The sequence below is a fragment of the Enterobacter cloacae complex sp. P27C genome (assembly GCF_014895705.1).
GTDB classification, from domain to species: domain Bacteria; phylum Pseudomonadota; class Gammaproteobacteria; order Enterobacterales; family Enterobacteriaceae; genus Enterobacter; species Enterobacter bugandensis.
In genome coordinates, this window is record NZ_JADBQB010000008.1 from 170,098 (window position 1) to 226,924 (window position 56,827).

Annotated in this window: 53 protein-coding genes, 1 pseudogene and 1 other annotated feature (2 of these 55 running past the window's edge); of the genes and pseudogenes, 18 read left to right on the forward strand and 36 right to left on the reverse strand. The window is 56.3% G+C overall.

All coding sequences use genetic code 11. The features are described from left to right. The 3 genes and pseudogenes from IM291_RS17545 to emrD form a co-directional block, all read left to right on the forward strand. Positions 1 to 267 (forward strand): annotated as a pseudogene (locus tag IM291_RS17545) (GNAT family N-acetyltransferase) (it extends 180 nt beyond the left edge of the window). A 62-nt stretch (positions 268 to 329) separates the two neighbouring features. Continuing rightward, positions 330 to 1,163, forward strand: coding sequence for an EamA family transporter (locus tag IM291_RS17550; protein ID WP_063437530.1), 834 nt, complete (start codon positions 330 to 332; stop codon positions 1,161 to 1,163). Between the two features lie 175 nt (positions 1,164 to 1,338). Then, the gene (gene emrD / locus IM291_RS17555) at positions 1,339 to 2,523 is read left to right on the forward strand and encodes a multidrug efflux MFS transporter EmrD (RefSeq protein ID WP_049137210.1); all 1,185 of its coding nucleotides are present in this window, start codon (positions 1,339 to 1,341) and stop codon (positions 2,521 to 2,523) included. Here the strand turns inward: emrD and IM291_RS17560 are convergent. Then, positions 2,426 to 3,514 carry a cellulase family glycosylhydrolase gene (locus IM291_RS17560; protein ID WP_192987404.1) on the reverse strand — a complete coding sequence of 363 codons (1,089 nt, stop codon included), beginning with the start codon at positions 3,512 to 3,514 and terminating at the stop codon, positions 2,426 to 2,428. The two genes, emrD and IM291_RS17560, sit on opposite strands and share 98 nt — an antisense overlap. Before the next feature lie 84 nt (positions 3,515 to 3,598). Then, positions 3,599 to 4,525, reverse strand: a complete 927-nt coding sequence (dsdC, locus tag IM291_RS17565; RefSeq protein WP_192987406.1) for a DNA-binding transcriptional regulator DsdC — start codon at positions 4,523 to 4,525, stop codon at positions 3,599 to 3,601. 204 nt (positions 4,526 to 4,729) lie between these two features. On the opposite strand from dsdC, the gene dsdX reads away from it, so the two are divergent. Beyond that, positions 4,730 to 6,067, forward strand: coding sequence for a D-serine transporter DsdX (dsdX, locus tag IM291_RS17570; protein ID WP_028014951.1), 1,338 nt, complete (start codon positions 4,730 to 4,732; stop codon positions 6,065 to 6,067). Between the two features lie 17 nt (positions 6,068 to 6,084). Continuing rightward, positions 6,085 to 7,371 (forward strand): D-serine ammonia-lyase, encoded by a 1,287-nt coding sequence (gene dsdA, locus IM291_RS17575; RefSeq protein WP_192987408.1) that lies wholly within the window; start codon positions 6,085 to 6,087, stop codon positions 7,369 to 7,371. Between the two features lie 17 nt (positions 7,372 to 7,388). Here dsdA and IM291_RS17580 read toward each other — a convergent pair whose 3' ends face one another. The 4 genes from IM291_RS17580 to IM291_RS17595 form a co-directional block, all read right to left on the reverse strand. Beyond that, positions 7,389 to 7,736, reverse strand: a complete 348-nt coding sequence (locus IM291_RS17580; protein WP_192987410.1) for a DUF202 domain-containing protein — start codon at positions 7,734 to 7,736, stop codon at positions 7,389 to 7,391. Then, positions 7,726 to 8,073: a YidH family protein gene (locus tag IM291_RS17585; RefSeq protein WP_028014948.1), complete on the reverse strand. Its 348-nt coding sequence runs from the start codon at positions 8,071 to 8,073 to the stop codon at positions 7,726 to 7,728. Before IM291_RS17585 ends, IM291_RS17580 begins: the two co-directional genes overlap by 11 nt. A gap of 92 nt (positions 8,074 to 8,165) precedes the next feature. Further along, the gene (locus IM291_RS17590) at positions 8,166 to 9,488 is read right to left on the reverse strand and encodes a 6-phospho-alpha-glucosidase (RefSeq protein WP_045260840.1); all 1,323 of its coding nucleotides are present in this window, start codon (positions 9,486 to 9,488) and stop codon (positions 8,166 to 8,168) included. Beyond that, positions 9,485 to 11,107: an alpha-glucoside-specific PTS transporter subunit IIBC gene (locus IM291_RS17595; protein ID WP_192987411.1), complete on the reverse strand. Its 1,623-nt coding sequence runs from the start codon at positions 11,105 to 11,107 to the stop codon at positions 9,485 to 9,487. The genes IM291_RS17590 and IM291_RS17595 overlap by 4 nt, the downstream gene beginning before the upstream one ends. A 221-nt stretch (positions 11,108 to 11,328) precedes the next feature. On the opposite strand from IM291_RS17595, the gene IM291_RS17600 reads away from it, so the two are divergent. Further along, positions 11,329 to 12,075 carry a GntR family transcriptional regulator gene (locus tag IM291_RS17600; RefSeq protein WP_192971854.1) on the forward strand — a complete coding sequence of 249 codons (747 nt, stop codon included), beginning with the start codon at positions 11,329 to 11,331 and terminating at the stop codon, positions 12,073 to 12,075. Here IM291_RS17600 and IM291_RS17605 read toward each other — a convergent pair. The 3 genes from IM291_RS17605 to ibpA form a co-directional block, all read right to left on the reverse strand. Beyond that, complete coding sequence (locus IM291_RS17605; RefSeq protein WP_063943335.1) at positions 12,043 to 13,704, reverse strand: putative transporter; 1,662 nt, start codon at positions 13,702 to 13,704, stop codon at positions 12,043 to 12,045. The two genes, IM291_RS17600 and IM291_RS17605, sit on opposite strands and share 33 nt — an antisense overlap. Before the next feature lie 129 nt (positions 13,705 to 13,833). Further along, positions 13,834 to 14,262 (reverse strand): small heat shock chaperone IbpB, encoded by a 429-nt coding sequence (ibpB, locus tag IM291_RS17610; protein ID WP_048999173.1) that lies wholly within the window; start codon positions 14,260 to 14,262, stop codon positions 13,834 to 13,836. A gap of 136 nt (positions 14,263 to 14,398) precedes the next feature. Then, on the reverse strand, positions 14,399 to 14,809 hold the full coding sequence (gene ibpA / locus IM291_RS17615) for a small heat shock chaperone IbpA (RefSeq protein WP_008500162.1): 411 nt from the start codon (positions 14,807 to 14,809) through the stop codon (positions 14,399 to 14,401). Further along, positions 14,803 to 14,874, reverse strand: a sequence feature (ROSE (Repression Of Heat Shock gene Expression) occurs in the 5'-region of heat shock genes and acts as an RNA thermometer to modulate expression.). (Overlaps the previous gene by 7 nt.) Positions 14,875 to 15,124: 250 nt before the next feature. Between ibpA and IM291_RS17620 the strand changes: the two genes are divergently transcribed. Further along, positions 15,125 to 15,457, forward strand: a complete 333-nt coding sequence (locus IM291_RS17620) for a YceK/YidQ family lipoprotein (RefSeq protein ID WP_014881914.1) — start codon at positions 15,125 to 15,127, stop codon at positions 15,455 to 15,457. Here IM291_RS17620 and IM291_RS17625 read toward each other — a convergent pair. The 8 genes from IM291_RS17625 to IM291_RS17660 form a co-directional block, all read right to left on the reverse strand. Further along, entirely contained in the window at positions 15,454 to 16,683 is a 1,230-nt protein-coding gene (locus IM291_RS17625) for a DUF3748 domain-containing protein (protein WP_192987413.1), read from the reverse strand. The two genes, IM291_RS17620 and IM291_RS17625, sit on opposite strands and share 4 nt — an antisense overlap. A 51-nt stretch (positions 16,684 to 16,734) precedes the next feature. After that, positions 16,735 to 18,072 carry an MFS transporter gene (locus IM291_RS17630; RefSeq protein WP_080351061.1) on the reverse strand — a complete coding sequence of 446 codons (1,338 nt, stop codon included), beginning with the start codon at positions 18,070 to 18,072 and terminating at the stop codon, positions 16,735 to 16,737. A 78-nt stretch (positions 18,073 to 18,150) separates the two neighbouring features. Next, entirely contained in the window at positions 18,151 to 19,299 is a 1,149-nt protein-coding gene (gene dgoD / locus IM291_RS17635; protein WP_028014940.1) for a galactonate dehydratase, read from the reverse strand. Continuing rightward, positions 19,296 to 19,913: a 2-dehydro-3-deoxy-6-phosphogalactonate aldolase gene (locus tag IM291_RS17640; protein WP_028014939.1), complete on the reverse strand. Its 618-nt coding sequence runs from the start codon at positions 19,911 to 19,913 to the stop codon at positions 19,296 to 19,298. Before IM291_RS17640 ends, dgoD begins: the two co-directional genes overlap by 4 nt. Further along, positions 19,897 to 20,775 (reverse strand): 2-dehydro-3-deoxygalactonokinase, encoded by an 879-nt coding sequence (locus IM291_RS17645; RefSeq protein WP_192971856.1) that lies wholly within the window; start codon positions 20,773 to 20,775, stop codon positions 19,897 to 19,899. Before IM291_RS17645 ends, IM291_RS17640 begins: the two co-directional genes overlap by 17 nt. Continuing rightward, positions 20,772 to 21,461: a D-galactonate utilization transcriptional regulator DgoR gene (gene dgoR / locus IM291_RS17650; RefSeq protein ID WP_003861109.1), complete on the reverse strand. Its 690-nt coding sequence runs from the start codon at positions 21,459 to 21,461 to the stop codon at positions 20,772 to 20,774. Before dgoR ends, IM291_RS17645 begins: the two co-directional genes overlap by 4 nt. A 228-nt stretch (positions 21,462 to 21,689) precedes the next feature. After that, the gene (yidA, locus tag IM291_RS17655; RefSeq protein ID WP_049001544.1) at positions 21,690 to 22,499 is read right to left on the reverse strand and encodes a sugar-phosphatase; all 810 of its coding nucleotides are present in this window, start codon (positions 22,497 to 22,499) and stop codon (positions 21,690 to 21,692) included. Positions 22,500 to 22,614: 115 nt separating this feature from the next. Beyond that, positions 22,615 to 23,640 carry an NAD(P)-dependent alcohol dehydrogenase gene (locus IM291_RS17660; protein WP_049001546.1) on the reverse strand — a complete coding sequence of 342 codons (1,026 nt, stop codon included), beginning with the start codon at positions 23,638 to 23,640 and terminating at the stop codon, positions 22,615 to 22,617. 109 nt (positions 23,641 to 23,749) lie between these two features. Between IM291_RS17660 and IM291_RS17665 the strand changes: the two genes are divergently transcribed. After that, positions 23,750 to 24,685, forward strand: coding sequence for a LysR family transcriptional regulator (locus IM291_RS17665; RefSeq protein ID WP_045630889.1), 936 nt, complete (start codon positions 23,750 to 23,752; stop codon positions 24,683 to 24,685). Positions 24,686 to 24,719: 34 nt separating this feature from the next. Here the strand turns inward: IM291_RS17665 and gyrB are convergent, their stop codons facing one another. From gyrB to dnaA, 4 genes are read right to left on the reverse strand one after another with little or no spacing between them, the layout of a single operon-like run. Then, positions 24,720 to 27,131 carry a DNA topoisomerase (ATP-hydrolyzing) subunit B gene (gyrB, locus tag IM291_RS17670; protein WP_028014934.1) on the reverse strand — a complete coding sequence of 804 codons (2,412 nt, stop codon included), beginning with the start codon at positions 27,129 to 27,131 and terminating at the stop codon, positions 24,720 to 24,722. Between the two features lie 28 nt (positions 27,132 to 27,159). Continuing rightward, the gene (gene recF / locus IM291_RS17675) at positions 27,160 to 28,233 is read right to left on the reverse strand and encodes a DNA replication/repair protein RecF (protein ID WP_045260850.1); all 1,074 of its coding nucleotides are present in this window, start codon (positions 28,231 to 28,233) and stop codon (positions 27,160 to 27,162) included. After that, a complete protein-coding gene (gene dnaN / locus IM291_RS17680; protein ID WP_008500170.1) occupies positions 28,233 to 29,333 on the reverse strand; it encodes a DNA polymerase III subunit beta in 1,101 nt (366 codons plus the stop codon). Before dnaN ends, recF begins: the two co-directional genes overlap by 1 nt. Positions 29,334 to 29,337: 4 nt before the next feature. Beyond that, positions 29,338 to 30,732, reverse strand: a complete 1,395-nt coding sequence (dnaA, locus tag IM291_RS17685) for a chromosomal replication initiator protein DnaA (protein ID WP_032644944.1) — start codon at positions 30,730 to 30,732, stop codon at positions 29,338 to 29,340. 599 nt (positions 30,733 to 31,331) lie between these two features. Between dnaA and rpmH the strand changes: the two genes are divergently transcribed. From rpmH to IM291_RS17730, 9 genes are all read left to right on the forward strand, one after another. Next, positions 31,332 to 31,472, forward strand: coding sequence for a 50S ribosomal protein L34 (gene rpmH / locus IM291_RS17690; protein ID WP_000831330.1), 141 nt, complete (start codon positions 31,332 to 31,334; stop codon positions 31,470 to 31,472). A 16-nt stretch (positions 31,473 to 31,488) separates the two neighbouring features. Beyond that, on the forward strand, positions 31,489 to 31,848 hold the full coding sequence (gene rnpA / locus IM291_RS17695; protein WP_014072458.1) for a ribonuclease P protein component: 360 nt from the start codon (positions 31,489 to 31,491) through the stop codon (positions 31,846 to 31,848). Further along, positions 31,812 to 32,069 carry a membrane protein insertion efficiency factor YidD gene (yidD, locus tag IM291_RS17700; RefSeq protein WP_001307474.1) on the forward strand — a complete coding sequence of 86 codons (258 nt, stop codon included), beginning with the start codon at positions 31,812 to 31,814 and terminating at the stop codon, positions 32,067 to 32,069. The genes rnpA and yidD overlap by 37 nt, the downstream gene beginning before the upstream one ends. Positions 32,070 to 32,071: 2 nt before the next feature. Beyond that, positions 32,072 to 33,715 carry a membrane protein insertase YidC gene (yidC, locus tag IM291_RS17705; RefSeq protein ID WP_028014931.1) on the forward strand — a complete coding sequence of 548 codons (1,644 nt, stop codon included), beginning with the start codon at positions 32,072 to 32,074 and terminating at the stop codon, positions 33,713 to 33,715. A gap of 72 nt (positions 33,716 to 33,787) precedes the next feature. Next, positions 33,788 to 35,152: a tRNA uridine-5-carboxymethylaminomethyl(34) synthesis GTPase MnmE gene (gene mnmE / locus IM291_RS17710; protein WP_028014930.1), complete on the forward strand. Its 1,365-nt coding sequence runs from the start codon at positions 33,788 to 33,790 to the stop codon at positions 35,150 to 35,152. A 111-nt stretch (positions 35,153 to 35,263) separates the two neighbouring features. Further along, complete coding sequence (locus IM291_RS17715) at positions 35,264 to 36,439, forward strand: MFS transporter (protein ID WP_192971859.1); 1,176 nt, start codon at positions 35,264 to 35,266, stop codon at positions 36,437 to 36,439. Continuing rightward, on the forward strand, positions 36,408 to 37,379 hold the full coding sequence (gene yidZ, locus IM291_RS17720; protein ID WP_028014928.1) for an HTH-type transcriptional regulator YidZ: 972 nt from the start codon (positions 36,408 to 36,410) through the stop codon (positions 37,377 to 37,379). The genes IM291_RS17715 and yidZ overlap by 32 nt, the downstream gene beginning before the upstream one ends. A gap of 122 nt (positions 37,380 to 37,501) precedes the next feature. Next, positions 37,502 to 38,248: a 4'-phosphopantetheinyl transferase superfamily protein gene (locus IM291_RS17725; protein WP_192971860.1), complete on the forward strand. Its 747-nt coding sequence runs from the start codon at positions 37,502 to 37,504 to the stop codon at positions 38,246 to 38,248. Positions 38,249 to 38,284: 36 nt separating this feature from the next. Continuing rightward, positions 38,285 to 38,851 (forward strand): NADPH-dependent FMN reductase, encoded by a 567-nt coding sequence (locus IM291_RS17730; RefSeq protein WP_003861147.1) that lies wholly within the window; start codon positions 38,285 to 38,287, stop codon positions 38,849 to 38,851. A gap of 61 nt (positions 38,852 to 38,912) precedes the next feature. Here IM291_RS17730 and adeP read toward each other — a convergent pair whose 3' ends face one another. After that, entirely contained in the window at positions 38,913 to 40,250 is a 1,338-nt protein-coding gene (adeP, locus tag IM291_RS17735; RefSeq protein ID WP_145965165.1) for an adenine permease AdeP, read from the reverse strand. Between the two features lie 165 nt (positions 40,251 to 40,415). Here adeP and yieH point away from each other — a divergent pair, with 165 nt between their 5' ends. Continuing rightward, positions 40,416 to 41,081, forward strand: coding sequence for a 6-phosphogluconate phosphatase (gene yieH / locus IM291_RS17740; RefSeq protein WP_047366739.1), 666 nt, complete (start codon positions 40,416 to 40,418; stop codon positions 41,079 to 41,081). 44 nt (positions 41,082 to 41,125) lie between these two features. Here yieH and phoU read toward each other — a convergent pair whose 3' ends face one another. The 14 genes from phoU to atpG all read right to left on the reverse strand — a co-directional run. Further along, positions 41,126 to 41,851, reverse strand: coding sequence for a phosphate signaling complex protein PhoU (gene phoU, locus IM291_RS17745; protein ID WP_003861153.1), 726 nt, complete (start codon positions 41,849 to 41,851; stop codon positions 41,126 to 41,128). 26 nt (positions 41,852 to 41,877) lie between these two features. Then, complete coding sequence (pstB, locus tag IM291_RS17750; protein ID WP_010426574.1) at positions 41,878 to 42,651, reverse strand: phosphate ABC transporter ATP-binding protein PstB; 774 nt, start codon at positions 42,649 to 42,651, stop codon at positions 41,878 to 41,880. 47 nt (positions 42,652 to 42,698) lie between these two features. Beyond that, complete coding sequence (gene pstA / locus IM291_RS17755) at positions 42,699 to 43,589, reverse strand: phosphate ABC transporter permease PstA (protein ID WP_014881893.1); 891 nt, start codon at positions 43,587 to 43,589, stop codon at positions 42,699 to 42,701. Beyond that, positions 43,589 to 44,548 carry a phosphate ABC transporter permease PstC gene (pstC, locus tag IM291_RS17760; protein ID WP_028014924.1) on the reverse strand — a complete coding sequence of 320 codons (960 nt, stop codon included), beginning with the start codon at positions 44,546 to 44,548 and terminating at the stop codon, positions 43,589 to 43,591. The genes pstA and pstC overlap by 1 nt, the downstream gene beginning before the upstream one ends. Before the next feature lie 81 nt (positions 44,549 to 44,629). Beyond that, entirely contained in the window at positions 44,630 to 45,670 is a 1,041-nt protein-coding gene (pstS, locus tag IM291_RS17765) for a phosphate ABC transporter substrate-binding protein PstS (protein WP_028014923.1), read from the reverse strand. A gap of 245 nt (positions 45,671 to 45,915) precedes the next feature. Then, positions 45,916 to 46,989 carry a fimbrial protein StgD gene (gene stgD / locus IM291_RS17770; protein ID WP_053087970.1) on the reverse strand — a complete coding sequence of 358 codons (1,074 nt, stop codon included), beginning with the start codon at positions 46,987 to 46,989 and terminating at the stop codon, positions 45,916 to 45,918. A 9-nt stretch (positions 46,990 to 46,998) separates the two neighbouring features. After that, the gene (locus tag IM291_RS17775) at positions 46,999 to 49,521 is read right to left on the reverse strand and encodes a fimbria/pilus outer membrane usher protein (protein ID WP_049001584.1); all 2,523 of its coding nucleotides are present in this window, start codon (positions 49,519 to 49,521) and stop codon (positions 46,999 to 47,001) included. 17 nt (positions 49,522 to 49,538) lie between these two features. Beyond that, positions 49,539 to 50,225, reverse strand: a complete 687-nt coding sequence (locus IM291_RS17780; protein WP_192987415.1) for a fimbrial chaperone — start codon at positions 50,223 to 50,225, stop codon at positions 49,539 to 49,541. 69 nt (positions 50,226 to 50,294) lie between these two features. Continuing rightward, complete coding sequence (locus IM291_RS17785) at positions 50,295 to 50,876, reverse strand: chaperone-usher fimbrial major subunit (protein WP_047366742.1); 582 nt, start codon at positions 50,874 to 50,876, stop codon at positions 50,295 to 50,297. Between the two features lie 443 nt (positions 50,877 to 51,319). Then, positions 51,320 to 53,149: a glutamine--fructose-6-phosphate transaminase (isomerizing) gene (gene glmS, locus IM291_RS17790; protein ID WP_047366743.1), complete on the reverse strand. Its 1,830-nt coding sequence runs from the start codon at positions 53,147 to 53,149 to the stop codon at positions 51,320 to 51,322. A gap of 223 nt (positions 53,150 to 53,372) precedes the next feature. Further along, entirely contained in the window at positions 53,373 to 54,743 is a 1,371-nt protein-coding gene (gene glmU, locus IM291_RS17795) for a bifunctional UDP-N-acetylglucosamine diphosphorylase/glucosamine-1-phosphate N-acetyltransferase GlmU (protein ID WP_192987417.1), read from the reverse strand. A gap of 138 nt (positions 54,744 to 54,881) precedes the next feature. Then, positions 54,882 to 55,301 (reverse strand): F0F1 ATP synthase subunit epsilon, encoded by a 420-nt coding sequence (locus tag IM291_RS17800; RefSeq protein ID WP_006177560.1) that lies wholly within the window; start codon positions 55,299 to 55,301, stop codon positions 54,882 to 54,884. Between the two features lie 20 nt (positions 55,302 to 55,321). Then, positions 55,322 to 56,704 (reverse strand): F0F1 ATP synthase subunit beta, encoded by a 1,383-nt coding sequence (gene atpD, locus IM291_RS17805; RefSeq protein ID WP_003862362.1) that lies wholly within the window; start codon positions 56,702 to 56,704, stop codon positions 55,322 to 55,324. A gap of 31 nt (positions 56,705 to 56,735) precedes the next feature. Continuing rightward, positions 56,736 to 56,827 carry the final stretch of a F0F1 ATP synthase subunit gamma gene (gene atpG, locus IM291_RS17810; protein ID WP_003862364.1) on the reverse strand. It continues 772 nt past the right edge of the window, so the window shows 92 of its 864 coding nt (coding positions 773-864); the start codon falls outside the window, past its right edge — the gene reads right to left on this strand; it ends in the stop codon at positions 56,736 to 56,738.

Genomic DNA, 56,827 nt, shown 5'->3' on the forward strand with positions numbered 1-56,827 from the left:
CTGGTGGGCGTGTGTGGCCTCAACCGCGATCCGTTCAGCCAGCAGCCGCGTGCCGGACGCATTCGCCATCTCTACGTCAGCGAGAAGTGCCGCGGGCTGGGCATTGGAAAACAGCTTTTAACCGTAGTGATGGCGGATGCCAGCATCTGGTTTGATTTTCTGAATACTCACGCGCCAGACAGCGCGTACGGATTTTACAATTGAGCCGGTTTTACGCTGGTCTCAGACGAACCGCGGGTGACGCACCGCCTTTTTTGTGCGGTGTAACCGGCTGGCGGCATCAGGATGTGAATGTTACAGTTGAGTGACAATTCATCACCCAATACGCCATGACCATCACCGTTTTCTGCATTTTGCTTTTCGCCGCACTGCTGCATGCCAGCTGGAACGCTATCGTTAAAGCCGGAACGGATAAACTCTACTCTGCGATCGGCGTTAGCGGCTCAGCCGCGATTATTGCCCTGATTTTACTGCCCTTCTCACCACAGCCTTCTGCGGCAAGCTGGCCTTTTTTGATCGTCTCCTGCGCCTTACAGGTGGTCTACACCGTGCTGGTGGCGAAGACCTATCAGGTCTCGGACATGAGCCAGACCTATCCGCTGATGCGCGGCACCGCCCCGCTGCTGGTGGCGCTGATCAGCGTGCTGGCGCTCGGCGACCATCTCTCCTGGCTCGCCTGGTCCGGTATCGGAGTCATTTGCCTGTCAATTCTGGCGATGGCGATGAATGGCCGCATGCAGTCACGCAGGGGGATCTGGCTGGCGCTGCTGAATGCCTGTTTTATCGCCGGGTATACGCTGGTGGACGGCACCGGCGTGCGGCTGTCGAACACCGCGCTGGGCTACACGCTCTGGACCTTCTTTATGAACGGCTTCTGCCTGCTGGGCTGGGCGATGGTGGCGCGTCGGCGCGAGGCGTCCAGCTACCTGCGCCTGCACTGGAAAAAAGGGCTGCTCGGCGGCGTGGGAACCATGGGCTCTTACGGTCTGGCCCTCTGGGCGATGACGCAGGCGCCGCTGGCAGTGGTCGCCGCGCTGCGTGAAACCTCGATTCTTTTCGGGGCGCTGATCGCCTTTGTCCTTTTAAAAGAGAAGGTTGCGGGCCTGCGCATCGCGGCAGCGCTGGGTATTGCTGTCGGCGCTATTCTGCTGCGTCTGGCGTAAATCGCTGGCAACATTAGTTGCCGTTCTTGTTTACAAATCCTGCCTTTACCGGTTTTTTCATTCACCGCCACAATGCTTAAATTGTCATCTCTCTGTGGTAGATTCCTCGCGCATTTATGGTAATGCGTAGTCACTTATTCTTCATTTCTCTCTTTTGGCAAAAGTATTCAGCGACATGAAAAAGCAAAGGAACGTTAACTTATTGTTGATGCTGGTGTTACTGGTGGCCGTCGGTCAGATGGCGCAAACCATCTACATTCCGGCGATTGCCGACATGGCAAAGGAACTGAACGTCCGCGAAGGCGCGGTGCAGAGCGTGATGGCAGCCTACCTGCTGACCTATGGCGTTTCACAGCTCTTCTACGGCCCGCTCTCCGACCGCGTCGGGCGTCGCCCGGTGATCCTGGTGGGCATGAGCATTTTCATGGTAGCGACGGTGATTGCCATTACCACCCACAGCCTGACCGTACTGATTGCCGCCAGCGCCCTGCAGGGCGTTGGGACGGGTGTCGGCGGGGTGATGGCGCGAACTTTACCGCGCGATATGTATCAGGGCACCCAGCTCCGCCACGCCAACAGCCTGTTAAATATGGGCATTCTGGTCAGCCCGCTTCTCGCTCCGCTGATTGGCGGCCTGCTGGACACAATGTGGTCCTGGCGCGCCTGCTACGCCTTCCTGCTGGTGCTCTGCGTAATTGTCACCTTCAGCATGGCGCGCTGGATGCCGGAAACCCGCCCAAAAGACGCGCCGCGCACGAAGCTTCTCACAAGCTATAAGACGCTGTTCGGCAACGGCGCGTTTACCTGCTACCTGCTGATGCTGATCGGCGGCCTGGCAGGTATTGCAGTGTTCGAAGCCTGCTCCGGCGTGCTGCTGGGCGCGGGTCTAGGCCTGAGCAGCATGGTGGTGAGCATTCTGTTTATTCTGCCAATCCCGGCGGCGTTCTTTGGCGCGTGGTTTGCCGGGCGTCAGAACAAGCGCTTTTCAACCCTGATGTGGCAGGCCGTGATCAGCTGCCTGCTGGCGGGTCTGATGATGTGGATCCCGGGGCTGTTTGGCGTGATGACCGTCTGGACGCTGCTGATTCCGGCGGCGCTGTTCTTCTTCGGCGCGGGAATGCTGTTCCCGCTCGCCACCAGCGGCGCGATGGAGCCGTTCCCGTTCCTCGCCGGCACGGCGGGCGCGCTGGTGGGCGGTTTGCAGAACATCGGTTCCGGCGCGCTGGCCTGGCTCTCGGCCATGATGCCGCAGACCGGGCAGGCTAGTTTGGGCCTGCTGATGACGCTAATGGGGCTGTTGATTTTACTGTGCTGGCTGCCGCTGGCGTCGCGCGTTCCGCATCACGAGCAGCCGGTTTAACCGCATGATGGCCCGGCTTCTCGCCGGGCTTTTCACAGACGGGCGCAATCATCGCCTGCAATAACGGCTCCGGCGCAGGCCGCCAGGCCCCCTCTTCCCCGTCATAAAACTGGAAATCCGCGTTAAGCGCATACGGGATTTTCGCCTTTTGCAGCTCGCAGGCCATAAAGGTGGCGAAGGCCATTTGCGAAGCGGTTGGCGTGAGGTGGTTTGACTCCCCCACGCCCCAGCCCCCGACCCAACTGAGGTGCCCGGTTTTTTGCTGCCAGCGCAGCGCGGTGCTGATGCGGTTACGGATAGCCGCCTTCTCCGCCGCCGTGCCGGACGTCCACGGGTATTTACCGCTATTTTTCAGCGGCCCCCACGGGAAAATATGCCACTCCGCCAGCAGGTAGTTTTGACTGTGCGCAGGCAGCTTCAGGCCGGATAAATCTTCCGGCGCGGCACGCAGGCGCGGCGCAATGAAAATCATGCGCTGCGGGTCGATGTCGTGGATCGCTTTAATGGTTTTTTCATACACGCGGTTTAACGACGCGAGGTTGTGGTTAAGCTTGTCGGCTGGCTCATAAATGAGATCAAAACCCAGCTGCGGATAGCTCTGGCCGAAATAGTGCGCCACGGCAATCCACCAGTTGATCGTCTCTTTCTCGTTATCGGCTTTGGGGTCGTTTTTATATTCATCGGCCTGATAAGCGATAATCGGGATCACGCCATACTGCTCGCAGGCTTCCACCAGCTTGCGCAGGTGGATCAGCCGCGCTTCCGTCGGCTCATCGGCCACGCGAATGCGCACGTGGGTAATGCCTTTTGCGCGAAAATCGCGAACCACCAGCGGGTCGAACTCGCGTATGCCGCGCTCGGTGCGCGCCCAGTCCACATCCATCCCGACGCCAAGCTGCTGCGCATAACGGGCAGCCGTCAGCGGCGGCTCAGCGGCAATGGCCCAGCCGGAAGAGATCAGTAACGCGGTCGCTATAAGAGGCTTTAACACGGTTTACCCTGGATAAATCGAAAGCATTACCTGTATTTAGCATGCTTTTTCACATTTGGTGTAGCGCGAAAGCGTAATAATTCTTCAACCTGCCAGTTCTCTCAGCCAGCCGATAAAGGCGTCTATTTTCGGCCACTGTCGGCCCGAAAGCGTCGAAACATAGTAGTGCTGATGGCATTTCAGGGTCTTGTCACCAAACGGGGCGATCAGTTCGCCTCGTTCAAGCCGTTTTTGCACCAGCCGCTTTCTCCCCATCGCGACGCCGACGTGGTTGATGGCCGCAATAATCGCTAAGTCGGAACGATCGAAACCAATACCCGACGATGGCGGCATATTCACCGCAAAGTGCTGCGCCCAGCTCAGCCACTCATCCGTACCGGAATCATTGCTCCAGGCCTGACGGTCGTGCAGCAGCGTGCAGTGGCTAAGGTTATCGGGGTTTTTCAACAGCTCATGCTCGCGGGCATACTGCGGCGAGCAGACGGGCAAAATCTCTTCGTCCATCAGGAAGTGATGAGACAGATGGTTTGGCGGCGTATCGTCGAAATAGAGCGCCAGATCGACCCCCGTTCGCTGCATATTGATGTAATCATTGCCGGTCAGGACGGTGAGCGAAATCGACGGATAGCGGCGGGTAAAATCGCCCAGCATGGGTACCAGCCAGCACTGAGCGATCGACGGCCGGGAGTAGACCGTCAGCGTGCCGGACAGCGCCTGGTTTTTGATGTCCAGGATCTCCTGATTCAGGGTGTCGAGGGACGATTTTAGCGTCCAGTAAATGCGCTTTCCCTCCTGCGTCAGCTCGACTTTACGGTGCGAACGGACAAACAGCTGAATACCGAGCTCTTCTTCGAGCAGGTTGATGCGGTGGCTCACCGCGCTGGGGCTGAGCGACAGCTCCTCCGCCGCCAGCGCGAAGGATTCATGTCGAGCCGCCACTTCAAAGGTGTACATTTTCGACAGCTGCCAGCCGTTGAGCAGCCGGTTTCTGGCTTCATTTGCATCGGTCATCACAATTCTCACGCGTGGTTTCTGCGCTCAGCATACTGTTTAAGGGTGAATATATGTGAACCTAATGCGGTTTAAGTGCGTTTTTTAGAGCGCAGTCACTCAGTTGATTCAATCTGGCTCACCTGAACGCCAATTTATATCGTTTGTCAGCCCACGCCGCTTTTTCGTCCAATACCCCCAGATGACATAAGGGTGAGGTGAGATATGGGATCTCAGGTCTGGGTTGTGGCAACGCTGCTGGTCAGCATTGTGTTGATTGTTTTAACCATCGTTAAGCTAAAGTTTCACCCGTTCCTCGCGCTGCTGCTGGCGAGCTTTTTCGTCGGCGCAATGATGGGAATGAGCCCGCTGGATATGGTAAACGCCATTGAGAGTGGGATTGGCGGCACGCTGGGCTTCCTGGCGGCCGTGATTGGTCTTGGGACCATTCTCGGCAAGATGATGGAGGTTTCCGGCGCGGCAGAGCGCATCGGGATTACGTTGCAGCGCTGCCGCTGGCTGTCAGCAGACGTGATTATGGTGCTGGTGGGCCTGATCTGCGGCATTACGCTGTTCGTGGAAGTGGGCGTGGTCCTGCTGATACCGCTGGCGTTTTCCATCGCCAAAAAGACCCACACGTCGCTGCTCAAGCTGGCCATTCCGCTCTGTACCGCGCTGATGGCGGTGCACTGCGTGGTGCCGCCGCATCCGGCCGCGCTGTTTGTGACCAATAAATTAGGGGCGGACGTTGGAACGGTCATTGTCTACGGTTTGATGGTCGGCCTGATGGCCTCTCTGGTCGGCGGCCCGCTGTTCCTGAAGCTGCTCGGCAATCGTCTGCCCTTTAAACCGGTTCCGGCGGAATTTTCAGACCTGAAGGTGCGGGAGGAGCATACCCTGCCGTCGCTGGGCGCCACGCTGTTTACGGTGCTGCTGCCGATTGCCCTGATGCTGGTGAAGACCATCGCTGAACTGAATATGGCAAAAGACGGCACGCTGTATACGCTGCTGGAGTTTATCGGCAACCCGATCACCGCCATGTTTATCGCCGTGTTTGTCGCCTACTACCTGCTGGGCATCCGCCAGCACATGGGCATGGGCGCGATGCTGACGCACACCGAGCACGGCTTTGGCTCTATCGCCAACATTTTGCTGATTATCGGCGCGGGCGGCGCGTTCAACGCCATCCTGAAAACCAGCGGACTGGCGGACTCGCTGGCGCAAATTCTCTCGAACCTGCACATGCACCCTATCCTGCTCGCCTGGCTGGTGGCGCTGGTGCTGCATGCCGCCGTAGGCTCCGCCACGGTCGCGATGATGGGCGCCACGGCCATCGTCGCGCCGATGCTGCCGCTCTACCCGAACGTCAGCCCGGAGATCATCACCATTGCCATCGGTTCCGGCGCCATTGGCTGCACGATCGTGACCGATTCTCTCTTCTGGCTGGTGAAGCAATACTGCGGCGCGACCCTGAATGAGACCTTCAAATACTATACGACGGCGACGTTTATCGCCTCGGTGCTTGCACTTGGCGGCACATTCCTGCTTTCTTTCATTATCTGAGCGCGAAGAGACATATTATGGAAAACGCAACTATCACCACTTTAACCGCACAGTTTCCTCTGGTTGAGGATCTGATTGCCCTGAAAGAAACCACCTGGCTTAACCCGCGCACCACCACGCTGGCGGAAGGGTTACCCTATGTCGGGCTGACCAAAGCCGACGTGGACGACGCCCACGCGCGCCTCAACCGCTTCGCGCCGTATCTGGCGAAAGCCTTCCCGGAGACGGCGGCAACGGGTGGGATTATTGAATCTGAACTGGTCGCCATTCCGGCAATGCAGGCGCGGCTGGAGAGAGAATCTGGCAAATCCATTCCCGGCACGCTGCTGCTGAAAAAAGACAGCCACCTGCCGATTTCCGGCTCGATTAAAGCGCGCGGCGGCATCTATGAGGTGCTGACCCACGCGGAAAAACTGGCGCTGGACGCCGGGTTGCTGACCACCGAAGACGACTACAGCATTCTGCTGGAGCCACGCTTTAAGGCCTTCTTCAGCCAGTACAGCATTGCCGTGGGCTCCACCGGCAACCTGGGGTTATCCATTGGCATAATGAGCGCACGCATCGGCTTTAAGGTGACGGTCCATATGTCCGCCGACGCCCGCGAGTGGAAGAAAGCCAGGCTGCGCAGCCACGGCGTCATCGTCGTGGAATATGAGCAGGATTACGGCGTGGCGGTGGAGCAAGGGCGCAAAGCGGCGGAAAGCGATTCGAACTGCTTCTTCATTGACGATGAGAATTCCCGCACCCTGTTCCTGGGCTATGCGGTGGCGGGCGAGCGCCTGAAAGCGCAGTTCACCGAACAGGGCCGCGTGGTGGATGCGGATCATCCCCTGTACGTCTATCTGCCGTGCGGCGTAGGCGGCGGGCCTGGCGGCGTGGCGTTTGGCCTGAAGCTGGCCTTTGGTGATAACGTGCACTGCTTCTTCGCGGAGCCAACGCACTCGCCGTGCATGCTGCTGGGCGTTTACACCGGCCTGCATGATGCGATTGCAGTGCAGGATCTGGGCATTGATAACGTGACGGCGGCGGACGGTCTGGCGGTTGGGCGCGCGTCCGGCTTTGTGGGCCGCGCGATGGAGCGCCTGCTCGACGGGTTCTATACGCTTTCCGATCGGAGCATGTACGACATGCTTGGCTGGCTGGCGCAGGAGGAAGGGATCCGCCTTGAGCCTTCAGCGCTGGCGGGGATGGCCGGGCCGCTGCGCGTTCATTCGCATACCAACGTTACCCACCTGGTGTGGGCAACCGGCGGCGGCATGGTGCCGGAAGACGAGATGGCGAAGTATCTGGCTAAAGGGAAGTAATTAAGCCGCCACCGGGCTTACAGGCTCAAAATTTGCTGAATATTGGTTACCGCAAACAGCAGCGACAGCGAGAGAACAGCCAGCGCAATCAGGAACTTATCCCGCACCGCTTTCGGCTGTACAAAATCGTTCTGCGCCACGTCCATCAGGTTACGGCTGCGGGTATAGCGCCATAAAATGATGGCCACCAGCGCCAGCACAATAATAGAGATCCAGAATGGCACCCCGGTTCGGTGCCAGTTGTGCTTAATCGCCAGGGCAATCAGCGAGCCATATCCCAGCAGCGTGCGCAGCCAGGCCAGCGACGTCCGCTCCGGCTGCAGGCCGGGGTCCGCTTCGCGTCGCGCTTTGCGGCTATCCGCCATAGAACACCAGCCCCATCACCACGCCCGCCACCGCCAGCAGAATCACGCTGATGATGAGTAACCCGCGCGTATAGGGCAGATCCTGCTTCAGGCGCATCGCCTTCTCATTGCGCAGCCATCGCAGGTAGCCGTAAATCGCCAGCACGCCCGCGAACAGGCACAGCAGCAGCGCCAGCACTTCACGAATCAGCGGCGTGGCAAAATCGGGGGCGAGCTGGTCAAGGCCGACACCTGCGGCCAGAAAGCCCAGTGCGGTGCGGATCCACGCTAAAAACGTGCGTTCATTAGCCAGAGAGAAGCGGTAGTCCGGCGCTTCGCCGAGGCGGGAAATTTTCATGGAGGTTCCTTGTCGTGCTACGGGCAGGCTTCAGCATAGCGTAAATCGACAAGGACAAGGAGACCGGCATCGGGCGATGCCGGTCAGGACGATTAATGCAGCTCTGGCCAGTACTCTTTGTTGGCCTCGATCAGGTCATCCAGAATCGCTTTCGCGACGGAGGCGCTCGGCACGGTTTTCGACAGGGTAATGGCCTGCCAGAGCTTCTGGTACGAGCGCTGCTCCCAGGCATCCACCACCAGTTTTTCCACCGCCACCTGCTGGCTCATCAGCCCTTTCTGGAAGTGCGGAATATCGCCCACCGTAAGCGGCTCCGGTCCGTTATGGCCCACCAGGCACGGGATCTCCACCATCGCGTCGGCGTCAAAGTTATGGATGGCACCGTTGTTTGGTACTATCAGCAGCATCCGCTCCTGGGTGTTAAAGGCAATCGCAGTCGCCAGATCGACGATGTACGACGCATGTTCGTCGATTTCCAGCTCACCGGCGGCGGAGTTGCCGGCTTCGATAATCGCCCGACAGGAACTGAACACATGCTTCTCACGGTGATCCATAACTTCATTGGCGCGGGTCCGTTCCGGGTTGGAATGCGCGACCACGTAGTCCGGGAAGAGGTAATACTTCAGGTAGGTGTTCGGCATGGTATCCGGATCCAGCGCCTGCACGTCTTTAGCTTTGGCAAAGGTATCGTTCCAGCTCGCTTCGGTATGCGCATCTTCCGAAGGCGGAACATAGCCGTTTTTTGCCACGTATTCGCGCAGCTTCGGCATCAGATCGTTGCCGTTCAGGTCTTCAATCGACGTCCACCAGCCGAAGTGGTTCAGGCCGTAGTAGCGCACGCGCATCTCTTTGCGGTCCTTCAGGCCGACAATCTGCGCCATGCGCCCTTCAATGCCGATCGGCATATCGCAGATGTTGAGGATTTTAGCGTTCGGACGCAGGCGGCGCGTGGCTTCCGCGACAATCGCCGCCGGGTTGGAGTAGTTCAGCATCCACGCGTTCGGGGAGTACTGCTCCATATAATCCACCAGCTCCAGCACGCCGCCGATAGAGCGCATGCCGTAAGAGATACCGCCCGGTCCGCAGGTTTCCTGGCCCAGCACGCCGTGGCGCAGCGGGATTTTTTCATCTTTTTCGCGCATCGGGTATTTTCCCACGCGGATGTGCGCCATCACGAAATCGACATCGGTAAACGCCGCTTTTGGATCGGTGGTGTAGCTGAATTCAATCTCCGGGGCCTGCTCCTTAAGGATGATTCTGCACGCTTCGGCGATGGTCTCCTGACGCGCGCCGTCGTTGTCATAGAACTTCAGGGCGCGCAGCGGAAAACGGTCACGGTTGGCTAACAGCATCAGGACGATACCAGGCGTAAAGGTGCTGCCGCCGCCTGCAATGACAACTGAGAATTTTTTCATGATATAGCCTCTGTCAGGGTGGTTTGTTCATTTGTTAAAGGGGTTTTCATCAGCGATTCCAGCTGGTCACGCACCTGAGGAACGTGCAGGCCGACAATCACCTGGATGCCGTTGCCGCGTCGCACTACGCCGTGTGCGCCCAGGGCTTTGAAGACGTCGTCGCTTTGGGTTTTCGCCATATCCACCAGTGCGATACGCAGGCGGGTGGCGCAGTTATTGATGCTTTCGATGTTGGCCGCGCCGCCGAGCGCCTGCAGGAATCCGGCGGCTTGCCCAACCTGCTGGCTGGCCGCCGCCGGGGCGGTGGTTTGCCCGCGCGCCGCCTTATAGTCGGCCTTGCTGTAGAGTTTGATTTCGCTCTCTTCCCGGCCCGGCGTTTTCAGGTTCAGACGCTCAATCAGCGTTTTGAAGATCACGAAGTAGATGCCGGTGAAGCAGACGCCAATGCCGATCTGGGTGAACACCATCGAGGCATGGTTATGGAACATCGGGATCCAGTTTTGCGGCAGGAACTGGTCCAGCAGGCCGCCGCCCATATTCCCCACGACGCCGAAGGCGTACATCACCGTCGCCATGGTGGCCGCCAGCACGGCGTGCACGGCGAACAGCAGCGGCGAGATAAACAAGAAGGTGAACTCAAGCGGTTCGGTAATGCCCACCAGCACGGCGGTGAGCGTGGCCGGAACCAGCAGGCCCGCCACCTTGACGCGATTTTCTGGCGACGCGGTGTACCAGATAGCGAAGGCAATCCCGACCGAGCCAAACACTTTTGAGTTGCCGTGCAGCGCGAAGCCACCTTCCGGGAAGAGGGTCTTCAGCGGCAGGGTGCTCTGGCTGAATTCCTGCAGATGCTGCGCCCAGTAGACCTGAATACCGCCCTCCACCGCCGCCGGGCCGAAGATGAACGGACCGTAGACGAAGTGATGCAGGCCAGTTGGGATCAGAATGCGTTCCAGGAAGGTATACACCCACACGCCCAGCGCACCGGCAGAGCGCAGGAACGCCTGCAGGGATTCGATGCCCATCTGCACTTTCGGCCAGCCCAGCAGCGTCAGCCAGGCACAGGGGATCATCACGAAGAACGCGAGGATAACGACAAACGAACTGCCCTGGAAAATCCCCAGAAAGACCGGCAGCGGCTTGTCGAAATAGCGGTTGTGGATGGCGGTGACGATGCCTGAGATCACGATGGCACCGATGATGCTGGTATCGAGTGTTTTGATCCCGGCAATCATCGCCAGCCCGCTTCCCGCCGTTGGTTCGGCGGAGAAGTCGACGCCAAAGAAGTGGCCCCAGGTCATCCCCATCGCGTTAATGAAGTAGTTCCAGGTCAGGAAGCTAATCAGCACCGCCAGGCAGGCGCGGCCCTGGGCCTGCTTCGCCAGCCCAATCGGCAGGCCGACGGCAAAAATCAGCGGCATATTGCGAAACACCGCCCAGCCGCCCTCTTCAATGATGTGAACGATCTGCGCGAAAAGATGATCGGGGGCGGTTAAGGCTTCGCCGACAAACAGCGGGTTGCGAAGCATGATGGCGATTCCCACCACGATCCCGGCAAACGGAAACAGCAACACCGGGGTAAACATGGCACCGCCAAAACGTTGTATTTGACTGAGCATTTTTAAATCCTCACGTAACAACCTGTAGGGGTAGAGGCCTTTATGGTTTTGTGCTGGCCTGAGGTGAGCATAAGAACTTACTGATGTACGAACATGGCGTGCCGCTGCGATTCGTGATCGCATTCATGGTTTTATTTTGACCAGTCAGGTCTACTTTTTGAGTTAAATATGGACATGTCAGGACGCATTCCACGCCCTGATAAGGGCAGAGAGGTCTACTGGTGATCTACAAATCAATTGCTGACAGGTTGCGGCTGCGGCTGAATTCATCGGACTACAACATCGGCAGCCCGCTGCCTGGTGAAAAAGCGCTGGCGCAGGAGTTTGGCGTGGCGCGCATGACCATCCGCAAGGCGCTGGATCTGCTGGTGAGCTGGGGGCTGGTTGAGCGCCGGCACGGCAGCGGAACGTTTGTCTCGCGCAAAGACGTTCACCACGAAACCACTAACCTGACCGGGCTGGTGGAGGTGCTGCGTCAGCAGGGAAAAGAGGTGCAGAGCAAGGTGCTGCAGTTCGAAGTGATGCCCGCCCCGCCCGCCATCGCCAGCCAGCTGCGGATCCAGGTGGATGAGCGGATCTACTTTTCACGGCGGGTGCGCTACGTGGACGGAAAGCCGCTGATGCTGGAAGACAGCTTTATGCCGGTGAAGCTGTTCCGCAACCTGTCGCTGGCGCATCTTGAGGGGTCTAAGTTTGATTACATTGAGAAGGAGTGCGGGATCACCATCAGCGGCAACTACGAGAGCCTGACGCCGGTGCTGGCAGATAAACAGCTGGCCGGTTATATGAATCTGCCGGAACAGACGCCGCTGCTGCGCATTACCTCTCTCTCCTACAGCGACAGCGGCGAGTTCCTCAATTATTCCGTGATGTTCCGAAATACCAGCGATTACCAGGTGGACTACCATCTGCGGCGCATCCACCCGGAAGAGCTGTTAACCCATCCCCCAGAACAGCACCGCCAGTAGCTGCGGGGTGATGATGCGCAGGAACATCACCAGCGGGTAGACGGTGGCATAGGAGAGCGCGGCCGCGCCGCTGGTGGCGTGCAGGTTGTTGGCAAAAGCGAGCGCTGGCGGGTCGGTCATGGAGCCCGCCAGCATGCCGCACAGCGTCAGGTAGTTCATTTTGGCGAACATCCGCGCCAGGATTGCCACCGTCAGCAGCGGGATCGCCGTGATAAAGATGCCGTAGCCGACCCAGCTCATCCCTTCGCCCTTGACCAGGGTATCGACAAAATCCCCGCCGGACTTCAGCCCGACAACCGCCAGGAACAGCACGATGCCCAGCTCGCGCAGCGCCAGGTTAGCGCTCGGCGGCATAAACCAGTAGAGCTTCCCGATACAGCCGATACGCCCGAGGATCAGCGCCATAATCAGCGGCCCGCCCGCCAGGCCGAGCTTGAGCGCCACCGGGAAGCCCGGCACGTACAGCGGAATAGAGCCGAGCAGCACGCCAAGCCCGATGCCGATAAACACCGGCAGCATCTGCACCTGCTGCAGTTTTTGCTGGGCGTTGCCCACCATATCCGCCACGGCATCGATGGACGACGGGCGTCCGACCAGGTTGAGGATATCCCCGAACTGCAGGCTGGCCTCCGGGATGGCAACCAGTTCGACGCCCGCACGGTTGAGGCGGGAGATGACCACGTCGTAGCGCTCTTTTACCTGCAGATCGCGTATTTTCTTGCCCAGAACGTGCTCGTTGGTCACCACAACACGCTCTACGCGCATATCGGTGCCGCGGGTTGAAAGCGAGGTATCCACTTCCTGACCAATCACCAGCCGCGCGTTGTTCAAATCCCCCGGCTGGCCGACCAGGTGCAGCAGGTCACCCTGCTGGATCATCGTGCCGGGCGCAGGCACCATCAGCACGTCGTCGCGCTTAAGGCGGGAGCAGATAATATTGGCGCTGTTCAGAATCGGTACGTCCTGAATCGCCATATTGTTCAGGTTGGGGTTATCGACGCGAATGTTGATGGTTTTGATCGGCATGTGGCCGTTGGTGAGCGTGGTTTCGTGATCCTTCGCCTCTTTGTCGACGTTAACGCGAAACAGGACGCGGACCAGCCACATGGAGAGCAGAATGCCGCAAATCCCAAACGGATAGGCCATGGCGTAGCTCATCCCCATCTGGTCGACAATGCCGGGTTCAATGCCCAAATCGCGAAGAATTTGCTGCCCGGCTCCGAGCGCTGGCGTGTTGGTAACCGCCCCGGAGAAAATGCCCAGCACCACGGGCAGGGGGATAGCAAAGATTTTGTGCAGGATCGCGGTGACCAGCCCGCCCATCACCACAATGCCGAGGGCAAACAGATTGAGCCGTAGCCCGGAGACGCGCAGGGAAGCGAAAAAGCCCGGCCCTACCTGAATCCCGATGGTGTAGACGAAGAGGATCAGGCCGAACTCCTGAATAAAGTGGAGCATATCGGCGCTGAGAACCAGCCCGAGCTTGTCAGCAAAATGCCCGACAAAAATGCCGCCAAACAGCACCCCGCCAATCCCAAACCCGACGCCACGGATTTTGATATTGCCAATCCATAGCCCTACAACCGCGGCCAGGGCCAACACGCTGACGGTTAACGCGATATCACTCATGATCCACATCCTTGGCATAACCTTAGTTATAACAAGGATTTTCTCAGAGCCGGATGCGGTTGTATGGGCGATGGCGCACAAAAAAGCCCTGCCGGGGCAGGGCTTTGTGCAGTCTGTGAGTAAAGCGGATTAGCTGTTCAACGCCGGCCGCTCGCTAATGGCGATACGCTGCGGCGCGATGGCTTCCGGCACGTTACGGATAAGGTCGATATGCAGCAGCCCGTTGGTAAACGTCGCACCGGACACTTCCATATGGTCTGCCAGGGTAAAGCTCAGGCTAAACGGCTGATTAACCAGACCCTGATGCAGCCACCGGGTTTCGGTCTCTTGTTTTTCCGGCGTACCCTTCACGGTCAGGCGCGCGCCTTCAAGCTGGATATCCAGATCTTCCTGGCGGAACCCGGCCAGCGCAAGGGTGATGCGATAGTGGTTATCGTCGCTTTTTTCAATGTTGTACGGCGGAAATGTCTGTTGCTCGGTGGTGCTTTGCAGGGCATTAGCCAGTTTGTCAAAACCAATCCACTGACGCATCAGGGGGGATAAATCGTAGTTACGCATACTAAATCTCCTTCTGAGAAGCGAGTTCGGCACAGTTTAATTTTGTGCACAGTTGTTCCTGCAAATCCTGATGGATTCGCATATGCTCCCGTTACGGCAAGCAAGTCCGGGTGGGCCGCTCGCGCGACCCGCGTAATTAGTTAATTTCGATACGGCGCGGTTTTTTCTCTTCCGGAATCACGCGTTCCAGTTCGATAAACAGCAGGCCGTTAACCAGGTTCGCGCCTTTAACGTGAATGTTCTCGGCTAACTGGAACTTGCGTTCAAAGTTGCGCTCGGCGATGCCCTGATAAAGGTAGGTACGTTCTTTCTGCTCGGCCGTATGGGAACCTTTCACCACCAGCAGGTTGTCCTGCGCGGTGATTTCCAGCTCGTTTTCTGCAAAACCGGCGACGGCAATGGCGATGCGGTAGTGGTTTTCGTCAACCAGCTCAACATTGTATGGAGGGTAGCCGTTGCTCTGGCTTTGGTTATTTTCTAAATGGTTAAACAGGCGGTCAAAACCAATTGCAGAACGGTATAGCGGAGAAAGATCGAAGTTACGCATAGATAATACTCCTGAAATCAGCGAGAAATTGTAGCCTTCCACCATGGACAGGCCTTTGCGCCCCCGAGCACCCATCAGGCGTGTTCGTTATCGGGTCACATTCTTAAAATGGGTCTGGAACCGGGCTTTTCAAGACTATTTAATCGAGATTTTTTTGCACTTTGCTGGTTGTCGCATAGACTCTGGGACAACAGCACAAAGGGTTAAATTGCGATGGCTGCCACAGTGCGGGGTTATCGGGCTATTCATTTCGGATAAGGCTCGCTATAACCCTGAGTTGCAGGTCTATGCAGTGCCATTAACGATGACTGAGTGATGATGAAAAATGTTCTGATAAAGCTGACGACGTTCAGCGGGGTGGTTTTACTTTGCGGGTGTTCGAGCGTGATGTCTCACACCGGCGGTAAAGAAGGAACATATCCGGGGACGCGCGCCAGCGCGGCGATGATCTCCGATGACGATACGAACTGGGGCACCAAATCCCTGGTTATCCTGGATATGCCCTTTACAGCAGTGGCGGATACGCTTCTGCTGCCGTGGGATGTATTCCGTAAAGACGATTCCGTGCGCTCACGGGTAGAGAAAAGCGAGCAGGAAAATCTGGCGACAAACGCCGTTATCCCGCCCGCCGAGATGCCGCCGCGCTAGTCCTTCGCGGTTTCCGTTACCCAAAGCTGACGGAAACCGCCCGTCTCTTGCATCCACGCAATAAAGCGCCCGTCCGGGGAAAACACGACCGCATCAGCAGACGGCGGATTGCCGTGATCGGACGTCAAAAACGTCACTTCTCCAGTCTTCGCGTCACAGCAGGCGATTCGGTTTTCAAGCACAAATCCCAGCATGTTCCCGGAAGGGTGCCAGTTAAACGCAGACTGAATACCGCTCCCGGTGCGCGTCAACTGGCGCGGCTCGCCGCCCTCAGGAGAGATCAGCCACAGCTGCACAATGCCGTTATCATCACGCATCAGAAACGCGATTTGCGTCCCCTGGGGGTTACTGCGCACCCAGTGACGCGGCACGTTCACCAGACCCGGGTAAGCCCTCTGGTGGGTAAAGGTCAGACGACGCTGCTTCACCCCGGCAGGCGGCGCTGGCAGGGTGTCTGGGGTGCCCTGCAGCGGCGCATCGCCCGCTCGTTTCCAGCCCTGCTCGTCTTCTGGCAGGTTAACAATAAACAGTTCAGGCACTTTTTCGCCCTGCGCGGAGAGGGTGTCGCCGATAAATGCCAGCCTGTTGTTGCCCACCCAGCCCTCTTCGTAGGCGCGGTTAATTTCATCGCCGCCCGGCTGCGGGTTGGGTGTTGTACGGCTGACCAGCACGCTCCAGAACGTGCCTGAATATTCACGTGGATGATTCCCCTGCGGGTTCACCGGGCCAAACGGTGCCGCCACGCCGACGTTGCGTAAATCGAGCTTCGGATCGCGCTCATGTAAAACATGGTCGTTATAGGTAAAGCTGACGAACTGCCCGTTCGGGCTAAAGACGTGCACGTGGCTGCCGCCGCGCAGCGCGCCTGCGGTATAAGGCGCGGTGATATCCATCGCGTCCAGGTTGCTCACCTGACCGTGATGCACAATCACACCCTGACGATGATGAAAATCGTAGTGCCAGTCAGCATCCGGGTTTTTCGGACCGTGGATAAAGACGTATGTGTCCTGTGCCGGATGAACGGTCACCACGCCGACATGCGCGCCGTCAGTAGCGCGATAAACCACCTCCACCTCGCCCGTAACGACGTTGACCTGCTCAACGGTTTCGCCGGTAAATGACGCGCCTGACGGGCGCACGTCGTAGACCAGCCACTGGCTGTCCGGCGTCCAGGTATTGATGTTGGTCAGCTGGTGGTTGCGGGAAGCGAAGGTGATTTGTTTCATGAGGATACCCTGATGCACGGTGAGTGCATCAGGGTAAAACATCCGCAGGGATTAGCCTACTCGTTTCACATCGCCCACCAGCAGGATGTAGGAGAGTGCCCCGATCAGCGCCACGGCAGAGATGTAGACCAGCGCCGGGCCGAAGCCGTAGTCCTGCGCCAGGTAGCCGATGACCAGCGGTACGGTGATCCCGCCCAGTCCGCCGACAAAGTTGAACACACCGCCAGTCAGGCCAATCAGCCGCATCGGCGCAAGGGACGACACCAGCGACCAGGTGATAGAGGCGAAACCATTACCAAAGAACGCCACCGCCATCAGGGCCATAATCCACACCGGATCGTTGGTGTAGTTGGCACCCATGATGCAGGTTGAGATCAGCAAGCCGCAGATAATCGGCGTTTTACGCGCCACGCCCAGCGAGTACCCTTTTTTCACCAGCTTATCGGCCAGCCAGCCGGAGAGCAGCACGCCGAAAAATGCGGCGAGGAACGGCACGGTGGTCATAAAGCCCGCCTTTAGCGCCGCGATCCCCTTTTCCTGGGTCAGGTAGTTCGGGAACCAAGTGAGGAAGAACCACAGCGTAGAAGTAACCGCGAACTGACCCAGATAAACGCCCACCAGCTTACGGTGGAAGACCAGCTTCCAGTCCGCTTTGGTCAGCGGCTGGCGCGCCTCTTTTTTCACCGGCGCATCACCATCCACCAGACCGCCACCGTCGCGGATGTAGTCCAGCTCGGCCCTGGTGATACTTTTGGTCAGACGCGGCGGCTGGTAGACCTTGAACCAGATTAACGACCAGATAATGCCAATCCCGCCGGTGACGATGAACACCCAGTGCCAGCTCAGCAGCTCCTGGATCCAGATCAGCAGCGGCGTCAGGAACGCCAGGCCGACAAACTGGCCAGAGGTGTAAAAACCAACGGCGGACGCGCGCTCATGTTCCGGGAACCAGCTGGTCACCATACGGTTGTTGGTCGGAAACGCGGGCGCTTCGAAAACCCCGGTGATGGCACGCAGGCCAATCAGCGATATCAGCCCGGTGGCGAAGCCCTGGAATAGGGTCGCCACGGACCAGCCTAATATGGCGATAAAGTAGGTCAGACGTGAACCCACGCGGTCAAGAAACCAGCCGCCGGGGATCTGGCATAAGGTATACAACCAGGCAAACGCCGAGAAGACGTAGCCCATTTCCGCTTTGGTGATGCCAAACTCTTCCTGAATATGGGCCGATGCCACGGCAAGGTTGGCGCGGTCAACATAGCAAATGACCACGGTAATAAAGATCATCATCAGCGTCAGGTAGCGGCGACGCCCGATTTTTGTAGCGGTAACTGGAATATCCATCGCAATCTGTCTCCAGATTTTGGGCATAGCGAAGCCGCTCACCATGCCCTGTAATTTACAGAGGGTTATATTTTTGTATGTATGATTTTTGCCCGGAGGCTTACCGGGTCTACGGGATGGCGATTACCATTCCGCTACGCTGCCGTCCTCATGACGCCACAGCGGGTTTCGCCAGTCCGGCGCATTCTTACTCAGCTCAATGACTTTAGCTTCGTCAATTTCCACGCCAAGGCCCGGCTTCGTAAGCGGTTTAAAGAAACCGCCTTCCATGCAGAAGTCTTCTTTATTTTTCACAAAATCGAGCAGTTCCGCGCCCTTGTTATAGTGAATCCCCATGCTCTGTTCCTGGAACACCGCATTGCGGGAGACGAAGTCGACGTGCAGGCAGGCCGCCAGCGCGATTGGGCCGAGCGGGCAGTGCGGCGCCAGCGCCACATCGTAAGCTTCTGCCATCCCGGCAATTTTGTAGCATTCGGTGATGCCGCCCGCATGAGAAAGGTCCGGCTGCAGGATCGCTATGCCGCCCGCTTCAAGTACGCGTTTAAACTCGAAGCGCGAGAACATACGTTCACCCGCCGCGATAGGAATGTGGGTCTGTTCAGCCAGCTTCGGATAGTACTCCGCCTGCTCGGCCAGCACCGGCTCTTCGATAAACAGCGGGCGATACGGCTCCAGCTCTTTGATCAGCACTTTGGCCATCGGCGCGCTGACGCGGCCGTGGAAATCCAGGCCAAACTCAATCTCGTTGCCGAAGGCTTCACGAATTTGCGCCACGGTATTGACCGCCCGGTCTACCGCACGCGAATTGTCGATAACGCCCATCTCTTCGCAGCCGTTGAGCTTGAAGGTGTCAAAGCCGATATTGCGCAACTGCGTGATGCCGTCGATCACTTCCGCAGGGCGGTCGCCGCCCACCCAGCTGTAGGCTTTGATTTTGTCGCGCACCAAGCCGCCCATAAGCTGCCATACCGGCGCGTTAAGCACTTTACCTTTGATATCCCACAGCGCCTGGTCGATACCGGCGATGGCGCTCATCAGGATCGGACCACCGCGGTAGAAGCCCGCGCGGTACATCACCTGCCACAGGTCGTTAATGCGCGCCGGATCCTGACCAATCAGGTATTCGCCCAGCTCGTGTACTGCCGCTTCAACGGTGCGCGCGCGCCCTTCAATCACCGGTTCGCCCCAGCCTACAACCCCTTCATCGGTTTCGATTTTCAGGAACATCCAGCGCGGGGGTAAACGGTACGTGGTGAGTTTGGTTATTTTCATTTCACTGCCTCTCGATACGCTTTCACAAATGCTGCCGCCTGCTGTGCGGTACGTTCCACGGACTGTCCGGCACGATAAAGATCGCTACCCAACCCTGCGCCCACACAGCCAGCGCTCATCCACTGGCCCAGGTTTTCTGGCGTTACGCCGCCCACGGCAAAGACCGGCACGCTGGCGGGCAATACCGCTTTCAACGCCTTGATGTAGTCCGGTCCAAAAGCCGATGACGGGAAAATTTTGAGCGACTGCGCGCCCGCATCAAGGGCAGTAAAGGCTTCCGTGGCGGTGGCGCAGCCCGGGCAGACCGTCATGCCGTAACCCACCGCGCGGCGGATCACCTCAGGCTGAATATTCGGCGTGACGATAAGCCTGCAGCCCATCGTTGCCAGCCGATCGACCTGCTCAGGCTGTAACACGGTGCCTGCGCCAATCAGCGCCTTATCGCCGAAAACCTCCACCACGGCCGGAATGCTTTTTTCCCAGTCGGGCGAGTTGAGCGGGATTTCTACCGCGTCGAATCCGGCGTCGATAACCGCGCCGACGTGGTCTAACGCCTCATCGGGCGTGATGCCGCGCAAAATCGCGATAAGGGGAAGATCAGTTTGCCACTGCATGAGCGATGCTCCTTATTCCTGCCTGAAATGCCGTGTCGCCGGATACCGTCGAAACATCACGCCCAACGGCGCGAAATGCCTGTTCGTAGCGCGACGTTAGCGATGCGCCTGCGACAATCGTAATGGCCTGCTCGTGCGCGATGAACTCACGCATGCTGGCGACCTCTGCGCCAATCAGCAGGCCGGAGAGAAACTCGCTGACCTGCTCGCGCGGGAGAAGTCCCAGCACGTGCGAGGCGCGAACCTCAAAAAGCTGCGGCAACACATCAGGGGAGGCGATCCCACGTTCAAGCCCGGCGGCAAACGCCTCTGACGAGGATTCCTGCTCAGGTAAACCGGCCCCGACCAGCGAATGGTTGAGCAGCAAATGGTGCAGCTCGCCGGTCATTACGGTGCGAAATTCGTGGATTTGCTCAGCGTCAGCCTGGACCCACTTACAGTGCGTGCCGGGCATGACGTAGACAGAAGAAGGAGAGAGAGCGCGCGCGCCAAGCAGCTGCGTCTCTTCGCCGCGCATCACGTTGTGGTTATCGTCGCGAGAGACGCTCAAACCGGGAATAATCCAGATATTGTCGCCAACGGACGTTAACTGCTCGCCAATAGCAGAGAAATGGGCGGGAACCGGCAGATAAGGTGCAATTTTCCAGCCTACGTTACTGCCCACCATTCCCGCCATTACCACCGGCGTGGCGCTGTCGCGCCAGTTTTGTGTGACCTCTGCTAACACCGCCTCGGGGGATTTACCGTTCAGGCGCGTCACGCCTGCTTCTGATTGCCTGCTCTCCAGGCACTGCTCGCCCTGATAAAGCCAGGCGCGCAGATTGGTCGATCCCCAGTCAATTGCGATGTAGCGAGATGTCATGTGATTTCCTTCAGCCTTCGTGTCGAGCTGGCAATCATGGTAAGCGCCGCCTGCTCTGCCGCATCGCCGTCCTGATGCCGTATCGCATCGAACAGCGCTTTATGTTCCTGGAGAGTTTTTGGCATGTTGGCCTCATCACCCATCCAGGTACGTTCAAATACCGCTCGCTGTAGCGAGCTGATCGCCACGCTAAGCTGCTGTAAAACCGGGTTATGCACCGACTGCAGCACCGCTTCGTGGTAGCGAATGTCCGCCTCGTTGAACGCCTCCCGGTTCTGGTTATTGGCGATCATGTCGTTTAAAGCCGATTCAATCTGGGCCAAATCACCGGAGGTCGCGCGTTCCGCCGCCCAGCGCGCAATTGCCGGCTCCACCAGGTTTCGAACTTCACTCATCGCGCCGATAAGCCGCGGGTCGTAGTCGTTTTCCAGCACCCACTGCAGCACGTCGGTATCGAGGTAGTTCCACTGGTTGCGCGGAGCAACAAACGCGCCGCGATAGCGCTTCATTTCAATCAGCCGCTTCGCCATCAGCGAGCGGAACACTTCCCGGATGATGTTGCGCGAGGTTTCAAACTCCTCGCACAGTTCAGCCTCTGCGGGGAGCGGCGAACCGGGAACGTATTTACCGCCCACAATTTGGGTGCCCAACGTAATAACGATGCGATCGGTTTTATTGAGTGTCATGGAGAGTCCTTGTGCTCTGTATGTCCATCACTACTTTACCGCGACCGCTGAATTTCGCCTCACTTTTGCAGTACAAACGTGAGGCCATTCGTCTTTGCCGTGGTGACAATGTAGTACAATCAATTAATGTTGTACTACAATCAAGATCACAAAAAGAACAATTCGATAAATTCAGGGCAAAAAAAGCCCCGGTTGATAACCGGGGCTGATGATTGAAAATAAGCGTTACTACAGCACAAACTTTTCGATCGCGTAGGCAACGCCGTCTTCCAGGTTGGATTTGGTGACGAAATCAGCCACCTCTTTCACCGAAGGAATGGCGTTATCCATTGCCACGCCAACGCCCGCGAATTCAATCATCGCGATGTCGTTTTCCTGGTCGCCGAGCGCCATGATTTCTTCCTGCTTAATCCCTAACGCATCAGCAAGTGATTTCACGCCGGTGCCCTTATTGACGCGTTTATCGAGGATTTCGAGGAAGTACGGCGCACTTTTCAGCACGGTGTACTTCTCTTTTACCTCCGCCGGAATGCGCGCGATGGCTTTATCCAGGATCTCCGGCTCGTCGATCATCATCACCTTCAGGAACTGCGTCGCCGGATCCATTTTCTCGGCTTCACAGAATACCAGCGGAATGGTCGCAACGTAGGATTCATGCACCGTGTAGTAGCTGATATCGCGGTTGGCGGTGTAGAGCGTATTGCGATCGAGCGCGTGGAAGTGGGAGCCCACTTCACGGGACAGTTTTTCGAGGAACAGGTAGTCATCATAGCTCAGCGCAGTTTGCGCAACCGTGCTGCCGTCTGCGGCTTTCTGCACCAGCGCGCCGTTATAGGTGATGCAGTAATCGCCCGGCTGATTCATGTGCAGCTCTTTCAGGTAGCTGTGTACGCCCGCATATGGACGCCCCGTGGTCAGAACCACATTCACGCCCTTCGCTCGTGCGGCGGCGATCGCGTTTTTAACGGCAGGAGAGATAGTGTGGTCTGGCAGCAGCAGCGTGCCGTCCATATCGATTGCAATGAGTTTGATAGCCATGAGTTCCCCGGGATAAATGAGTGCTACCTCATGCTAACGCGATTAAGCACACAAAAATAGAGCTACATTGCGCAACAGAAACACCCCTTTTACGCTTATCCCGGGGAACGACGACTTACTCGCGGATGAGAACGATTTTACCGAATGCGCCGCGATCCAGATGTTCAAGGGCCTGTTCAAGCTCGTTAAAACGGTAGCGATGCTCAATCACCGGCTTCAGTCCCGTGACGTCAACAGCGCGGACGAAATCCTCCAGCGCCCGGCGGTGTCCCACGCCAATCCCCTGAATGACGGGGGATTTCAGCAGCAGCTCACCAGCAGGCAGTGAAATGTCAGTCCCGGCCAGCACGCCAATGACGGAGATACGCCCGTGAACGGCAACGGCACGCAGGGAATGCTTCAGGTTTTCCCCACCTACGGTTTCGATAATATGGTCGATGCCGCGATCCTGAGTCAGCGCCAATGCTTCTTCAGCCCAGTCACTTTTCAGGCGGTTGACGCCCTGACTGGCGCCCAGTTTTTTGGCGAGCGCCAGCTTTTCATCGCTCCCGGACGTGACAATAACCTCTGCGCCGTGCGCTTTTGCAATTTGCAGGGCGAAAATCGCCACGCCGCCCGTCCCCTGTACCAGCACCGATTGCCCGGCGCGGAGCTGACCCCGCTCCACCAGCGCGAACCAGGCGGTAAGCCCTGCGCAGGATAACGTGCTGGCCTCTGCGTCATTCAGAGTTTCCGGAGAGGCCACCAGCGCGTTTTCATTTACAACCACATATTCGGCCAGCATGCCCTGGAAATAGCCGCCGGACGTTTTGTAGGGCAAATCACGCGCGTCTGCCTGCGGCTTGCCGTCGATCCACTCCGGGAAGAAGGTTGAAATGACGCGAGCGCCGGGTTTGAAACGCGTGACACCTTCACCTACGCTGTCCACCACGCCCGCCATGTCAGACGCCGGAGTGAACGGGAAGGAAAGCGGAATCGGCATCGTGCCTTCGATGACCATTTTATCGCGATAGTTGAGCGCAACGGCATTTACCCGTACGCGAACCTCACCGGGGCCTGGCTGTGGAACCGATTCATGAATGAGTTTGAGATTCTCGCGCCCGAGGGCGTTCATTGACCAGCGCTGCATTGTCTCTGTCATTTTTTTCTCCTGCCATCAGATAAGCTTCAGTAATGACAGTCTACCGTTGACTCCTCGTCACCAGTGGCGATAAGTTTTCTCTTCATTGACGCCTGAATGGATACAAACCGTGACCGATACGCTGAAAGATATTCCTGTTTTTGTCGCTGCCGTGGAGGCAGGAAGCTTTGCGCAGGCCGCAGTTCGCCTGCACCTGTCGCGCTCTGCGGTGGGTAAAAGCATTGCTCGACTTGAGGAACGTCTGGGAGTGCGGCTGTTTCAGCGCACCACCCGCAGCCAGCGGCTCACCGATAACGGCGCCCTGTTCTACGAGCGCTGCCTGCGCGCGCTGGAGGAGATCAGGAGCGCGGAATCCCTGCTGGAAACGGGGAAACATCAGATCAACGGTCGGCTTCGTGTTGCCATGCCGGTGCTGTTTGGACGCCAGTGCGTCGCGCCGCTGCTGATTGAACTGGCGCAGGAACACCCTGGGCTTGAGCTTGAAATGTCGTTCAGCGACCGCGTGGTGGATCTGGTCGAGGAAGGCTTCGATATGGCGGTTCGTAACGGCACGCTGCAGGACAGCAGCGTGCTGGTGGCCAGAAAGCTCGGAGAACACCGCATGGTCCTGTGCGCCTCGCCCGACTATCTGCAAAAAAGAGGTCATCCAGACGCTGTGGATGATTTATCCCGGCACGCGGCCATTAACTATCTGCGCGCAGGCCGCGTGCTATCCTGGCAGCTTATGGACAGCGACGGAACGCCGCGCACGTTTACGCCGCGGTCATCACTCAATATGGATGATTTGCAGGCCATCTGCGACGCGGCGGTGACCGGGCACGGCATTGCCTGGCTCCCCTGCTGGATGGCCATCAAAGAAATTCATCAGGGAAAGCTTGTCCCGCTCTTTAAGCAGGCGCCGGATGTCCATTTTGACGTCCATGCCGTCTGGCAACAGACGCCGTACCTGCCCCTGAGGGTAAGAATGGCCATAGATGCGCTGGCGAGCCGTTTACCGGCGGCGATGTCGCTGGACATTCCTGCGCCCATAAAAAAGCCGCGCTAAAAGCGCGGCCAGTTTTCATGCGGGATAGCGACTGTTAAATATCGATATTCGCCGCTTTCAGCGCGTTCTCTTCAATGAACGCACGACGTGGTTCTACCGCATCGCCCATCAGGGTGGTGAACAGCTGATCCGCAGCAATCGCGTCTTTAACGGTGACGCGCAGCATGCGACGGCTTTCCGGATCCATGGTGGTTTCCCACAGCTGATCCGGGTTCATTTCGCCCAGACCTTTATAACGCTGGATAGACAGACCGCGACGGGATTCTTTCACCAGCCAGTCCAGCGCCTGCTCGAAGCTTGCTACCGGCTGACGACGCTCGCCACGTTCGATGAAGGCATCGTCTTCGATCAGGCCGCGCAGCTTCTCGCCGAGGGTGCAGATACGGCGGTATTCCGGGCCGGTCACGAATTCGTGCTCCAGCGGGTAGTCGGTGTCGACGCCGTGAGTACGCACGCGAACAATCGGCTCAAACTGCTGTGCCGCATTCTGTTGAACGTCGAACTTCCACTGGCTGCCGTGCTGCTCTTTCTCGTTCAGCTCGCTCACCAGGGTATTCACCCAGCGGGTCACGGCCTGCTCGTTGCTCAGATCGGCTTCGGTCAGGGTTGGCTGATAGACCAGCTCCTTCAGCAGCGCTTTTGGATAGCGGCGTTCCATACGGCCAATCATTTTCTGCGTGGCGTTGAACTCGGAGACCAGACGCTCCAGCGGCTCGCCTGCCAGTGCCGGCGCGCTGGAGTTCGCGTGCAGGGTCGCGCCATCAAGGGCGATCGCGATTTGGTATTGATCCATAGCGTCGTCATCTTTAATGTACTGTTCCTGCTTGCCTTTCTTCACCTTGTACAGCGGCGGCTGGGCAATGTAGACGTGGCCGCGCTCAACGATTTCAGGCATCTGACGATAGAAGAATGTCAACAGCAGCGTACGGATGTGCGAGCCGTCGACGTCCGCATCGGTCATGATGATGATGCTGTGATAGCGCAGCTTGTCCGGGTTGTACTCGTCGCGGCCAATGCCGCAGCCGAGCGCGGTGATGAGCGTCGCCACTTCCTGAGAAGAGAGCATCTTATCGAAGCGCGCTTTCTCAACGTTGAGGATTTTACCCTTCAGCGGCAGGATCGCCTGGTTCTTACGGTTACGGCCCTGCTTCGCAGAACCGCCCGCGGAGTCCCCTTCCACGAGGTACAGTTCGGACAGTGCCGGGTCGCGTTCCTGGCAGTCAGCCAGCTTGCCCGGCAGGCCTGCCAGGTCCAGCGCGCCTTTACGACGGGTCATTTCACGGGCTTTACGCGCCGCTTCACGGGCACGTGCCGCATCAATAATTTTGCCCACCACGATTTTCGCATCGTTCGGGTTTTCCAGCAGGTATTCGCTCAGCAGTTCGTTCATCTGCTGCTCAACCGCCGATTTCACCTCAGAAGAAACCAGCTTGTCTTTGGTCTGTGAGGAAAACTTCGGATCCGGCACCTTCACGGAGACCACGGCAATCAGGCCTTCACGGGCGTCGTCACCGGTGGCGCTGACTTTCGCTTTTTTGCTGTAGCCTTCTTTGTCCATGTAGGCGTTCAGGGTACGGGTCATCGCCGCACGGAAGCCCGCAAGGTGAGTACCGCCGTCGCGCTGTGGAATGTTGTTGGTAAAGCAGTAGATGTTTTCCTGGAAACCGTCGTTCCACTGCAGCGCCACTTCCACGCCGATACCGTCTTTTTCGGTGGAGAAATAGAAGATATTCGGGTGAATTGGCGTTTTGTTCTTGTTCAGATACTCAACAAACGCCTTGATACCGCCTTCGTAGTGGAAGTGGTCTTCTTTGTTGTCGCGTTTGTCGCGCAGGCGAATAGAGACGCCGGAGTTCAGGAACGACAGTTCACGCAGGCGCTTCGCCAGGATGTCGTACTCGAATTCAGTGACGTTGGTGAAGGTTTCAAGGCTCGGCCAGAAACGCACCATGGTACCGGTTTTATCGGTATCACCGGTAACGGCCAGCGGGGCTTCAGGCACGCCGTGCTGATAGATCTGACGGTGAATTTTGCCTTCGCGCTGAATAACCAGCTCCAGCTTTTGCGACAGGGCGTTTACTACGGAAACGCCTACGCCGTGCAGGCCGCCGGAAACTTTATAGGAGTTATCGTCGAACTTACCGCCTGCGTGCAGTACGGTCATGATCACTTCCGCAGCAGAGACGCCCTCTTCCGGGTGAATACCGGTCGGGATGCCACGGCCGTCATCGGTAACGGAGACGGAGTTGTCCGCATGGATGGTGACCACGATGTCTTTACAGTGACCCGCGAGCGCTTCGTCGATAGCGTTATCTACCACCTCGAATACCATGTGGTGCAGACCGGTGCCGTCATCCGTGTCGCCGATATACATACCCGGGCGCTTACGCACCGCATCCAGCCCTTTCAGGACTTTGATACTGGAGGAGTCATAAGAATTCGACATCAACGTTTCTCGCTCATTTCAACTTGGGTTAATCCGTTATTTTACCCTTTTCCACGGTAAACATCTTCGAATTTTCGTCCGACATGTCCATAACGTGTTCAGCGCTAATGGCGCTGACGAAAACCTGCGACTGCGTGGCTTTTAAGCGGCTGGCAAGCAGCCCGCGCCGCGCGTCGTCAAGTTCCGAGGCAAAATCATCTATCAGGTACAGGCAGCGTCGTCCGCTCTCACGGGTGAGGAACTCCCCCTGCGCCAGGCGTAGCGCGCACATCAGGAGCTTGAGCTGCCCGCGCGACAGCGTGTCTTCCACCGGCGCACCGTCGGCACGAATGCGGAAATCCGCCTTGTGCGGGCCGTGCGCGGTGTAGGTCAACATCCGATCGCGCTCGAAGCTTCTCTCTAACACCTCGGCATAATCCGTCTCTTTCTCCCAGCCACGCTGGAAGGAGAAGGTGAGAGAGAACTCGGGTAAAAACTGTTTGCAGGTGTCGGCCATATCTTCGGCGATACCCGCGCTGTATTCGGCACGCCAGCGGCTTATCTGTTCCGCAAGAGGGATGAGTTCCATGTCCCACGGACGCAGCTGGGCGTAGCGCGTGACCTGGCGTAACGCGGCGTTACGCTGTTTAAGCAAACGCTTCAGGTTGCTCCAGGCGTTAAAGAAACCGGCTTCATTGTGAAAGCATCCCCAGTCGAGGAACGCTCTTCTGTATTTGGGGCCGCCGTTGAGTAAAGTAAACCCCTCGGGCGTAATCAGCTGCATTGGCATCAGCAGCGCCAGCTCCGCCACCTTATGGCCGTCGGTGCCGTCGATGCGCACCTTGCTATCGCCCTGCTTGTCTTTGGTCAGGCCGATGGCGGTTTCCCGCTCTGCGCCCTGCAAACGCCCGTGCAGAACAAAGGATTCCTGCTCGTGGCGAATGACGCGACCAATCTGCAAACTGCGAAACGCCCGGCCATGGCCGAGCGTATAGATGGCTTCCAGCACGCTGGTTTTGCCGCTGCCGTTCGCGCCAACCAGGAAGTTAAAGCCGGGGGATAAAGCGAGATCCGCGCTTTCAATATTGCGAAAGTCGCGGATCAACAGACGGGTGAGCGACATTACAGTCTCATTGGCATGACAACATAAGCCGCGCTTTGGCTGGCCGCATCTTCAATCTGTACGCTCGAAACGGAGTCGGTCAGCAGAATGCGCACATTCTCGCATTTCAGTGCATTGAGCACATCCAGCACGTAGCTGACGTTGAAGCCGATTTCCATCTCAGCCCCGGCGTAGGTAACGTCCAGAATCTCTTCTGCCTCTTCCTGCTCCGGGTTGTTGGCGGTGATTTTGATCTGGTTTTCACTCACGTACAGACGTACGCCGCGGAATTTCTCGTTCGAGAGAATCGCCGCGCGGGCAAACGCCTGCTTGAGGCTATCGCAGCCCGCTTCCAACGTTTTGTCCGGGTTCTTCGGCAATACGCGGCGATAATCCGGGAAACGGCCATCAACCAGCTTCGAAGTGAAGACAAAATCGCCCACGTGGGCACGGATGTTATTGCTGCCAATCTGCACCCGCAGCGGCGTGTCACCGCCGTCGAGCATACGCATCAGTTCAATCACGCCTTTACGCGGCACGATCACCGAATGGTTCGGCAGCGAGTCGCCAATCGGCATGGAACAGACCGCCAGACGGTGGCCGTCGGTGGCGACGGTACGCAGCTCTTCACCTTCGGTTTCGAACAGCATGCCGTTTAAGTAGTAACGAACGTCCTGATGCGCCATGGAGAACTGCGTGGCTTCAATCAGACGCTTCATCGTCGCCTGCGGAAGAGTGAATTCAACTTCACTCTGCCAGTCGTCCAGGTTCGGGAAGTCCGCAGCGGGCAGCGTGGAGAGCGAGAAACGGCTGCGGCCAGAGCGCACCAGCATGCGGTCGCCCTCCAGCTGCACGGCGATTTCAGCGCCTTCCGGCAACCCGCGGCAAATATCAAAGAATTTACGTGCCGGAACCGTGGTCGCGCCCGCGTCGTGCGGCTGCGTCAACGTAACGCGCGCGATCATTTCCATTTCCAGATCTGTACCGGTCAGCGACAGCGTACCGTCCGCGACCTGAAGCAGCAGGTTTCCGAGAATAGGCAGCGTTGGGCGGCCGCCTAATGGGCCACTCACCTGTTGCAGCGGTTTTAATAAATGTTCACGTTCAACGGTAAATTTCATAGCGTCACGATGATAATGTTCTGATTAGATTGGAAAAATCTTCTTTTATGTCGTGGCTTTCTTCGCGTAACTGCTCAATCTTGCGACAGGCGTGCAGCACGGTCGTATGGTCACGGCCACCAAACGCATCGCCGATTTCCGGCAGACTGTGGTTGGTTAACTCCTTTGCCAGCGCCATCGCCATCTGACGCGGACGCGCCACCGAGCGGGAACGACGTTTAGACAGTAAATCTGCCACTTTGATCTTGTAGTACTCAGCCACCGTCTTTTGAATATTGTCGATGGTGACCAGTTTTTCCTGCAATGCCAACAAATCGCGCAGCGCTTCACGCACAAAATCGATGGTGATCGCACGACCTGTGAAGTTGGCATTGGCGATAACGCGGTTCAGCGCCCCTTCCAGCTCACGCACGTTGGAGCGCAGGCGCTTGGCGATAAAGAACGCCACTTCACCCGGCAGGCGGATGTCGTTCTCATCGGCTTTCTTCATCAGGATCGCGACGCGGGTTTCCAGCTCCGGTGGCTCGATCGCCACGGTCAGGCCCCAGCCGAAGCGGGATTTCAGACGATCTTCAACGCCGTTGATCTCTTTAGGATAACGATCCGAGGTCAAAATGATCTGCTGATTACCTTCCAGCAGGGCGTTGAAGGTGTGGAAAAACTCTTCCTGCGATCGTTCTTTATTGGCAAAGAACTGGATGTCATCGATCAGCAGCGCGTCAACGGAACGGTAGTAGCGTTTAAACTCTTCGATCGCATTGTTTTGCAGGGCTTTTACCATGTCCTGAACGAAGCGCTCGGAGTGCATATACACCACTTTCGCATTCGGCTTACGCGCCATAATGCCGTTACCCACCGCGTGCAGAAGGTGCGTTTTACCGAGACCCGTGCCGCCATACAGGAACAGCGGGTTGTAAGCACCGCCGGGGTTATCGGCAACCTGACGGGCTGCCGCGCGCGCCAGCTGGTTCGACTTACCTTCAACGAAGTTATCGAACGTGTGTTTCACGTTAACGTTAGAGCGGTAGGTTGGCTCTGCGGGGGCAGGGACGTTATCCCAGCCCTGACGAGCAGGTGCAACGCGAGGCGCCGGAGCCGGAACAGCCTGAGCGGGCGCAGCCACATTCACGGTTTCACGTACGGTTTGGGTGACCGGCTTTGTGCCCACTTCAAAACGCAGCTGTGGGACATCTGACCCGCAAAAATCGTTCAGCAGGCCATTGATGTTATTAAGGTACTTGTCTCTTACCCAATCGAGCACAAAACGGTTTGGCGCATACAAAGCCAGCGTGTTATCGCTCAGCTCCGCCTGCAACGGGCGGATCCACATACTGAATTCTGTGGCTGGTAACTCATCCTGCAATCGGGCAAGACACTGCTGCCAAAGCGAAAGTGACACGGCGGACTCCACTCGAACAATAAAAGAAAACTATTGAATATTCATGATTGTTGGCGCACATCGACATGACCCTGTGTAAAGGGGGACGTGCGAATTGCTATCTGCAATTTATCCTGACCAGGATCCTGGGATCCCGATCGGGACCGCGGATCATAGCGTAAACTGAGCCAGAGATCTTCTGTTTCTCACAGATTCTTCCCGATTTATCCACAGGAAGATCCGAAACCGGGTAAGTGTAAACGATCCTGGCGCGAGTGCCCCGCGATTTAGCCCGCATATTGGAAAATTTAATGAGCAGCGACAATTTATTGCTTAAATGATCTAACGAAGATCCGGGACGATCCTTGCGCTTTGTTGGCGAGGCCGTATAATCCTCGACCCGGCGCGTGATGCTCATCTTCCTGCGTCGTCCGTTGCTCATTTTCCACGCGAAATCGTGCGGAAATACGCGGGAAATAAGGAAAGAGAATTGACTCCGGAGTGTACAATTATTACAATCCGGCCTCTTTAATCACCCACGGCTTCGGCGTCCGTCATTCGAAACTCGGTCGGGCATCCGCAAAAGTCATGAATTTTTTCAAGTTTAGGTAGAAATCGCCATGAAACGCACTTTTCAACCGTCTGTACTGAAGCGCAACCGTTCTCACGGCTTCCGTGCTCGTATGGCTACTAAAAATGGTCGTCAGGTTCTGGCACGTCGTCGTGCTAAAGGCCGCGCTCGTCTGACCGTTTCCAAGTAATAAAGCTAACCCCTGAGTGGTTAAGCTAGCATTTCCCAGGGAGTTACGTTTGTTAACTCCCACTCATTTCACTTTCGTCTTCCAGCAGCCACAACGGGCTGGCACGCCGCAAATCACCATCCTCGGCCGCCAAAATTCGCTGGGGCATCCCCGCATCGGTCTCACAGTCGCTAAGAAAAACGTTAAGCGTGCGCATGAACGCAACCGGATTAAACGTCTGACGCGTGAAAGCTTCCGTTTACGTCAGCACGAACTGCCTTCTATGGATTTCGTGGTGGTGGCTAAAAAGGGGGTTGCCGACCTCGATAACCGTGCTCTCTCGGAAGCGTTGGAAAAATTATGGCGCCGCCACTGTCGCCTGGCTCACGGGTCCTGATAGCCCTCATTCGGGTCTATCAACGCCTGATTAGTCCGCTACTCGGGCCGCACTGCCGTTTCACACCAACATGCTCAAGCTACGGAATTGAGGCATTGCGCAGGTTTGGAGTGATAAAAGGCAGTTGGTTGACGGTGAAACGCGTATTAAAATGCCACCCTTTACACCCCGGTGGAGACGACCCCGTCCCCCCAGGACCTTTTGATACCAGAGAACACTAACGATGGATTCGCAACGCAATCTTCTTATCATCGCTTTGTTGTTCGTGTCTTTCATGATCTGGCAGGCATGGGAGCAGGATAAAAATCCTCAACCCCAGCAGCAGACCACGCAGACCACGACCACCGCAGCGGGTAGCGCCGCCGACCAGGGCGTACCGGCCAGTGGCCAGGGGAAACAGATTACGGTTAAGACCGATGTGCTTGAGCTGACTATCAACACCCGTGGTGGTGATGTTGAGCAGGCGCTGCTGTTGACCTACCCGAAAGAGCTGAAGTCTAACGAACCGTTCCAGTTACTGGAAACCACACCGGAGTTTCTGTATCAGGCGCAGAGCGGCCTGACCGGTCGTGATGGCCCGGACAACCCGGCTAACGGTGCGCGTCCACTGTATAACGTCGAGAACGACACCTTTGTACTGGCCGATGGCCAGAACGAACTCGTTATCCCGATGACCTACACCGACGCGGCAGGCAACACCTTCACCAAAACCTTCACCCTGAAACGCGGTGAGTATGCGGTGAACGTGGGCTACAGCGTACAGAACGCCGGTGCGAAACCGCTGGAACTGTCTACCTTCGGTCAGCTGAAGCAGTCCATCAATCTGCCGTCACACCGTGACACCGGAAGCAGCAACTTTGCGCTGCATACCTTCCGTGGCGCGGCGTACTCCACGCCTGATGCGAAGTACGAGAAATACAAATTCGACACCATTGCCGATAACGAAAACCTGAACGTCAGCTCCAAAGGCGGTTGGGTCGCAATGCTGCAGCAGTATTTCGCGACCGCGTGGATCCCGAATAACGACGGTACGAATAACTTCTACACCGCGAACCTGGGCAACGGTATTGCAGCCATCGGCTACAAATCACAGCCTGTTCTGGTTCAGCCGGGTCAAACCGGTAAGCTGGCAAGCACCCTGTGGGTCGGCCCGGAAATTCAGGACAAAATGGCTGCCGTCGCGCCGCACCTGGATCTGACCGTTGATTACGGCTGGTTGTGGTTCATCTCTCAGCCGCTGTTTAAGCTGCTGAAGTTCATCCACAGCTTCCTGGGTAACTGGGGCTTCTCCATCATCGTTATCACCTTTATCGTTCGTGGCATCATGTACCCGCTGACCAAAGCGCAGTACACCTCCATGGCGAAGATGCGCATGCTGCAGCCGAAGATTCAGGCGATGCGTGAGCGTCTGGGCGATGATAAACAGCGTCAGAGCCAGGAAATGATGGCCCTGTATAAGGCAGAGAAAGTGAACCCACTGGGTGGTTGCTTCCCGCTGCTGATTCAGATGCCAATCTTCCTTGCGCTGTACTACATGCTGATGGGTTCCGTTGAGCTGCGCCACGCACCGTTCGCTCTGTGGATCCATGACCTGTCCGCACAGGACCCGTACTACATCCTGCCGATCCTGATGGGCGTGACGATGTTCTTCATCCAGAAGATGTCTCCGACCACCGTGACCGACCCGATGCAGCAGAAGATCATGACCTTTATGCCGGTCATCTTCACCGTGTTCTTCCTGTGGTTCCCGTCAGGTCTGGTGCTGTACTATATCGTCAGCAACCTGGTGACCATCATCCAGCAGCAGCTGATTTACCGTGGTCTGGAAAAACGTGGCCTGCATAGCCGCGAAAAGAAAAAGTCCTGATTCGGTAAGATAACGCTAAAATAAGGGCGGTCGATTGACCGCCTTTTTTATTTGTATTGAACGAGAGCAACCATGAGCCATAACGACACTATCGTCGCCCAGGCAACCCCACCGGGACGCGGTGGTGTAGGCATTCTGCGCATCTCCGGCCTGAAGGCGCGCGAGGTGGCTGAAGCGGTGCTGGGTAAATTGCCAAAGCCGCGCTACGCTGATTACCTGCCGTTTAAAGATGCCGACGGCACGCCGCTGGACCAGGGCATTGCGCTGTGGTTCCCCGGCCCGAACTCCTTTACCGGCGAAGACGTGCTGGAACTTCAGGGCCACGGCGGTCCGGTGATCCTCGACCTGCTGTTAAAACGTATTCTGACCCTGCCTGGCCTGCGCATTGCGAAGCCGGGCGAATTTTCCGAGCGTGCGTTCCTGAACGACAAGCTCGACCTGGCGCAGGCGGAGGCGATTGCTGACCTGATCGATGCCAGTTCTGAACAGGCGGCCCGCTCCGCGCTGAACTCGTTGCAGGGCGCGTTTTCCGCACGTGTGAATCACCTTGTGGAAGCACTTACTCACCTGCGAATCTATGTCGAAGCGGCTATCGACTTCCCGGACGAGGAGATCGACTTCCTCTCTGACGGTAAAATCGAAGCCCAGCTGAACCAGGTGATGAGCGATCTGGATGCCGTCCGCGCCGAAGCGCGTCAGGGCAGCCTGCTGCGTGAAGGGATGAAGGTCGTCATTGCTGGTCGCCCTAACGCCGGGAAATCGAGCCTGCTGAACGCCCTGGCGGGCCGTGAAGCGGCGATCGTCACCGACATAGCCGGGACCACCCGCGACGTGCTGCGCGAGCATATCCACATCGACGGGATGCCGCTGCACATTATCGATACCGCGGGTCTGCGCGATGCCAGCGACGAGGTTGAGCGCATCGGTATCGAGCGCGCCTGGCAGGAAATCGAGCAGGCCGACCGCGTGCTGTTTATGGTAGATGGCACCACGACCGACGCCGTTGACCCGGCGGAGATCTGGCCGGACTTTATCGCCCGTCTGCCGGCCAAACTGCCGATCACCGTAGTGCGCAACAAGGCAGACGTGACCGGCGAAACGCTGGGCATCAGCGATGTGAATGGTCACTCACTTATTCGCCTTTCGGCACGTACAGGGGAAGGCGTGGAAGCCCTGCGTAACCATCTCAAGCAGAGCATGGGCTTTGATACCAGCATGGAAGGCGGCTTCCTGGCGCGTCGCCGTCACCTGCAGGCGCTGGAAGAGGCGGCACGCCATCTTGACCAGGGCAAAGCGCAGCTGATTGGTGCGTGGGCGGGTGAACTGCTGGCGGAAGAGCTGCGTCTGGCGCAGCAGAATCTAAGCGAGATCACCGGGGAGTTTACGTCGGACGATCTGCTGGGACGGATCTTTTCGAGCTTCTGTATCGGTAAATAGTTTCCGCTAATTGATGGTGATTTCCTCTCAGGAAATCACCATTGTCCAAATGGCAACTCGCTTTAACCCTTTTCACCCCCTATTCTGCTTGCCTGCATTTATGGGGGGTTTATGGCGCGTTTTCTGTTTTGTAGTTTCGCATTAGTTCTGCTTTATCCGTCGGGTATTGATATGTATCTGGTGGGATTACCGCACATCGCCCGCGATCTGGGTGCCAGCGAAGCGCAGCTGCATATCGCGTTTTCGGCCTACCTCGCAGGAATGGCGTCGTCGATGGTCTTTGCCGGGAAGATCGCGGATAAGGCTGGCCGTCAGCCCGTCGCAATAACCGGAGCCATCATCTTTGCCCTGGCCTCTCTTCTCTGCTCACAGGCACAGAACAGCACCTTGTTCCTGGCAGGACGGTTCATCCAGGGCATTGGTGCCGGCGGCTGTTACGTGGTGGCGTTTGCTATTTTGCGCGACACCTTAAGCGCCCAGCGCCGTGCTAAGGTGCTCTCCATGCTGAACGGGATAACCTGCATCATTCCGGTGCTGGCACCGGTTGTAGGCTATCTGATCATGCTGAAATTCCCGTGGCAGAGCCTGTTCTGGACCATGGCTGCAATGGGCGCCCTGGTCTTTGTGCTGTCGATCGCCGTACTGAAAGAGACCCACCCGGGCTCGCAGAATCCCAGCCATACCGCGACCATTCATCCGGCAGAGAAACTTCTCAATCGCTTTTTCCTCAGCCGTCTGGCCGTAACCACGTTAAGCGTGGCGGTGATCCTGACGTATGTAAACGTTTCCCCGGTTTTGCTGATGGAGACCATGGGTTTCGATCGCGGTGAGTATTCCACGGTAATGGCATTAACCGCTATGGTCAGTATGGCCGTCTCATTTTCTACCCCCTTCGCGCTGAATCTCTTCCGCCAGCGCACGCTGATGCTGACCTCTCAAGTACTGTTTCTCGCCACAGGTGTGGTTCTGGCAACCACCAGCTCTCATGCGCTGATGCTGGTGGGCATTACGCTCATCTGTGCCGGGTTCTCGGTTGGCTTTGGCGTGGCGATGAGTCAGGCGCTCGGCCCGTTCTCGCTGCGGGCAGGCGTGGCAAGCTCGGTGCTGGGGATCGCGCAGGTCTGCGGCTCGTCTCTGTGGATATGGCTGGCGGCGGTCATCGGACTTAACGCGCTCAATATGCTGATCGGGATTCTGATTGGCTGTAGCATAGTCTGCATCACCTTACTTATGGTCATCCAGCCCGCGGCACAGTATGAAGAAGCCCATCAGCAGTCTCGATCTTAACCTGTTGCTTTGCCTGCAGCTTTTGCTGCAGGAGCGCAGCGTCACCAAAGCCGCGAAGCGGATGAACGTGACGCCGTCGGCAGTGAGTAAATCGCTGGCCAGGCTGCGCGACTGGTTTGACGACCCGCTGTTTGTCAAAACGCCGTTAGGGCTGCTGCCTACGCCGCTGACGGTCAGCCTGGAGCAGGATTTGGCCGACTGGATGCAGATCGGCAACCAGATCCTCGATAAATCTCACCATGATTCGCCTGGCGGGCTGACGTTTGTGCTGGCCGCCGAAACGCCGCTGATGCTCATCCGCTTTAACGCCCTGCTTGAGCAGGTGAACCAGCGTTATCCGCAGGCGACGGTGAAGATGCGTCACTGGGATTACGACTCGCTGGACGCCATTACGCGCGGGGAAGTGGACGTTGGCTTCACCGGTCGCGAAACCCACCCGCGCTCGCGTGAACTACTGAAGCTGATGCCGTGGTTTATCGACTACGAAATCCTGTTTAGCGACCGTCCATACGTCTATTTGCGTGAGGACCACCCCGCTCTGCAGGAGGAGTGGAATCTGGAGACCTTCCTGCGCTATCCCCATATCAGTATCTTCTGGGAACGGAGCGACACCTGGGCGCTGGATGAGGTGCTAAAAGAGATGGGGCGGGAGAGAAACATTGCCATGTGTTTGCCGGGCTTTGAGCAGTCGATGTTTATGGCGGCGCAGCCCGGCCATAACTATATCGCCACGGCTCCCCACTACTGCCGCCACTACAATGAACTCCACCAGCGGAAGCTGATCGCGCTTCCTATTCCCATTGACGAAGCGCAGGCTGAAAAGCTGACCGTTCCCTTCACGCTGATCTGGCATAAACGGAACAGCCATAATCCGAAAATCCTCTGGCTGCGGGAGACCATCAAGGCGTTGTACGGTGGCAGCGATCCAATTTTTGCCTAAGAAAATGTAAAGTTCGGCCTTCAGGCTTCTCTTACTCCGATTTACTGATTAAAACAGGAGTCAAGTTAAGCGATAATCATGTAACCGTTTAACCGATTACGACCATTATCAAGGAGCGAAAAATGGCAACGCACTTTGCAAGAGGGATACTTACAGAAGGACGTCTCGTATCGGCCAGACTCTCTTCAGCCTGTCACAGTGAGGCGCTCAAACTCCCCGAACACCGCAGGACGCGGTTTTTAGCCTCGAGAGCACTTCTCGCAGAACTGCTGTTTATGCTGTACGGCACCAGCGAACTCCCGGAGATCGTCACGCAACCAGAAGGCCGCCCGGTCTTTGCTGACCCGGAACTCCCCCGTTTTTCCATTGCCTATACGGGCAATATCATTGGCGTGGCGCTGACCACCGAAGGGGATTGCGGGCTGGATATGGAGCTTCAGCGTGCGACGCGGAGCTTCCACGGCGCAAGCCCGCACGATGACTACCCGCTCTCCAGTAATGAGAAGCTGTGGGTACGCAACCAGAACGACTCCGTCGAGGCCAGAGCCCAGCTCATCACCCTGCGCCAGAGTATTCGCAAACTCTGCGGATGCGCTTCAGACGACGCCAGCCTGTTGCAATTGTTGCCCGGCTCCGGACGCCTGCGTGCCGCTAAAGCTACGCTTGTAGAGGCGCTCAGCGATGCAGAAGATGTGTTGATATGGTCTGTTGCAGTTAGCCCAGCCATCGAACGGCTAAAGATTTGGGAATTTGACAGTAAAGAGGGATGGAATAGCCTTCCGGATGTGCCCGAGCGCGCCAACGAGCCCGCCGCACGCCTGATGCGTTTAACCAGTTTACCGGCAGAAAAAGCATTTACCCATAGCTGATCCAATCAGGGTCATCATGATGAAACAGGAGTAATCATGTCTGATACGTTGAAAGTAGTTACGTTACTGGGAAGCCTGCGCAAAGGTTCATTTAACGGAATGGTTGCCCGCACGCTGCCGCAGTTGGCCCCGGCAGGTATGGAAATTAGCGCCCTGCCATCTATTGGCGATATCCCGCTGTATGATGCAGATGTCCAGCAGGAAGAGGGGTTCCCGCAGAGCGTGGAGGCGATAGCCGAGCAGATCCGCCAGGCCGACGGTGTGGTCATTGTCACGCCGGAGTATAACTACTCGGTTCCGGGTGGCCTGAAGAACGCGATTGACTGGTTATCCCGTTTACCGGAGCAGCCGCTGTCTGGCAAACCGGTGCTGATCCAGACCAGCTCAATGGGCGCGATTGGTGGCGCACGCTGCCAGTATCACCTGCGTCAGATCCTGGTGTTCCTGGATGCGATGGTGATGAACAAGCCGGAATTTATGGGCGGTGTGATTCAAAACAAGGTTGACCCGCAGACGGGTGAAGTGGTGGATCAGAGCACGCGTGACCATCTCTCTGGCCAGCTGACCGCGTTTGGGGATTATATTAAGCGGGTGAAGGCGTAAGCCGGAGCGGCCTGATGCCCTCACCCTGGCCCTCTCCCACGTGGAGAGGGAACAAACCTGTTTATTTCGCGTCAATAAACACAATCTTCAACACAAACAGCAGCGCAACGATAATCACGCACGGGCTGAGTTCGCGGAAACGGCCGGTACCGATCTTCATCACGCAGTAAGAGATAAAGCCCAGCGCGATACCTTCGGTGATCGAGAAGCTGAACGGCATCATCACGGCGGTAATAAAGGCCGGCACCGCTTCGGTTAAATCTTCCCACTTCACGCGCGCCAGGCTCGAGGTCATCAGCACGCCCACGTAAATCAGCGCGCCGGCAGCCGCATACGGTGGAACCATACCCGCCAGCGGAGAGAGGAAGATCACCAGCAGGAACAGGATACCCACCACCACCGCCGTCAGGCCGGTACGGCCACCCACGGACACGCCGGAAGAGGATTCAATGTAAGCGGTAACAGATGAGGTGCCAATGAAAGAACCCGCCACGGAAGAGATGCTGTCCACATACAGCGCCTGCTTCATGCGCGGGAATTTGCCTTTCTCGTCAGCCAGACCCGCTTTGTCCGTCACGCCAATCAGCGTACCGGAGGAGTCAAACAGGTTGACCAGCATGAAGGAGAAGATCACGCCCGCCAGGCCCAGGTTCAGGGAACCCGCCAGGTCAACGTGACCAATCACGGTAGAGACGCTCGGCGGCGCAGAGACAATACCGCTGTAATGCACGTCACCCAGCATCCAGCCCAGCAGCGTGGTCACGATGATAGAGACCAGCACCGCAGCGTGGATGTTGCGCGACGCCAGGATCGCGATGATGAAGAAGCCCAGCACGCCCAGCAGCACGCTGTGCGAGGTCAGGTTACCGATGCTCACCAGCGTTTCCGGGTTCGCCACGATCACACCGGCGTTTTTCAGCCCCATCATGCCGATGAACAGACCGATACCGCTGGTGATACCCACGCGCAGGCTCACCGGGATATTGGCAATCATCCAGTAGCGGACGCGGAAGATGGTCAGCAGCAGCAGGCCGACCGCACCCCAGAAGATAGCGCCCATACCAACCTGCCACGGCAGGCCCATCGCCTGAACCACCACGAACGCGAAGAACGCATTCAGGCCCATAGCGGGTGCCAGCGCCACGGGCAGGTTAGCGAAAACGCCCATCAGGATGCTGCCAAGGGCCGCGATCAGACAGGTGGTAACAAAGACGGCGCTGGTGTCCATGCCAGCGACGCCCAGAATTTGCGGGTTCACAAAAACGATATAGACCATCGTCAGGAAGGTGGTGAAACCGGCGATCACTTCGGTGCGTGCCGTTGTGCCGTGCTCGCGCAGTTTGAATACGCGCTCAAGCAGACCCTGACCAGATGTCTGGGTTGTGTGTTGTTGACTCATCATCAATTTCCGAACAAGGAGGGAAAATTCGTCGCTATCCTATACCAAAATGCGACAATAGTGGCGGTTACGGGATACTTTTTTCATTGATTATGCTTATACGGCAACGATTGCGTCTCGTAAATCTGTCGTACGTAAACGTTAAACTTGTTAAAAGGGAAGGGCATGTCCGGAATTGAAGCGGTATTTTTCGACTGTGACGGTACGCTGGTCGACAGTGAGGTCATTTGTTCCCGCGCGTATGTCGCCATGTTCCAGGAATTTGGCATTACGCTCGATCTCGAAGAGGTGTTCAAACGCTTTAAGGGCGTGAAGCTGTACGAGATCATCGACATCATTAACGAAGAGCACGGGGTAGATCTGGCGAAAGCGGAGCTGGAACCAGTGTACCGCGCCGAGGTCGCACGCCTCTTCGACTCAGAACTGGACGTTATTGCCGGGGCTAACGCGCTGCTGGATGCGATGACGGTGCCAATCTGCGTAGTTTCCAACGGTCCGGTCAGCAAAATGCAGCATTCACTGGGCAAGCTTGAAATGCTGCACCACTTTCCGGAAAAACTGTTCAGCGGCTACGATATTCAGCGCTGGAAGCCCGATCCGGCCCTGATGTTCCACGCGGCGAAAGCGATGAACGTCAACGTGGAGAACTGCATTCTGGTGGATGACTCGCCTGCGGGTGCCCAGTCGGGGATTGATGCAGGGATGGAGGTTTTTTACTTCTGTGCCGATCCGCACAACAAGCCGATCGATCATCCAAAAGTGACGACCTTTACCGATCTGGCGCAATTGCCAGAGTTGTGGAAGGCACGCGGGTGGGATATTACGCGTTAAGCTAACGTAGGGCGGGTAAGCGCCAGCGCCACCCGCCACAACCATCACTCTTTCGGATCTTTACCCGCCAGCAGCTTGTCCAGCTCGTCGCCGCCCACGTGACGGAAGTCCTGTCCCTTCACGAAGTAGAAAATATATTCGCAAATGTTCTGGCAGCGGTCGCCGATACGCTCGATTGAGCGCGCGCAGAACAGGGCCGTCAGCACGCTTGGGATGGTACGGGAATCTTCCATCATGTAGGTCATCAGCTGACGCACAATGCCTTCATACTCCTGGTCGACTTTCTTGTCTTCACGGTAGATACGCACCGCTTCGTCCAGATCCATACGCGCAAAGGCATCCAGCACGTCGTGCAGCATCTGCACAGTGTGGCGGCCCAGCGACTCCAGGCTCACCAGCAGCGGCTGATGCTGCTGGGAAAACTTCTCCAGCGCGGTGCGGCAGATTTTATCCGCCACGTCACCAATACGTTCCAGCTCGGCGATGGTTTTAATGATCGCCATTACCAGACGCAGGTCGCTCGCGGTCGGCTGACGCTTGGCGATAATACGCACGCAGGCTTCATCGATCGCCACTTCCATCATGTTGACGTTATGGTCGCCTTCGATGACGCGCTTCGCCAGCTCGCTGTCCTGGTTATGCATTGCCGTAATCGCATCAGAAAGCTGCTGCTCGACCATGCCACCCATGGTCATCACCTGCGTGCGAATACTTTCCAGCTCTGCGTTGAACTGGCCTGAAATGTGTTTATTAAGATTGAGGTTGTCCATGGTTTCTCCACATGCACTAAGGCAAATCAACCGTAGCGGCCAGTAATATAATCTTCGGTTTGTTTCTTCGCGGGCCGGGTGAACAGCGCGTCCGTATCGCTGAACTCAATCAACTCGCCCAGGTACATAAACGCCGTGTGATCTGAGCAACGCGCAGCCTGCTGCATGTTGTGGGTCACGATAACCACGGTGTAATCCTGCTTCAGCTCGGTGATCAGCTCTTCAATACGGCCGGTTGAGATCGGGTCCAGCGCTGAACATGGTTCATCCAGCAGCAACACTTCCGGGCGAATGGCGATACCGCGCGCAATGCACAGACGCTGCTGTTGACCACCGGAGAGAGAGTACCCGCTCTGATGAAGTTTATCTTTGGTTTCGTTCCATAATGCGGCCTTGGTCAATGCCCACTGCACGCGCTCGTCCATGTCCGCACGGGAGAGCTTCTCAAACAGGCGAACGCCAAACGCGATGTTGTCATAGATGGACATCGGGAACGGCGTCGGTTTCTGGAACACCATCCCCACTTTAGCGCGCAGCAGGGCGATATCCTGGGCCTGGGTCAGAATGTTTTCGCCATCCAGGATAATTTCACCTTCAGCGCGCTGCTCCGGATAGAGCGAATACATTTTGTTAAAGGTACGCAACAGCGTGGACTTGCCACAGCCAGACGGACCGATGAATGCCGTGACCTGGTTCTTCGCGATATCCAGGTTGATGTTCTTCAGGGCATGGAATTTGCCGTAGTAGAAGTTCAAATCACGAACCTGAATCTTACCCGGGGCAGTATCAACCATACTCATTGACTCATTTCCTCATTCGACGCCGCGAGCTGCCGCGCCGTAAAAAATTAACCGTGTTTCTTCTTCGCGAAAATGACGCGCGCCAGAATGTTCAGCAACAGTACGCAAAGGGTGATGATCAGCACCCCGGCCCAGGCCAGCTGCTGCCATTCCGCGAATGGGCTCATCGCAAATTTAAAGATCGTCACCGGCAGGTTGGCGATCGGCTGCATCATGTCCGTGCTCCAGAACTGGTTGGAGAGGGCAGTAAACAGCAGCGGTGCCGTTTCACCGGCAATACGGGCGATAGCCAGCAGGATACCGGTCATGATCCCGGAAACCGACGCTTTGAGGGTGATCGCAGAAATCATTTTCCATTTCGGCGTACCCAGCGCGTAAGCTGCTTCACGCAGGCTATCCGGCACCAGTTTCAGCATGTTTTCGGTGGTACGAATGACGATAGGCACCTGCAGCAGCGCCAGCGCAATTACGCCCGCCCAGCCGGAGAAGTGTTCCATTTGCGCGACTACAATGGTGTAAACAAACAGGCCCACGACAATCGACGGAGCGGAAAGCAGGATGTCGTTAATGAAGCGAATCACCTCTGCCAGCCAGGATTTACGCCCGTACTCGGCCAGGTAGATGCCGGCCATGATGCCCAGCGGCGTACCGAAAACGGTCGCCCACAGGATCAGCAGGCCGCTGCCCGCCAGGGCGTTCGCCAGACCACCACCCGCCGTATTTGGCGGCGGCGTCATCTCGGTGAACAGCGCCAGAGACATTCCATCAATACCACGGGTGATGGTGGACATCAGGATCCAGATCAGCCAGAACAGGCCGAATGCCATCGTTGCCATGGAAAGCGTCAGCGCAATGCGGTTTTTAAAACGACGCTTCGCCTGCATTTTGCGGCGAGATTCGGCAAGCTGGGCGGTGCTTTGCATTTCGAGAGTTGCCATCAGCGTGCCCCCTCATTTTTCGCGAGACGCAGGATCATCAGCTTGGAAATCGCCAGAACAATGAAGGTGATAACGAACAGAATCAGCCCCAGTTCCATCAGCGCTGCGACGTGAAGCCCGGATTCCGCTTCGGCAAATTCGTTTGCCAGCGCGGAGGTAATACTGTTACCCGGCATATAGAGTGAAGCGCTGTCGAGCTGGTAGGTGTTACCGATGATAAAGGTGACCGCCATAGTTTCACCCAGCGCGCGACCTAAGCCCAGCATTACGCCGCCGATCACCCCATTTTTGGTGAACGGAAGGACAATGCGCCAGATAACTTCCCAGGTGGTACAGCCGATGCCGTAGGCCGACTCTTTCATCATCACCGGGGTTTGTTCGAAGACATCGCGCATTACCGCCGCAATGTACGGAATAATCATGATGGCGAGGATCACACCTGCCGCCAGAATACCGATACCGAATGCCGGGCCAGAGAACAGGGCTCCCACAAACGGAACGGCGGAGAGAACATTACCTACCGGCTCCTGGAAGTACGTGGCAAACAGCGGCGCAAAGATAAACAGGCCCCACATGCCGTATACGATACTTGGGATGGCCGCCAGCAGTTCGATGGCAATACCCAGCGGGCGACGCAGCCAGCCCGGCGCCAGTTCCGTCAGGAACAGCGCAATACCGAAGCTTACCGGAACCGCAATCAGCAGGGCGATGAACGAGGTCACCAGCGTGCCGTAAATCGGCACCAGCGCACCGTAGATATCGTTCGGCGCGTCCCACTCTTTGGTCCACAGGAAGGAGAAACCGAATTTCTGAATGCTCGGCCAGGAGGAGAAAATCAGAGACACGATAATGCCGCCCAGCAGCAATAGCACAATCAGCGCAGCCAGTTTGACCAGCGCGCCGAAAATCATGTCACCTTTTTTACCCGGAGGGTTAAATGCAGGCTTGGTTGCAGCCATAAATCACTCTTCTGTTAAACGCGTTTACGAAATCGGCGGGTAAGCGCAAGCGCCACCCGCCATTTTCGTCAGAATGCTAAATTAATACAATGCTTTACCGCTGCTGTCTTTCACGTTGGTTTTCCATGCAGCACGAATCTGCTCAACCACGCTGTCTGGCAGGCTGGCGTAATCCAGGTCGTTAGCCTGTTTGCCGCCGTTTTTGTATGCCCAGTCAAAGAACTTCAGCACTTCAGTACCTTGCTCTGGTTTCTTCTGATCTTTGTGAATCAGAATGAACGTTGTAGAAGTGATTGGCCACGCGTTGTCGCCTTTCTGGTTAGTCAGATCCTGTGCGAAGGATTTGCTCCAGTCAGCGCCTTTCGCGGCGTTAGCGAAGTTCTCTTCGGTTGGGCTAACCGGTTTGCCGTCAGCAGAAACCAGTTTGGTGTAAGCCAGGTTGTTCTGCTTAGCGTAAGCGTATTCTACGTAACCGATAGAGCCCGGCAGACGCTGTACGAAGGCAGCGATGCCGTCGTTACCTTTACCGCCCAAGCCGGTTGGCCAGTTAACGGTAGAGCCGGAGCCGACTTTCGATTTCCACTCTTCGTTCACTTTTGCCAGGTAGCTGGTGAACACGAAGGAGGTACCAGAGCCGTCAGCACGGCGAACCACAGCGATGTTCTGCGAAGGCAGCTTAACGCCCGGGTTCAGCTTAGTGATGGCTTCGTCATCCCATTTTTTGATTTTGCCCAGGTAGATGTCGCCCAGGGTTTTGCCGTCCAGCACCAGCTCGCCTGATTTCAGGCCAGGGATGTTAACGGCCAGCACAACGCCGCCGATCACGGTCGGGAACTGGAACAGGCCTTCCTGATTCAGTTTTTCATCAGACAGCGGAGCGTCGGATGCGCCGAAATCAACGGTATTCGCGGTAATTTGTTTTACGCCACCGGAGGAGCCGATACCCTGATAGTTAACCTTGTTACCGGTTTCTTTCTGGTAGGTATCCGCCCATTTGGCATACACCGGCGCAGGGAAGGTTGCACCAGCGCCAGTCAGGCTTGCTGCTGCAAAAGCAGAGAAAGCGCTCAGAGATAAGGTCGCGGCGACAACAGTTGCGACAGTGGTACGCATAACTTTCATAATGTCTCCTGCAAGGATTTCGTAAATCATTGTTTAAGTGGCTACGATGAGCAAAATAGGACAAACAGGTGACAGATAAATGTACGAAATATGACAGTTTTATGACAATCAACGTGTTTGAGTTAAGCTAATGATTTTAATAAAAATAAAATCATATCCCTGTCATGATAATGTCACACTGAGATGCGTTAAGCCTGGTTCAAAGATGTGAATATGACAACGGCTGTCATAAACAGCCGTTGTCATTAATTTTGAATTTCGAGGGTCAGGGTTGCCCAGGCTTCAAAGGCGCCGGGCTTCGGAATACTCCCCGTCGCGCTGGCCGGGGCAGCAGAGAAGGTGAGCGAGTTAACTTCGGCGCCCCCCTGGTTGGCTCCCATATCCATCTCCATGCTCCCCCCATTGACGTTGACGACGCGGTCCCATTTATCATAAATAACGATCCCTACGTCATCATTGCCGTTCACTTTCATCATCGTGGCGTCAGCGTCAACGGGATCGGCATGGAAAGCGGATCGGACGATGTTCTCATCCAGCATGCCGGTACATTTCACCTGTATCATCTTGCGGATTTTGCGGCTACCGACCGCCTCGCCTTTGGTGGCGGAAAACGCGCTGGCGGGAATTTTTCCAAAATCAATTTCCAGCGACTGACCCGGCGCGATCTCGCAGTTTTGCGGTACCACGATGTCTCCGGCAATTTTTATTTCGGCGAGCTTCTCGGTACTTGCCAGAGAGGACGCTTCATCGATACCGCCATAGAGCGTGGCAATCGTCGTACCCGGAACGGTAACTTTTCCAATAAAGGGCTTGTCGATTAAAAACGATAATTTTACCTGAGAACCGGTATCAAGCGTTGCCTCTGAGCCTTCTTCACCGGAGGCATAGCAGTAAAGACCGGATGTCACCCGGTTGGGCTCGGCCTCAAAGGGAACGGGAAGGTAGTCGCGTCCCAACACGTGAATAGAGGACGCAATGCTGAGCTGGTCGTTCAACCTGTAGTAGGTATACCCGTTTTTTACGGTATCAACGCTTAAGGGCGAACGCGCGGTGAAGTAGATGCTACGAAAAGTGGTGGTGAAATGGGTCAGGCAGTTACATCCCAGTTTATACCGGGAAGGCGATTGCAGGGTCGTCAGATCGCGCACCTCGGTTCCCGCCTGATTTTTATCTGCCGGTATCTCTGCCCCGTTAAGATTAAGGTTGAAAATATAGGTGCCGCCGATGGCGAAACACACCCCGCCTTCTGTCGTCGCGGCGTGGGAAAAAGGGGTAAAAAGCAGCATGGCGACTGCTATAAAAGTGATACGTCGTTTCATCTCATTTCCCTATTGGCACACGACCGCTGTTTGAACCAGTTCAACACCCGTTGGTTTGGGGAACTGATAATGGACCTTGCAAGGTTTTGTCTTTTCACTCCCCCACTTCAGCGTGAACGTTCCCTCTTCCGGCATGCCCGAAAGATAGAGTTCGCCATTCTCGCCGGTAATGCCCGACACGCTGCCCGTCGCCAGTTCGGCAGACGCCACTGCGCCAAAGGGAACCGGTTTGCCGTTGGCCTGTGTGACCTCAAAGAGCACGCGATAGCCAACGTGGGTGATAAATTCCGCCCGCACCACCGCACCTCGCGTGGGGATGACGTTAAGCACGCTGTTCTCCAGCTCGACGTTCGCTTTTTCAAAATAGCCGCTCTCAATTTCCACACGGTTTTCATCGTAAGCGTTAAGCTGCGTTTGAACGGTGTAGCCTCGCCAGTCGGTTGCCGTACCGGTGCCGTTTTCCATTGCCAGACCGGCTGCACCGGGTGCTTTAATCAGCGCCACGGTTTCGCCCATCTCCTGCGAGAACGTCACTCCATCGCCATGCAGCAGGATCCCGCCGCGCGCGCCGTAGTTGAGCCGCTGGCTGTCCTGGTTGTAGTCATAGCTGCCGTTAACCGAACCATAGGTTCCGTCATATCCCACCCCCGCGCTGCTGCTGTACACACTGTCATCCGCATCCCAGGACTGCTGGAGGTTCCAGGAGAGATTACGGTTATCAAGCGCCGTACCGTTCAGGCCAAGCTGGTGCATTCCTTTTCCGCTGTTGTTCTGCGTGAGGCCGTAGCTCACATAGCTGTCCGGCAGCAATGCTGACAGCGGCACGGAGAACGACAGCATAAAAACCTGTTCGCTTTCTCGATCGTCGCTATCTGTATACTCCGCGCTCTGCGCCGTGGTGATGGAATCGCTGTAGTTCCAGGAGAGGTTCCAGGAAAGCGACCGCCAGACATTGCTGTAGCCAAGCTGAACCAGGCGTTCAACTTCGTCGGTTTTCCAGTACTGCTGGCGGCTCAGCGTGAGATAAATGTTCCCCATGCCATCGCCGAAATTCTGCGTCCAGGACCCTTCAAGCCGGCTGCGTCGGTTGCCCGTTACCCAGAAATCGCGCTGACTGTTCTGGCGTGACGCCCATTCATTGAGGGTGTAGTAGCCCTGTGTTGAGTAGCGATACCCCACCAGCCTCAGCGTGGTATCCGTCTCATCAAACCGTTTCGAATAGAGAAAACGCCAGGACTGGCCGGACTCCTCTGAGTCCTCGTCCGTAAACTGCGCGCGTGCCTGGGTGATATCGACGGAAAACGCGCCAACTGCACCCATATCTTTGCCGACCCCCACCGCTGCCGAGCGATACGCTTCCGCGGCCTGCACGCCACCGTATACCGTTATCCCGGCAGGAAAGCCGTGCAGAACCTGCGCCTGAAAAACGTTGGGCTGGAATTCGCTTTGATCGCGCAGTTCACCCGCGCTGATATCAACGTCGGTCTGATCTTCACGCTTGAGGATGGCCAGCGAGGCGTAGGGCTGCGTGAAGTGTTGCTCACTGCCGTCTTCTTCTTTTATGGTCACGTCCAGGTCGCCGCCGGAGCTGGTGGTGTTTAAATCTTTAAGCGCAAATGGCCCCTGCGGCACGGCAGATTGATAAATGACGTAGCCATTCTGCCGAATAATCACCGTCGCATTGCTTTTCGCTACGCCCCGGACGACCGGCGCAAAGCCCGTCAGGCTGGAAGGAAGCATTTCATCATCGGTATACAGGCGCACGCCGCGCACCTGGGTACTGTCAAAGACATCGCTTGCGGTCCAGGTATCACCCAGCATGATCTGGCTGCGTAACGTCGCAAGGTTTCGCTGCACATAGGTGCTGATGGAATGGTAATCCGAATGACCGTCGATGATGTTTAGCGTGCTGTAATTGCGTAAACGCCACGCGCCAATGTTCGCCCCGTTTCGCAGGTTCAGGTAGTAGAAATCGCTGTTGTCGTCATCATCAGACTGCAACGTGCTGGAGCCGGAAAAGTCATAGTTCATCATTAGCGCATTAATACCTTCATCCCAGCGGGCAGGATTGATGGTGCCGCGGGCGGTGGTATCAATGTAAATCTGCGGCAGCGTGACGTTGAGCAGCAGCTTATCGGTATCGAATGTCCATGTGGCGCCAGGGATCAGCGGGGTAGGGTCCACACAGGCGTTTTCGTCCAGGCGATCCAGCGAACCGATCGCCGCCACCTTAGCCCCGAGCTCCGCAAGCACCGTCCTGACGTGCTTAAAACAGGGATGCAGCCTATCGCCAGCCTTATCTTCAATAAAGGTGACCTCCCGGCTACCGATAAACTCATCGTTAACATGAATATCAACCTTATAAGAGCCCGCAGGTAACGTATTGGCGCGGTTAAACTGGTGGATATCAACATCCACCGGATGGTCAATTTCAAGAAGCGCAGGGTTAAAGATATCTTTTGCCAGCGTCACGCCTGAAAAGCCGAGAGATACCCCCGAGGCCAGCGCAATGAAAAAACGGAAACACCCCATATCAAACATCCCTATGTTTACAGCGTGACGTGAATTTCCTGACTGATTGCCCCAAAATCGTTAACGAAACGCCAGACCAGCGCGCGGCCGTTAATGCCATCCGGAAGCGGCAAACGCACGGTGTCAAAAGGGGGAATAATATTTAACGTAACGTCTTTACCATCGACGGTAACATTCATAACGTTAATATGTAGCGGGCTCGGATTTTCAATCACGAGCTGCCGGTTTTGAACACGCCATTTAACCTTCGCCGCAGCCCGTTCAGGCGTGATATTCAGGGTCGCCGGACGCCAAAAAAGTTTTATCCGCGTCTTAATCGCAATTTCGAGCGAATTGGGGTTTGAACTGGACGGCGGAATATTTTTGATGTTGAGCCAGAACAGCGATTCCCGATCGTGAGGCAGTTCGCCCTTCACTTTCATGATGCGCAATACTTTCTCCTGCCCGGCCTCCAGCCTTGAAACCGGCGGAATAACGGTAAAAGGAGGTTTATTCGACGCTGTATCGCCTTTAAAAGGATCGACCCACGTCTGTATGAGATAAGGCGTGGTCGCTTCGTTATTTTTTATGCTAATTGTCGCATCGGATTTATCGCTACTATAAACAACGCGGGTTCCGCCAATAATGACGCCAGCCGTCGACAAGGGTGTTAAAAATGAAAAAGAGAGCATGATGAACAGAGTCAACAAACGCCGTAAATACATCAGTTATCCTCACATCCTGTGGAGGAGCCTGCAAAAGGATAAAACAGGCTCCTGGCGAACAGCTGAAGATTATTTCAGGTATTCAATGGTGAACTGGGAATCCGCGTTCGCTGTACCCGGCGTAACCGTAGCCAGCGTCTGCACAAACTTCGCTTTAAAGCCCATGTCCGCTTTGCCGTCGGTGATAGCAACATAATTTGAATTGTTATACAGCGGGATCGCCGTATCATCGTTCAGGTTGAAGAGCTTGATTGCAACGCCGGTAGCCGTAACGGCTTCACCTTCGCCGGTGTAAATACCGTCAGTATCCGCTTCACCGTTAACAGGCGTGCCAATAGACAAATATCCTTTGCCGATGGTGTCTTTATCTTCTGTTCCGTCAAAACGAACTGCTGCCTGAGTATAGGTTGCAGGGCATTTCTCCAGTTTAATATGGAAATCTTTTACTGACGCCGTTGAGTCAATGCCGGAGAACGTCGTTTTGGCAACGCGGCCGATATTCACCGTCTGATCGGCGGTATCAGGCGTCACTTCACACGTTGAATCAATAACCTCTCCGCGGAAATGAACCGTACCATCCGCAGCAAATGATTGTCCTGCCATTAAGGCCGATGCGAGTGCAATCGCCACCGTAATTCCATTATTTTTCATGATAACTCCATTAATTAAATCAATATTGCGTTTATCATAAAGACAACGCCATCCCAAATGCGATGAAATAATATTCTTCGGGAAGAATGATCTTCAAGGGGGGAGTTTAAATTAATGGAATAATGACAAACCAGAGCTGGAATAATAATAGAGAAAAACAAATATAATATTATTTTTGCTTTATCATTAAAATTCCTTTTCAGTATACACATAAAAAGGGCACATATTTTATAAACAAACCATTTTTAGGATTCCGTTAATAAAAGCTGATCGTTTAGTGATCAAAATAGAAAATACTAATGCTCAGAAGCAATCTCGTTCATTATTCACACAATAAAGTAACGAAATGCGTCAGAATAAGATGATTGATAGCAAAGAGAAAGCTGATGAGAAAAAAGTAAGGAAAAAATGGCTACACGTCGTGTAGCCATTAACAGAAGGGATTATTCTACGGTGACCGATTTCGCCAGGTTACGCGGCTGGTCAACGTCGGTGCCTTTGATCAGCGCCACGTGGTAAGCCAGCAGCTGCAGCGGAACGGTGTAGAAGATCGGTGCAATCACCTCTTCCACATGCGGCATCTCGATGATGTGCATGTTGTCGCTGCTGGCGAAACCGGCATCTTTATCAGCGAAGACGTACAGCACGCCGCCGCGGGCGCGTACCTCTTCGATGTTGGATTTCAGTTTTTCCAGCAGTTCGTTGTTCGGTGCGACAACAATGACCGGCATATCCGCGTCAATCAGCGCCAGCGGGCCATGCTTCAGCTCGCCTGCCGCGTAGGCTTCCGCATGGATGTAGGAGATCTCTTTCAGCTTCAGTGCGCCTTCCAGCGCAATCGGGTACTGATCGCCACGACCCAGGAACAGGGCGTGATGTTTGTCAGAGAAATCTTCCGCCAGCGCTTCAATGCGTTTGTCCTGAGACAGCATCTGCTCAATACGGCTCGGCAGCGCCTGGAGACCGTGAACGATGTCGTGCTCAACGGAAGCATCTTCGCCTTTCAGACGCGCCAGCTTCGCCACCAGCATCAGCAGAACGGTCAACTGAGTGGTAAACGCTTTGGTGGAGGCCACGCCGATTTCGGTACCCGCTTTGGTCATCAGCGCCAGATCGGACTCACGCACCAGGGATGAGCCCGGGACGTTACAGATGGCCAGCGAGCCCAGATAACCCAATTCCTTAGACAGACGCAGCGCTGCCAGCGTATCCGCCGTTTCGCCGGACTGGGAAAGGGTGATCATCAGGCTGTTACGACGCACCGCAGACTTGCGATAGCGGAACTCAGACGCGATTTCCACGTCGCATGGCACGCCCGCCAGGGATTCAAACCAGTAGCGAGAGACCATACCGGAGTTATATGAGGTACCGCAGGCTACGATCTGAATATGTTCAACCTTGCCGAGCAGTTCGTTGGCGTTTGCCCCCAGCTCGCTCAGATCCACCTCGCCGTGGCTGATGCGCCCGGTCAGAGTGTTTTTGATAGCGTTCGGCTGCTCGTAGATCTCTTTCTGCATGTAGTGACGGTAAGCGCCTTTGTCGCCCGCGTCGTATTGCAGGTTAGATTCGATCTCCTGACGCTTCACCTGCTCGCCTTTGGTGTCGAAGACGGTCACGCTGCGGCGAGTCACTTCCGCGATATCGCCCTCTTCCAGGAAGATAAAGCGACGGGTCACCGGCAGGAGCGCCAGCTGATCGGAAGCGATAAAGTTTTCACCCATGCCCAGACCGATAACCATCGGGCTACCGGAACGCGCGGCCAGCAGGGTAGATGGATCGCGGGAGTCCATGATCACCGTACCATATGCACCGCGCAGCTGAGGGATAGCGCGCAGCACCGCATCACGCAGCGTACCGCCCTTTGCCAGCTCCCAGTGCACCAGGTGAGCAATCACTTCGGTGTCGGTTTCAGAGACGAAGGTATAGCCGCGCGCTTTCAGTTCTTCGCGCAGCGGTTCGTGGTTTTCGATAATGCCGTTATGCACCACCACGATGTGTTCAGACACATGCGGATGCGCGTTACCTTCAGACGGTTCGCCGTGCGTCGCCCAGCGGGTGTGCGCAATACCGGTACCCCCGTGCAGCGGGTGTTCTTCCGCGGCCTGGGCCAGCATCTGCACTTTACCGAGACGACGCAGACGGGTCATATGCCCTTCTGCATCCACGACAGCCAGACCGGCAGAGTCGTAACCACGGTATTCCAGACGACGTAAACCTTCGAGAAGGATTTCAGCAATATCACGCTGCGCAACTGCGCCAACAATTCCACACATATTTTAGATTCCGAATTTAGGCATTATGCCTGCGTTGTCGCTGACCTGTATTTACCCTTTCCGGGCGCCCCGAGCCTTGTAGAGAGTGGGGTTATTTTTATGGGTACTGCTTGTGGGGGGAGATATATATTTATCTCCTCTCCCGGGTTTGCCTGATGACGGCTACGCCTTATCAGGCCTACTCAATCGTAGGCGGGTAAGCGTAGCGCCACCCGCCTTGTTGTTACTTTTTCTTCACCGGGCGTTTCCAGCCCTGCTTGTGTACCTGCGGCACGCGGCTTAACACCAGCTCGTTATCCGCTACGTCGCGCGTGACGGTCGTGCCGGCGGCAATGGTCACGCCGTTACCCACGGTAACCGGTGCCACCAGCTGCGTGTCCGAGCCCACGAACACGTCATTGCCGATGATGGTTTTAAACTTATTGGCGCCGTCATAGTTACAGGTAATGGTTCCTGCACCGATATTCACGTTGTCGCCAATCTCCGCATCGCCCAGATAGGTTAAATGACCCGCTTTGGAGCCTTTACCCAGACGCGCTTTTTTCATTTCCACGAAGTTACCCACGTGCGCGCCTTCCAGCAGCTCAGCGCCCGGGCGCAGACGCGCAAACGGGCCGATGGTACACGCTGCTTCAAGATGAGCATCTTCCACCACGCTGTACGGGCTGATTTCGCAGTCGTCGCCGATAACGCTGTTTTTAATCACGCAGCCGGCGCCAATTTTGACGCGGTTGCCCAGCGTGACGTTGCCTTCAAGAATAACGTTAGTATCGATCTCAACGTCGCGCCCGTGAGACACGGTGCCGCGCAAATCGAAACGCGCCGGATCGCGCAGCATCACGCCCGCGAGCAGCAGTTTTTCGGCCTGCTCGGACTGATAAATACGCTCAAGACGGGAAAGCTGCAGGCGGTTATTCACGCCGTCCGTTTCGCTGATGCGCGCCGGATGAACGGCGGCGATCTCACGCCCTTCGTGATATGCCATCGCAATGATGTCGGTGATGTAGTACTCACCCTGCGCGTTATTGTTGTCGAGCTGAGAGAGCCAGCGCTTCATGTCCGCACCATTGGCAATCAGGATGCCGGTGTTGATCTCCTGAATCTTGCGGTGTTCATCACTGGCATCTTTATGTTCAACGATACCCGTTACGTTGCCGTTTTCACGCGTGATACGGCCATAGCCCGTTGGATCGTCCAGCACAACGGTCAATAAACCGATGCCGCCCTGCGGCTTGGCTGCACGCAGGCGAGTCAGCGTTTCAACGGAGATCAGCGGAACGTCGCCGTAAAGCATCAGAATATCTTCGTCATCGGCAAAGAACGGCGCAGCCTGCTGCATCGCATGACCGGTACCCAGCTGTTCAGCCTGAAGCACCCAGTTGAGCGCATCATCGCTCAGCGTCTTTTTAAGCAGATCGCCGCCGTGGCCGTAGACCAGGTGAACCTGACGGGCACCCAGTTCATTCGCTGCATCAATGACATGCTGCACCATTGGCTTTCCTGCCAGCGTGTGGAGCACTTTAGGCAGATCGGAATACATGCGGGTACCTTTGCCAGCGGCAAGGATCACCACGCTCATCGCACTGTTTGACATACGCATCCTGACGGTAGTTTGAGTGAGAAGTAAAAACGTTTGATGCCTAAAATTCTACATCTTTTTCATCATGAATTAAGGATCAAAAAAAAAGCCAGTCTGGTATCCAGACTGGCTTTTGTGCTTTTCAAGCCGGTGTTACATCGCTTTTTTGGTCAACTCGATAACGCGCAGTTTCGCGATCGCTTTGGCCAGCTCCGCAGACGCCTGAGCGTAATCCACGTCACCATGAGAGCTGCTAATGTGCTCTTCAGCCTTACGCTTCGACTCCAGGGCTCGCGCTTCGTCGAGATCCTGGCCACGAATAGCGGTATCGGCCAGAACGGTCACACTGCCAGGCTGCACTTCAAGAATGCCGCCGGACAGATAGATAAACTCTTCGTGACCGAACTGTTTAACGATGCGGATCATACCAGGCTTAATGGCGGTGAGCAGCGGTGCGTGACCCGGGAAAATACCCAGTTCACCTTCACTGCCCGTTACCTGGATTTTCTCGACCAGACCAGAGAACATTTGTTGCTCTGCGCTGACGACGTCCAGGTGGTAAGTCATTGCCATATCACCCTCCGATTAAGGCGTTAAAGTTTTTTGGCTTTTTCCACGGCTTCTTCGATGGAACCAACCATGTAGAACGCCTGCTCTGGCAGGTGATCGTATTCGCCTTCCATGATGCCTTTAAAGCCACGGATGGTGTCTTTCAGGGAAACGTATTTACCCGGAGAACCGGTGAATACTTCCGCAACGAAGAACGGCTGGGACAGGAAGCGCTGGATCTTACGCGCACGTGCTACCACCAGTTTGTCTTCTTCAGACAGTTCATCCATACCCAGGATGGCGATGATGTCTTTCAGCTCCTGGTAACGCTGCAGCAGGGACTGTACGCCACGCGCGGTGTCGTAGTGTTCCTGACCAACAACCAGTGGATCCAGCTGACGGCTGGTGGAGTCCAGCGGGTCAACGGCCGGGTAGATACCCAGAGACGCGATCTGACGGCTCAGTACCACGGTTGCGTCTAAGTGCGCAAAGGTGGTGGCTGGAGATGGGTCAGTCAAGTCATCCGCAGGTACGTATACCGCCTGAACGGAGGTGATAGAACCGGTTTTGGTAGAGGTGATACGTTCCTGAAGAACACCCATCTCTTCCGCAAGCGTAGGCTGATAACCTACCGCTGAAGGCATACGACCCAGCAGTGCAGATACTTCGGTACCGGCCAGGGTGTAACGATAGATGTTATCAACGAACAGCAGAACGTCACGGCCTTCGTCACGGAATTTCTCAGCCATTGTCAGGCCGGTCAGCGCAACGCGCAGACGGTTTCCTGGTGGCTCGTTCATCTGGCCGTAAACCAGGGATACTTTGTCCAGAACGTTGGAGTCGGTCATTTCGTGGTAGAAGTCGTTACCCTCACGAGTACGTTCACCTACGCCCGCAAACACGGAGTAACCGGAGTGCTCGATCGCGATGTTACGGATCAGCTCCATCATGTTTACGGTTTTACCTACACCCGCACCACCGAACAGACCAACTTTACCGCCCTTCGCAAACGGACACATCAGGTCGATAACTTTGATGCCGGTTTCCAGCAGTTCCTGAGAGCTGGACAGCTCTTCGTAGGAAGGTGCCGCGCGGTGGATAGCCCAACGCTCTTCTTCACCGATGTCGCCTTTCATGTCGATTGGCTGACCCAATACGTTCATGATACGACCCAGTGTTGCTTTACCTACCGGGACTTCGATCGGGTGCTCAAGGTCTTTAACTTCCAGACCACGACGCAGACCGTCGGAAGAACCCATCGCGATGGTACGCACGATACCGCCGCCGAGCTGCTGCTGAACTTCCAGCACCAGGCTCTCGTTACCATTCTGTACCTCAAGCGCGTCGTACACGCGTGGTACGGCGTCCTGAGGGAACTCGACGTCCACCACGGCGCCGATTACCTGGACAATCTTTCCAGTAGCCATCTTGAATCCTCTACGTAATTCGTAAACCTGGTTAAACCGCGGCGGCCCCCGAGACGATCTCGGTGAGTTCCTGAGTAATGCTGGCCTGACGAGCTTTGTTGTAAACCAACTGCAGCTCTTTAA

What these genes read in the sequence shown, in the direction of transcription:
- IM291_RS17550 (WP_063437530.1), top strand. Translation starts at nt 330, where the DNA reads ATGACCATCACCGTTTTCTGCATTTTGCTTTTCGCCGCACTGCTGCAT.
- emrD (WP_049137210.1), top strand. Translation starts at nt 1,339, where the DNA reads ATGAAAAAGCAAAGGAACGTTAACTTATTGTTGATGCTGGTGTTACTG.
- dsdC (WP_192987406.1), bottom strand. Translation starts at nt 4,525, where the DNA reads ATGACCGATGCAAATGAAGCCAGAAACCGGCTGCTCAACGGCTGGCAG.
- dsdX (WP_028014951.1), top strand. Translation starts at nt 4,730, where the DNA reads ATGGGATCTCAGGTCTGGGTTGTGGCAACGCTGCTGGTCAGCATTGTG.
- dsdA (WP_192987408.1), top strand. Translation starts at nt 6,085, where the DNA reads ATGGAAAACGCAACTATCACCACTTTAACCGCACAGTTTCCTCTGGTT.
- IM291_RS17580 (WP_192987410.1), bottom strand. Translation starts at nt 7,736, where the DNA reads ATGGCGGATAGCCGCAAAGCGCGACGCGAAGCGGACCCCGGCCTGCAG.
- IM291_RS17585 (WP_028014948.1), bottom strand. Translation starts at nt 8,073, where the DNA reads ATGAAAATTTCCCGCCTCGGCGAAGCGCCGGACTACCGCTTCTCTCTG.
- IM291_RS17590 (WP_045260840.1), bottom strand. Translation starts at nt 9,488, where the DNA reads ATGAAAAAATTCTCAGTTGTCATTGCAGGCGGCGGCAGCACCTTTACG.
- IM291_RS17595 (WP_192987411.1), bottom strand. Translation starts at nt 11,107, where the DNA reads ATGCTCAGTCAAATACAACGTTTTGGCGGTGCCATGTTTACCCCGGTG.
- IM291_RS17605 (WP_063943335.1), bottom strand. Translation starts at nt 13,704, where the DNA reads ATGAGTGATATCGCGTTAACCGTCAGCGTGTTGGCCCTGGCCGCGGTT.
- ibpB (WP_048999173.1), bottom strand. Translation starts at nt 14,262, where the DNA reads ATGCGTAACTACGATTTATCCCCCCTGATGCGTCAGTGGATTGGTTTT.
- ibpA (WP_008500162.1), bottom strand. Translation starts at nt 14,809, where the DNA reads ATGCGTAACTTCGATCTTTCTCCGCTATACCGTTCTGCAATTGGTTTT.
- IM291_RS17620 (WP_014881914.1), top strand. Translation starts at nt 15,125, where the DNA reads ATGATGAAAAATGTTCTGATAAAGCTGACGACGTTCAGCGGGGTGGTT.
- IM291_RS17625 (WP_192987413.1), bottom strand. Translation starts at nt 16,683, where the DNA reads ATGAAACAAATCACCTTCGCTTCCCGCAACCACCAGCTGACCAACATC.
- IM291_RS17630 (WP_080351061.1), bottom strand. Translation starts at nt 18,072, where the DNA reads ATGGTGAGCGGCTTCGCTATGCCCAAAATCTGGAGACAGATTGCGATG.
- dgoD (WP_028014940.1), bottom strand. Translation starts at nt 19,299, where the DNA reads ATGAAAATAACCAAACTCACCACGTACCGTTTACCCCCGCGCTGGATG.
- IM291_RS17640 (WP_028014939.1), bottom strand. Translation starts at nt 19,913, where the DNA reads ATGCAGTGGCAAACTGATCTTCCCCTTATCGCGATTTTGCGCGGCATC.
- IM291_RS17645 (WP_192971856.1), bottom strand. Translation starts at nt 20,775, where the DNA reads ATGACATCTCGCTACATCGCAATTGACTGGGGATCGACCAATCTGCGC.
- dgoR (WP_003861109.1), bottom strand. Translation starts at nt 21,461, where the DNA reads ATGACACTCAATAAAACCGATCGCATCGTTATTACGTTGGGCACCCAA.
- yidA (WP_049001544.1), bottom strand. Translation starts at nt 22,499, where the DNA reads ATGGCTATCAAACTCATTGCAATCGATATGGACGGCACGCTGCTGCTG.
- IM291_RS17660 (WP_049001546.1), bottom strand. Translation starts at nt 23,640, where the DNA reads ATGACAGAGACAATGCAGCGCTGGTCAATGAACGCCCTCGGGCGCGAG.
- gyrB (WP_028014934.1), bottom strand. Translation starts at nt 27,131, where the DNA reads ATGTCGAATTCTTATGACTCCTCCAGTATCAAAGTCCTGAAAGGGCTG.
- recF (WP_045260850.1), bottom strand. Translation starts at nt 28,233, where the DNA reads ATGTCGCTCACCCGTCTGTTGATCCGCGACTTTCGCAATATTGAAAGC.
- dnaN (WP_008500170.1), bottom strand. Translation starts at nt 29,333, where the DNA reads ATGAAATTTACCGTTGAACGTGAACATTTATTAAAACCGCTGCAACAG.
- rpmH (WP_000831330.1), top strand. Translation starts at nt 31,332, where the DNA reads ATGAAACGCACTTTTCAACCGTCTGTACTGAAGCGCAACCGTTCTCAC.
- yidD (WP_001307474.1), top strand. Translation starts at nt 31,812, where the DNA reads ATGGCGCCGCCACTGTCGCCTGGCTCACGGGTCCTGATAGCCCTCATT.
- yidC (WP_028014931.1), top strand. Translation starts at nt 32,072, where the DNA reads ATGGATTCGCAACGCAATCTTCTTATCATCGCTTTGTTGTTCGTGTCT.
- mnmE (WP_028014930.1), top strand. Translation starts at nt 33,788, where the DNA reads ATGAGCCATAACGACACTATCGTCGCCCAGGCAACCCCACCGGGACGC.
- IM291_RS17715 (WP_192971859.1), top strand. Translation starts at nt 35,264, where the DNA reads ATGGCGCGTTTTCTGTTTTGTAGTTTCGCATTAGTTCTGCTTTATCCG.
- yidZ (WP_028014928.1), top strand. Translation starts at nt 36,408, where the DNA reads ATGAAGAAGCCCATCAGCAGTCTCGATCTTAACCTGTTGCTTTGCCTG.
- IM291_RS17725 (WP_192971860.1), top strand. Translation starts at nt 37,502, where the DNA reads ATGGCAACGCACTTTGCAAGAGGGATACTTACAGAAGGACGTCTCGTA.
- IM291_RS17730 (WP_003861147.1), top strand. Translation starts at nt 38,285, where the DNA reads ATGTCTGATACGTTGAAAGTAGTTACGTTACTGGGAAGCCTGCGCAAA.
- adeP (WP_145965165.1), bottom strand. Translation starts at nt 40,250, where the DNA reads ATGAGTCAACAACACACAACCCAGACATCTGGTCAGGGTCTGCTTGAG.
- yieH (WP_047366739.1), top strand. Translation starts at nt 40,416, where the DNA reads ATGTCCGGAATTGAAGCGGTATTTTTCGACTGTGACGGTACGCTGGTC.
- phoU (WP_003861153.1), bottom strand. Translation starts at nt 41,851, where the DNA reads ATGGACAACCTCAATCTTAATAAACACATTTCAGGCCAGTTCAACGCA.
- pstB (WP_010426574.1), bottom strand. Translation starts at nt 42,651, where the DNA reads ATGAGTATGGTTGATACTGCCCCGGGTAAGATTCAGGTTCGTGATTTG.
- pstA (WP_014881893.1), bottom strand. Translation starts at nt 43,589, where the DNA reads ATGGCAACTCTCGAAATGCAAAGCACCGCCCAGCTTGCCGAATCTCGC.
- pstC (WP_028014924.1), bottom strand. Translation starts at nt 44,548, where the DNA reads ATGGCTGCAACCAAGCCTGCATTTAACCCTCCGGGTAAAAAAGGTGAC.
- pstS (WP_028014923.1), bottom strand. Translation starts at nt 45,670, where the DNA reads ATGAAAGTTATGCGTACCACTGTCGCAACTGTTGTCGCCGCGACCTTA.
- stgD (WP_053087970.1), bottom strand. Translation starts at nt 46,989, where the DNA reads ATGAAACGACGTATCACTTTTATAGCAGTCGCCATGCTGCTTTTTACC.
- IM291_RS17775 (WP_049001584.1), bottom strand. Translation starts at nt 49,521, where the DNA reads ATGGGGTGTTTCCGTTTTTTCATTGCGCTGGCCTCGGGGGTATCTCTC.
- IM291_RS17780 (WP_192987415.1), bottom strand. Translation starts at nt 50,225, where the DNA reads ATGTATTTACGGCGTTTGTTGACTCTGTTCATCATGCTCTCTTTTTCA.
- IM291_RS17785 (WP_047366742.1), bottom strand. Translation starts at nt 50,876, where the DNA reads ATGAAAAATAATGGAATTACGGTGGCGATTGCACTCGCATCGGCCTTA.
- glmS (WP_047366743.1), bottom strand. Translation starts at nt 53,149, where the DNA reads ATGTGTGGAATTGTTGGCGCAGTTGCGCAGCGTGATATTGCTGAAATC.
- glmU (WP_192987417.1), bottom strand. Translation starts at nt 54,743, where the DNA reads ATGTCAAACAGTGCGATGAGCGTGGTGATCCTTGCCGCTGGCAAAGGT.
- IM291_RS17800 (WP_006177560.1), bottom strand. Translation starts at nt 55,301, where the DNA reads ATGGCAATGACTTACCACCTGGACGTCGTCAGCGCAGAGCAACAAATG.
- atpD (WP_003862362.1), bottom strand. Translation starts at nt 56,704, where the DNA reads ATGGCTACTGGAAAGATTGTCCAGGTAATCGGCGCCGTGGTGGACGTC.